The sequence below is a fragment of the Bacterioplanoides sp. SCSIO 12839 genome, assembly GCF_024397975.1.
Lineage (GTDB): Bacteria > Pseudomonadota > Gammaproteobacteria > Pseudomonadales > Oceanobacteraceae > Bacterioplanoides.
The window spans coordinates 3716072-3773742 of the sequence record NZ_CP073745.1 but is presented as its reverse complement, the minus strand read 5'-3'; the positions used below and the strand labels follow the sequence as shown (position 1 = coordinate 3773742).

Below are 57671 nucleotides of genomic sequence, written 5' to 3'. Positions count from 1 at the left end.
TGAGTGGTGGTGACAAAAAAGTTGGTATTTTCGACACCGGCTTCGATGCCTTGGTAATGTTGCAGCTCACCCAAAGGGAAACCGGCCATAAAAAGTTCGACCTGGGTCTGAGTGAGCGGAGTGTATACGGACATAATATGTTTTAAGCTATTTCTGTTAACCCCGTTACCGAGGCAGGCAAAGCAAGGCAAATTTGATGGAGCAAGCGCAGTTTATTGAAATAAATGAGCATTGTGAGATCAAATTTAACGCAGCATTGGCAACGCAGGTAGGGGTTAAGGTTACCAGCGGAAGATTACCCAACTTGGAACCCGCATCTCTGGATCATCCTTGCGCATAAAGTCACCGTCTTCGTCGTGAGTCGGAATCAGGTAATACGGTTTGCCAATTTTAGGCACCACTTTAATTTCGCTGATTTCACCATTAACCCGAAACTCGTAATAGGTGTTATCGCCATCATTCCGGATGGTCACTGTTTCGCCCGACGGGTCTTCCGCCTGAGCCAGTGATGTGAATAACCCAACGACGGAAATCAGGGTAACAGCCAGTGTTTTCTTAAACGCCATGGTAGAATACTCCCTTCTGTTTAATGCCAGTGTATCGTGTTGCCGGGCCTGTTTATACCAATTCGATACGTTCTGATAAAAGCCTAACCAAGGATTTGATCAATATCATGTCTCAGCCTGTTATTCTTGTTGATGGTTCTTCTTACCTGTTCCGAGCGTTTCATGCCATTCCGTTGCTGACCAACTCCAAAGGTCTGCATACCAATGCCATTAAAGGTGTGATCAGCATGATCAAACGCCTGCAAAAGGATTACCCAGAATCCGAAGTGGTGGTGGTGTTTGATGCCAAAGGAAAAACCTTCCGCAACGATATGTATGCTGAGTACAAGGCCAATCGCCCGCCGATGCCGGAAGAGCTGCGTGAACAGATTGCACCGATTCACAATATTATCCATGCCATGGGGTTGCCGCTGTTAATTATTGACGGCGTGGAAGCGGATGATGTGATTGGTACGCTGGCCGCACAAGCGACCGCTGCCAAGCGTGATGTGATTGTTTCCACCGGCGATAAAGACATGGCGCAGCTGGTGAACGAACATGTGTCTCTGATCAACACTATGACCGATACCTTTATGGATATCGACGGCGTCAAAGCCAAATTTGGCATTGGCCCAGAGCTGATTATCGACTTCCTGGCGTTGATGGGTGATAAGGTCGATAACATCCCGGGTGTGCCCAAAGTGGGTGAAAAAACCGCGGTTGGTCTGCTGGCCGGGTTAGGCAGTTTAGAAACGATTTACGACAACCTCGACGAGGTGAAAACCCTGAGCTTCCGCGGTGCAAAAACCTTGGCGCCGCGTCTGGAAGAACATAAAGAGCAGGCGTTTTTATCAAAAGAATTAGCCACTATTAAATGTGATGTGACACTGGAAAAAAACATCACAGAATTATTGGCTGAACCGGCGAATAACGATGAGCTATTAACCTTATTCCAACAAATGGAATTTAAAGCCTGGATTGCCGAGCTATCCGGAAAAGGGAATGCTGATAAAACGGCGGATTCAGGTTCTGCGACTTCTGTCGCGAGTGAGTCATTGGAAGACGATGATGACCTGCCCGCCAAATTAGAAGGCGAATACGAGGTTATTTTCGAACAGGCACAATTAGATACCTGGTTAAAGAAATTAAAAGCGTCTGACTTATTTGCTTTCGATACCGAAACTACCTCACTCAATTATAAAGACGCAGAAATTGTCGGTGTTTCGTTTGCGGTAGAAGCAGGCAAAGCCGCTTATGTACCGCTGGCTCACGATTACGAAGGCGCACCACAGCAGTTGGAACGCGATGCGGTACTCGCGTTGTTAAAGCCCATCCTGGAAGATAACAACCAGAAAAAAGTCGGCCAGCATATGAAATACGATATGCACGTGTTGGCCAACCACGGTATTCAACTACAAGGTGTCGCGTTTGATACTCAGCTGGAATCCTATGTCTTAAATTCCGTCGCTACTCGCCATGATATGGATAGCCTGGCGCTGAAATATCTGGGCCATAAGTGCATCAGCTTTGAAGAAGTTGCTGGTAAAGGTGCAAAACAAAAGACCTTTAATCAGGTCGAGGTTGAAATCGCCGGGCCTTATGCCGCTGAAGACGCGGATATTACCCTGCGCTTGCATCAGACCTTGTGGAAAAAATTAGAGAAAGTCGATTCGTTAAAAACCGTCTTTACCGACATCGAAATGGGCGCCATGCCGGTTCTGTGTGAGATGGAAGAGCTGGGTGCATTAATTGATGCGGACTTATTGCACGAGCAAAGCAGTGAGATCGAGCAAAAATTACAGCAGTTAGAGCAACAAGCACATGATGTTGCCGGTGAAGTGTTTAACCTGGCTTCGCCAAAACAGCTCGGCGCTATTTTATTTGAAAAGCTGGAATTGCCCGTTCGTAAAAAAACACCAAAAGGTGCGCCGTCTACGGCCGAAGAAGTGCTGGTGGAATTGGCGGAAGAATTCGAATTACCGCGCATTATTATTGAACATCGTGGCCTGGCGAAATTAAAAAGCACCTATACCGATAAACTGCCATTAATGATGAATGCCAAAACCGGGCGAGTGCATACCTCTTATCATCAGGCGGTCGCAGCAACTGGGCGTTTATCTTCCAGTGATCCCAACCTGCAGAATATTCCGATTCGTAGCGACGAAGGCCGCCGCATTCGCCAGGCATTTATTGCCCCTGAAGGTTATAAGCTGGTTGCAGCGGACTACAGCCAGGTTGAGCTGCGGATTATGGCGCACTTGTCGGATGACGAAGGTTTATTAAAAGCGTTTCAGGAAGGTCGTGACGTGCACTGTGCTACCGCGGCCGAGGTGTTTGGAGTCAGTGAAGAAGACGTCACCGATAACCAACGTCGCAGCGCCAAAGCGATTAACTTTGGTTTGATTTATGGCATGTCCGCTTTTGGTCTGGCGAAGCAGCTGGGTATTGGTCGTGCCGAGGCACAGGACTATGTGAACTTGTACTTCCAGCGTTACCCGGGGGTTCAGGCGTATATGGACAACACCCGCGAAAATGCCAAAGAAAAAGGCTACGTCGAAACCATCTTTGGACGTCGTTTATACCTGCCGGATATCCGGGCGAAAAATGCGCCGCGCCGCCAACATGCTGAGCGTACCGCGATTAACGCGCCGATGCAGGGAACCGCTGCAGACATTATTAAACGTGCCATGATTCAGGTGGCTGATTGGCTACCGCAATCTGGCTTCGATGCTCGTTTGTTAATGCAGGTACACGATGAATTGATTCTGGAAGTGCGTGACGATCAGGCGGAAGCTTTTGCCGCAGAACTGCAGCAAAAAATGCAAAATGCCGCTGAATTAAAAGTGCCTCTGTTAGTGGAAGCGGGCATTGGCGATAACTGGGATCAGGCGCACTAGGCGGATTCTGGTTCTAACGCAAAAAATATTAAGGCAGGGAAGTATTGATATGAGCAAGCTGATTTTATCTCTTGACGGTGGTGGCGTACGTGGTGCAGCCACCACCCAGTTTCTCACTCAGGTTGAGCGAGAATTAAAACGTCATAATAAAAAACTGCGTGACGAAGTCGATTTTTTTGCCGGTACCAGTGCTGGTGGCACCATTGCGTTGGCATTAGCAACCACCAATAATACCATGGCAGAGATTGATGAGTTGCATGGTGAAGCGACTGCAAAAACACTGTTTACGAAAAATGGTGGTTTGCTTGCCAGATTTTTTCCCGGTGTATTAACACCCAAATACCAACGCTCCGGAAAACTGGCCGTGTTACATCAGATTCTGGGAAATACAACGCTGAGTGATGTGGCTGACAATAAAGAAGCGTTGGTGGTGTCTTATGGTGTACAGTCGCGCACGCCAATCGTAATTAAATCCACCGAGCCAGCACACCGGAGTTTATCCTGTATCCAAGTGGTGGATGCCACGTCTGCAGCCCCGACGTTTTTCCCAGCGGCAGATCTGCAGATTAATGGCAGTGATGCCTGGTTAATTGATGGTGGTGTGGTGGCGAACAATCCAACCATGTGTGCCATTGCTGAAGCGCGTAAACGTTTTCAGACAACGATTGATCAGATGCGGGTGATATCCGTTGGTACCGGACACCGTACTCAGCCAGTGAATGGCAAAGCATCACAAAAATGGGGCGCAATTCAGTGGGCGCTCAAAGGACAGATACTGGATATTCTGTCGGATGAACGGATTGTGGCTTATCAGGCACAAACCATCACCCGGCCCGGCAGTTATATTCGTGTCGATAGTGAATTATTAGCGCAGCCTGGAATGCCTTTTCCGCCAGAGCAAGCGATGGATGATGTTGACCCGGATAATATTCGCCGTATCCGTGATATGGGGAAATTCTGGTTTGATCGTTATGGTGAGCAGGTGGTGTCGTTGATTTTAAATCAGTATGAAGGACCGTCATTAGGGCGGATTGACGTGAAGACGGGCAAGCCGATCGAAATCATCGAATAATGAAGAATGCGCCCGCTAATAACGGGCGCATTACTTTATCCGAAAGGAAAATTACCATTCTTGCGGATATTCAAAATTTGGATATTCGATCCCAATCGCTTTACCAAATTTATTGGCGAATAAACCATTCGGATCCAGCTTGCCGACTTGTTTATTAAAGCGCGCTAAGTGATCGCCATAAACACCCAGGTCACGCTGCAGGGTGAATATCCAATCCTGGTTGCCGTATTGTTCGGCGTACATATTTTTGCCCCAATGCGCACGCGCACCGAAGTCAGTAATTAACTTACGCATCACTTCTTCATAAGGGTCCATATATTCAGCAAATTGTTCTGCGCTGAGATCAACCGGCACAAAAATTGGCATTTCGATGTGTACGGCGGTGGTACCATTTTCGAAACCGTTGCCGGCGCCGGTGTAAGCCATTAACGCCTGATCACCAACTTTAGAGAAACGCACAAAAATACCAATCAGAGGCACCGGAATTTCGCGGTTTTTAACGTTCAGACCGTTGTTAAATTCACGTACGTATTCCATCGCTGCCTGAATATTCTGCTCGGGTACAGCCAGCTCCCAATCCATCTGGAAGGTTTCACGGTCGATGGTATTAATCAAATGGCTGGAGGTAATACGATGAGTTGGGCCTACCGCATTAGAAGTGTAACGCTTTTTACCATCGATGGTTTTTGTCAGCAGTGGCGTTAGGTGCCAGCCTGCACGACGCATGTAAGCCATGCCTTCGTGTGTGCGACTGGAAGGTTTGGCGGCACCGACCTGTAAAATCTGCATGGTGTCGGAAGCACTCAGCTGATCAAAATCGACATACGGAAACAGCAGCTCATTATTGGCTCCCGGCTCCGCGGCCGCCGTGGTGGTTTTGCCACAGGTACGCAGATATTGGTTCAGGCTAGGGAACCAGTTGTATTGGCCATAATCACATTCCTGAATATCTTCAAGCACGGTTTTTTTACCGAACAATTCATCTTCTTCATGGAAGGTGACTTTAACCTGAGTGTTGGTGGCATCCGATACTTCCAGACGAACACGCGTTAATACGCCCAGGTAACCCAAATGCGTGGTCAGTGATTTCCATAAATCCGGATCGGTTTTGCCAGTTGTGCCGCGTGAATAGGTGTTTAATGCGCCGCTGGCGTCGATTAAATCGATAGACACTACTTGTTGGGATAACACGTTTGGATTTTTCGGTGAGCTCCCGTGGGCCGATGTACCTAAGGCACCGGCAACGGAGACATCGCGCCATCCCAGGTGGACATAACCTAAGCCTTTATCACGTTCGAATAACCACTCGCCGACTTCATGCAGGCTGGCACCGGCGGCCACGTTGACCACTTCTGTCCCTTCGAAGGTTTCCAGCGACATGCCCAGTGCTTGTTGTTGCTGGTTAAATTGATCCATCACCAGCACAATACCGTCATTACAGACAATGGTGGTGGCTGAGCCAGAGGTGGTGTTGTAGCCCCGACCACTGGTCATTTTGACGCGTTTTTTCTCGCGGTTGGCGCGGGCAATAATTTGCTGAATCTGCTCAACCGACGTTGGGTGAATCACTTCTTCAATATCGTGACATAGGGTTTGATAGTTAAAGGAGGCCAGCTTGTAGTCTGAGCAATCCACCGGGCAGTTGTTGACTGTCTCGATGCCATTACAGACTAAGTCGCCACAGGTCGCCATCACCTGAACGCCAGGCAAGTTCTGTTCACTGCGCAGGGTGCTTTTTAAATCGTTTAAATTACCGGCGATGGTGAGCAGCGGGTCGGTCACTTTTTCCAGATTGTTTTCTGCCGGACAATGCTCTTCACTGCCGTTGCTATCTTTGTTGACGCTACAGACCAAAACGTAAATCGCGCCGACTTCCATTTTAAAATTGGCCGGGAATTCATACACCAGCTTTTCACCTGTGTTATTGGCTGGAATTTCGGCGAGCACCGGGGCAAGACCCAAACCTAGCTTATTTTTTGCCACATCCCCCCAATACACCCGGTAATGGCTCAGGTTTGTTTGGTTTTCTGCCGGCCAGATCTCGACGCCTTCCAGCAAACGAACGGGAGCAATATTCGCGGGGTTGGTGTCGGCGGTATAAGTAATACGAACTTTTTCAGCCACATCGACAGGTGCTGGTGTTGGGGTTTGGCTCATCGCCAGCAGAGAGTGAGAAAACAGCATTGTGCTGCCCGCCAGCAACCACTTGAGTGGCGTCTTCCAGTTCAATGGGTTCATGTTATTTGTCATTCCTTGTAATTTAAAATGAGACTGTGGTACGAGTTTTCCACAGTGTCTGGCTATTGTAAAAGCCGTCAATTGTAAAAACTGCATGTAGGCTGGGGGTATTTCAAGGCATAATGCCTGCCTGAATTTTTAGCGTGCTTTTATGATGATTTTTTTACTGTTTTTAGCCGTTGGTGCGGTGGCGGGATTATTAGCGGGTTTGTTTGGTATTGGCGGTGGCATGGTGATTGTCCCCGTGCTGGTACTGACCTTTGCTGCCCAGGGCATCAGTGAGGCGGTATTAACCCATATGGCCGTGGCAACCTCATTGGCAACGATTGTGTTTACCTCCATTAGTTCGGTGCGTGAGCATCATAAGAACGGCGCGGTCGATTGGCCGTTAGTAAGCATGATGAGTGTCGGGATTATTGCGGGAACTGCAATCGGCGTATCTTTGATTACCAGCGTGCCTGGCCCGGTATTACAGAAGATTATCGGTGTGTTTGCGTTATTGGTGGCAATCAAGATGTTCTTTGGGCTTGATCCGAAAAGCGATGGCTCACGCCCAGGCAATGCTGGCTTAGTCAGTGCCGGTGGCGTTGTTGGTTTTGGTTCAGCCTGGTTTGGTATTGGCGGTGGCACGTTTACCGTGCCTTATCTGACCTGGATGCAAATCCCGATGCGCCAGGCCGTCGCTACCTCGGCGGCTTGTGGTTTGCCCATTGCGATAACCGGTGCGGTAAGCAATGTGTTTGCGGGTTGGAATCACGCCGATTTACCACAATGGACGACAGGCTTCTTATATTGGCCGGCGATTGGCGGCATCGTACTGACCAGTGTGCCGTTCGCCAAAGTGGGTGCGAAACTGGCGCATACCCTTGACCAAAAATTACTGAAAAAAGCCTTTGCTGTGCTGTTGGTTGTGGTTGGATTGCGCTTCTTACTGTCATAACACCGTGTTAGTTTTTCGCTTTAATCAAATTGCTGGGATGCTTCTATGCTGACTTACCCTGATATCGATCCGGTGGCTTTGGCCATTGGGCCCTTAAAAATTCATTGGTATGGCCTGATGTACCTGCTGGCGTTTGGCACCAGCTGGTGGCTGGCGAATGTGCGCGCTAAGCGTCCCGGCTCTGGCTGGACCCCTGAGCAGGTATCCGACCTGATTTTCTTTGGTGCCATGGGGGTGATCCTGGGTGGCCGTTGTGGTTATGTGCTGTTTTACAACTTCCCACAGTTTCTCGAAGACCCGTTATGGCTGCTGCGGGTCTGGGAAGGCGGTATGTCATTCCACGGTGGTTTATTAGGGGTATTAGCCGCATTGGCGTGGTTTGGTCATAAGTACAAAAAGAACTTCTTTGATGTTGGCGATTTTGTCGCGCCATTTGTACCGCTGGGTCTGATGTTTGGCCGTATCGGTAACTTTATTGGTGGTGAATTATGGGGCCGGGTTGCCGACCCTCAATCGGTTCCGTGGGCGATGGTATTCCCACGCGGCGGTGATTTACCCCGCCATCCGTCGCAGCTGTATCAGGCGGCATTAGAAGGCTTCCTGCTGTTTGTGATTCTGTGGTGGTTTTCGAATAAACCGCGCCCACAAAAAGCCGTTGGTGCGGCATTTCTGATAGGATATGGCTTGTTCCGCAGCATTGCGGAGTTCTTCCGCGAACCGGACGCTCATATTGGCTTTGACCTGTTTGGCTGGATGAGCCGAGGGCAATTGTTAAGCCTGCCTATGATCGCTATTGGTATTGCCTTTATGGTTTGGGCTTACCGGGGCGATAAACGTCAGGCGGCTGCGAACTGAATTGACTGAACACACTGAGACTGAAGCATGAAACAATATCTCGACCTGATGCGTCATGTACGCGAAAACGGCACCTTTAAAGAAGATCGTACCGGCACCGGTACTTACAGCTGTTTTGGTTATCAGATGCGCTTCGACCTCAGTGAAGGTTTTCCGTTGGTAACCACCAAGAAGCTGCACTTACGCTCCATTATTCATGAGTTGCTGTGGTTTCTGAGTGGCGATACCAACATCCGATACCTGAAGGAAAATGGCGTCAGTATCTGGGATGAGTGGGCCGATGAAGACGGCAACCTTGGCCCGGTTTATGGTTCACAATGGCGCTCCTGGCCAACCCCGGATGGTGGCCATATTGATCAGATCACTCAGGTCATTGATCAGATCAAAAACAACCCGGACTCTCGTCGTATCATCGTAAGTGCCTGGAACGTGGCCGAAGTGAATAATATGGCGCTGCCGCCATGTCATGCGTTTTTCCAGTTTTATGTGGCCGATGGTAAATTATCCTGCCAGCTGTATCAGCGCAGTGCGGATATCTTTTTAGGCGTTCCTTTTAATATCGCCAGTTACGCTTTATTGGTTCATATGGTCGCGCAGCAGTGTGATCTGGAAGTGGGCGACTTTGTTTGGACCGGTGGAGATGTGCATTTGTATGCTAATCACCTGGAGCAAACGGACCTGCAATTAAGCCGTGAGCCTTTGGCGTTACCACAATTGAAAATTCATCGTAAACCGGATTCAATTTTTGATTATAAATTCGAAGATTTTGAAATTGTCGGCTATGAATCTCACCCTCATATTAAAGCGCCTGTAGCGGTGTGAATTTTTATCTTGTGAATAAGCCCTATAAATATAAGGGGCTTATTGCATATTTAATGAAAACTATTGGTTATATTTGGAAATAAAATTATCAATATTTATTTCCAGTTGATTATTAATTCTGACCAATAAGTTAGAGAATATGTGAAATAAGGAAAAAATAAGAAAAAATACACTAATTCAAAAAGTTCCGATTTCAAGTTGATTAATTTCTGCTACCTTAGCGCGAAGGTAGTCATGCCTGTGAATAACCTATATCTCACAAGAACTAAGGAAAGGAATTATATCATGCGGATAATATCATTATTATCATTAATTGCTTTTGCCGCAAGCTCAGCAAATGCATTGCAGCCTCAGATTTCAGAAACGGAAATTATTTTTTCTGATGCCGGTAGTAACAGCATCGTAGTCTCTGTATCTGGACCTCAGGGTTTCATAAAAAAGTATGAGTTTTCAGGGAGCTATGCTTCCATACATGCGAATGAAATAAACAACGGTCAGACAGGCTCTTATAACTTTAATGCTCTGTCAGTCACTAAGGTGGGTGAAGAGTATGCTGAGGGAACTGACGGTCGCAGTAGCGGTATTCGTAATATCGTTGAATCTGACTCTGCAACAGGACACTTTGCTTTGAATAATGGTGTTTTTGTTATCACAGCTGAGGCGGAATAAGGAAGATATTATGAAAAAGTTAATAGTTACGGCTGCACTTTTACCTATGCTCGTTCAGGCTGCCGATGTAGTTACCCAAGATCAAGTTGTCCAAGGAAGCCAGTGTGTTGGTATTGACTGCTCAAGCAATGAGAGTTTTAGCTTTGATACTGTTCGTTTAAAAGAGAACAACTTGCGGATGCATTTTGATGATACAAGTGCATCAGCCAATTTTCCAAATAATGACTGGCGGTTTACATTTAACGACAGCAGTAATGGTGGCGCGAACTTTTTCTCAATCGATGATGCCACGGGTAATAAAGTGCCATTCAAAATTGAAGCTGGTGCATCTAACAACGCTATTTATATTAAAGATAGTGGCAATATCGGTATGGGAACGAATAACCCAGCCGTACAGCTTCAGGTGACGGATGGAAATACTCCTGCTTTGCGTTTGGAGCAAGATGGTTCGAGCGGCTTCACTTCACAATCCTGGGATGTCGCTGGTAACGAAACCAATTTCTTTGTTCGTGATGTCTCTAATGGAAGTAAATTACCATTCAGAATTAAGCCTGGAGCGCCAACCAGTGCCATTTTTATCGCCGCTGATGGTGATATAGGCTTAGAGACAGACTCTCCTAAAGAAACGTTACATATCAAGAAATCCGGCGACTCAGGTATCCGGATGGAAAATACAACGGCTTCTGTTGGTTCAATTTGGCGGGTATATAACCAGGGTGACTCTGGCAAGCTGAAGTTTACCGATGATGAGACTGGCTCCAGAACTCCATTAAAATTGGAAAAGGAGGGGACCAATAACCTCATGCGCATTGGCCGAAGTACTACTGTTAGTGGTACACCACAAAACTCAATGGTCGAAATCTCAGGGACATTAAAGGCAACTTATCTGAAAGATGATAGTGGGAATGTCTATAAACTATCCGATATTGTTAGTGCATTGAATGCTCTTGGGCAAAGCTTACCAACATATCAATAATATGTAGTGAACAGGGGTGTGCTGTTAGTGCATCCCTTTGCTGATAAAGGACTGATAATGGCGAAAGTTATAATTTTAGGAATGAACAGAACAGGAACTAAACTGGCGTCATTTTTTTTATCAAAGATTTTTAACTTGCCAAACGTATATCTTGAGCCATTTACCTGGGATAAAGGAATTGATGCCAGCATATCAGATGATTGGAAACCCCAACAAAAAGAGAGGAAAAGAAGCCCTGAAGCGCGTATTGAACATAATAAGATTAATATTATTAGCACGGGGGATGAAAGTTCAAAATGGCTAGAAAGGTTATTGAATGACCCGGGTTGGGATGTAATTAAACTGATAGAAATCGGTCGTCATGACCTTTATTACAAACACAATGAAAACTGTTTTTATATATCGCTTATCAGGCATCCTGTTGCATTTCTCCAGAGTGTAAAAGGAATGAAAGAAGCAAGAGAAGCTATTCTTGAACAGTGGAATCGGTTGAAGAATAAAGAAGGTTACGAAGACCCACTACCGGATGCAAATGATTATCTTGATAATGAAATTGCAGATTGTGCGCGTGCGTATAAGGTCCTTTATGATTCTTTAAATCTATTTAAACCAAAATATGGTATGAAGGTTGATTATGATGATATTGTGAATCAGGAATTAGATTTGAAATCATTGAGTAAATATTTAGGTGGCAATAATCAACCTATCACTGAGCTTCCGAGGTTGGGGAATTCCACCAAAATAGACTTTCCTGGTAACGAAATTTCTTATATCGAAGAAAAACTAACTCCTGTATATCATAGTTTTCTAAAAAATAGTTAGAGGCTAAACGGTGTATCCAAAAGAAGCCAACTTCTGGATGTCATGCGGGTCCAGGTTGCTGAGGCTTCTCTCTTTATAGCGCTGAAATGAAAGTGGTAAAGAAATATTATCGTATGAAGAGCTGTTTGAAGATTGGTTTATCTTGAGGAAATCAAGGATTTCTTGCGATTTCATCTTAGGGTTCAGACATAGATCTTCGTACTTAACCTGATAAAATCTATCCCCTAGAAATTTAGCTCCATCTTTGTTCGCCAAAGCATTAGCTGCTATCCAATATTTTAACTGATAACACTCCTCTTCACCTTCATCTGGCATTAAATTAAATCTATCACCCCAGTTTTTTAGCTGGTTTTTATTATTGCTAAAAACCATATCCAAGCCATGTCTGATCACATGGATATAAATCATATTATCAAAAATATTTGAAAGAAAAGGCAGATAATGAAAGCTTCCGGGAACCTTGACTGCAACGGTATATTTATTGAAACCTGTTAATGAATCCCTAGAAATACGTTGGTTTTTAATAAAATCGTTAAAAACAGGACGTAAAGCATCAGTCTTCTGGGTTTGGGTAAGCTCAAGGTTTTTTACAATAGAAGGAATACCTGGCCAATCAAGGTTATCAAGAGAATTATTTAAGTTATCACCGATGAAAATTCCATTTTCTTTGAGAAGGTGAGCGACTACTCTGGTACCACTACCACCAACTCCACCAATAATAATGACTTTCTCTTGCATTAAGGAGTCTCCTTATAACCAATCTGCATCGCCGTAGCTCTACAAATTTCCCAAACTTCATTGGCGTGTGTCATATCATGATTAGATGAATTTTTCCTGCTTCGATCAATATTCAAGTCAGGCACAGGTATTTTCTCTATTCCTAAAAAAGAACACAAGTTTTCTATCACCTGATTTGGATTACTGATAATGCTTTCGTAAAAAATTTGCAAATGATCTTCTCTTTTTAAATTTTCAGAGAAATAAGAAGATGCTTTTTTTACCTGAAACTCCCAGCTGATCGCATTATTGAGATAATCAGGGTTTTTATTAATTTCATCGGGATTAAAATTTAACTCATTATAAGCCCGTGTGAGGATCGACTTACCAATAGGGTTGTCAGTCCTAGAGGTTATATGAGTTCGTCTTAAGCTAATGCTGACTGGATGTCTAACAAGGTGAATAAAACGCGCATTGGGGAAAGCAGATTTTAATTCTGGTAGGCATAATATTGCTTCTGGCAACTTAAACCCCCAATGTTTAATATTTTCATTTGAGGTGGATAAAATATTTCTTGCATTATTCCTTAATCTTGCAACGTGTTTTTTATTAAATTTTCCATTTTTTATTGTTATGTTGTTATTCACCAGGTCGTATATTGGGCCAACCCATTCAGTAGAATCGTTCGTGTTATTTGTTTTATTTCCGAGGAATATATTAATTTCTTGAATTAACTCTGAAAGTAACCTGGTCCCACTACCTCCTCGTCCGGTTATTATTATAGGGCGATCTATTACGTCGTCAGCTATTTTTTTCTCTTCTTTATAGGGTGTGCAATAACTGGAATCTAAAATATATCGGTTTAATATTTTGGTTGTATTTTCAATAGGTTTCTTTGAAAGGGAGTAATCAATTGAAGATTTCAAAAAATCATTTGCTTGAGATACATACCTTCCAATATATATTGCTTCTTTATTTGGTCGGAAGAATTTACAACCACGAATTTTTTCGTATTCTTCATTAAATACTTCAGCTGAAGCGTCTTTGCGCTGAGAGTTGGTTGCAACACCGCCATGAACCTGATGGAATGTTCCTTCATTCAAAATAATGGCGAGTTGGCTATTTGGTAAGTTACAAGCTCGATGATACAGGTCAAGGTTCGAAAACCCTCCTCCAGGAGTTTGGAATTCCTTATCAAATCCATCAAGCTCTTCCCAGAGAGATCGTTCCATAAAAATTGCGTTACTTTCGGCAATGGGCTCGAAGTAACCATTAGCGCTGGAACCTGCCAGAGAGCTAATTTCAAATAGTTTATAACCGTTATTTTCCCAATCAATAGTTTGCAGCAATCGGTCTTCTAGCAATTGATTGTAACCATTTAATACGGATTTCATTTGAACTTCAGGACCAAGGTGAAACCCGAGTGTTGATATAACTGTACGTTTACTTAATCGACTTGCATTTAAGACTTGTTCAAATAAACCAGGTGAAGCCATTCTTGCGCCGTCAATCATCACGCCAATAAGATTTGACTTAGCTAACTTTAAGCCAAGATTAATTGCATGGACTGGCGAGTGTGAGGGATCAGGGTAATCGATAAACCGAACATTGTGATAGTTATTTTTGTGCTTGTTATTCGATTTCTTATCTGAACCATTATCAATAACAATAATTTCCAAATCTTCTGGATTGATGTTTCGTTGGTAGGGCGCAAGTAGACTTTTTAATGTTCTTGGTAATTCTCGGTCCATGTTGTAACTAATAACAACGACGCTTACTTTAGGGTTTTCTGGAGATTGTCCAGTTTCACTAATGTATGTGCTGATAAGATCAGTTTTATTGATGAAGTTCCCATAAGATCTGGTTAACCAATATGAAAGGCTTTCGATTTCAGAAGTATTTATTTTTTTGTTTATGAGGTTAAATATATTGGTTTTGTTTTTATTTGATAATATTTTTTTCGCGATGTATTGTGAGTATAGTTTATTTGAATCTTTATTTCTTAAAGATAAGTTAAGCGATATCGACTTGGTTTTGTACCATTCCTCGTTTATATCAGTTTTAAATGAGGTGAGCTCATTGATTGCTGATTGAGCACCTTTTTCAGCATGAAATGTGTCAATTATTTTCGATTTTATCGATGGTTTTTCGTTTAATTCTAAAGATTCTTTATAGAACTCTCTAGCTTGATTGAAATTTTCAAGATGATAATTTATATCACCAAGTTTTTCTGAAAAAACTGGATTTTTCGGATTACCTTTATAGGCCAGTTTTAAAAAATGTACCGCTTTATCAAAGTCGAATAGAGCAATATAGACATCAGAAAGCATTGATCGGATATAGGGAGGAGAGGTTCCCAGTGCTATCGCATTTAATAAAGAAAATTCAGCTTTATGGTATTCTTTATTATGAACGTGAAGCCTGCTTTTCCATTCATAACCTTCAAACCGTAAAGGATTTAAAGATATAAGGTGGCTAACCAATCTTTTAATATATTCAATGTCATCAGAATTGTTAAAATTAAGTTGACGTATAATATGAAGATTCTCCATAAAGTCACTGCTAAGAGGTTGAATTCTCCTCTCTGAAGAACTGATTGTGGGCTTCTCAGTTGATTGTTTAACTGGCTGGGATAAACGCTGATGAATCAGGTTAAAAACTACCGAATCATAAGGCTTGGTGATAAAGTCCGGATTTTCTGGTGTATTTTTTAGCTCTGTGAGTTGGGTTAATTTTTGGTATGTTTCATCTAACTCCTGGATTAATTCCTGTGGAATACCCTCAAGGATTTTGCTATCAACCTTTTCTTCATAATATGCCTTGTTGACCGGAGAGTCGGCCAGTGGCGTGAGATGTAAATCAAACTTATGATTTACTGCAGATACCAGGTCATCTCCATTAACCATGTCTTTCTGGTTTACCACTAATGTTATATCTGGGTTTTTTTCTGAAAAAGAAATTAAGTTCTTGTTGTAGGTCAGCCACATCCTTGCCGCTAAATCAGGTTGTTGCCAAAATTTCAGATGAGTGTTTATTTCTGGCTCAGGTGGGAGGTGATGAGCGATATCCTGAGCGTGACGTTTGTATAGTGACTGAATACATAAAGCCCAATGGCGAAACAACAATATGAATCGCCCTTTTCCTTGCAAAGATGTTTGCCATTCATCTAAAAATAATGTTGCTCTCGGATCCTTCATTAACCATTGGTTTCCATGAAGCTTGTCCCGAAGTTTGCCGTACTGACGAATTCTATTTTCTGCCGGGCCGATACGGTGATTCAATTGACACTCACCGTGAAACTGCCAGTTAGTGTTACTCTCGCCGAGAAAATCATCATGCATACGCATAGCGAAAGTGTCTTCGAAGTGGCCATCTGGATTAGAAATACTGCCTGGCATGCTATCAATGGCGTAAGGAATACCTGAGCGATATAGCATCTGTGCTGCAAGAGAGGTTCCACTGCGGTGAAAACCTGCACATATAATCGGAGTCTTCATACTTCGTAATTCCTTAAGCGATGACAGCAACAGCAGTCTCAATCAAGACCAGGCAACTTCATTTTTTCAGGTTAATATTTTCAGGCGGCAAGCAAAGCCGATCATTGCAAGCCTGTAGCTTTAATTTCGGGTCAGAGCCTTTCTTAATAGAGAAGTTATTAATGTTAATTGTTACAACACCCTCATATAACGAAAGTAACTCATCACTGAAGCTCATTTTTAGACTATTTCCTTCTGGATAATCTACTTGGGCATTGACGCCTGTAAGCTTCGTTGGTATGAGGTAATCTTGTAAAGGCTTAGATGAATTAACATGCCAGCCTTCGTTTAATAGCAGATGTATTTTTGAATCAGAAATGCTATCCATGACCAATATAATTCCCTGGTCTTGAGCAAAATATGAAAGAGAATAATTTTTCATATATAAGAATTTTGCACCAATATAAGATGCTGAAGCTATTTCTTCCGGAATGCTTAACAGATTAAAAGTAAGCGGTTTTTCAAGAAGTGAAGCTGCCATAACAATTGCAGAAAGGGGAGAAATTGATTCATGATCTTCCAGAGTGTATCTATTACTAGTAGAAATATTTTCCAGGTTTTGATCGTATAATTTTTCCGCCAGTGTTTTCAGTTTGGTATCCAGGTGGCTGTACGCGGATAAACCGAGAGTGATATAGGCAATATCATCAATTTCAGCTTTCATACACTCTTTTTTCTGGTAACAAATTCGGTAAATATCTCCGCTTGATTTTATTCTCTCATTCATCAAAGTATTGGCTAAACGATTAGCAGCCGTTCTGGCATTTGAAATACCGATTCCTTCAGCTTTTGTTAATGCCCATAAAACCAATCCATTCAAACCTGTAATGCCTCTGCTATCTACATCGGGATTTTCTCTGTGATTCTGTAGCTTTAGCAGCGAAGGTTGCTTATCAATACCATGATACTGCCATTTTTCACCAACAGCTGAAATATGGTTATTTACCCCTATGGTATTGAGTTCAGATTTATCCCAGAGGTAATAGCCCCCTTCTTTGCCTTGCCAGTCGGCATTGACGGATGTTTTATAGAGTCCATCTTCTCTCAGCATATTCGTTTGAAGAAATTCAAATATTCTGATAGCAACCTGCTTATAGAGTGGGTTGCCAAGCTTTTGGTAGGCTTCTGAGTAAATTGCTAATAACTGAGCCTGGTTGTAAAGCATCTTTTCAAAATGAGGAATACTCCAGTCTGGTTGGGTCGCATAACGATAAAACCCACCGTTAACTCCATCGAATAATGGTGATTGGGCTAAGGTGTCTAAATGACTGATAAGATTTTTTTTAATGCTCTGATCAGTTCTTCCGTGTTCATTTGATAAATGTGAGAGCATGTATAACAGTTCACCTTCATCTGGAAATTTAACCTTCCCCTCTTTGCCGGCATTCTGTTTGTCTCTGGTACTCAGGAAATGATCACGGAAACTATTTTTTTTAGATCCTATTGGCGGTAATGTTGATATCGATTTAATATTTTCGGCTTGTGATAGCAACATACCCGCTTGAACAGTCCATATTCTTGCGAATCGGGTGGCTGTATTTATCATTTCATTAGCATCTGCAAAACTGCCTACCCATACTGGAGATCCATCAGGCAGAGCAATGATACTGATTGGCCAGCCCCCTTCACCCAGTACAGCCTGCTGTATTTGTAAGTAGTGGTAATCAAAAACCGGATATTCATCACGATCAACCTTTACTGATATGTAATGCTCATTGAGTATCTTAGCCACTCTTTCACTCATGAACGTATGCTTGTTCATTTGATGACACCAGTGACACGAAGCATAACCAATTGAGATGAATAACAATTTATCCTCATTCTCGGGGAGAGGCAGTGTTGTCCAGTTGATTGGGTTATTGGCATGTTGCTTTAAATAAGGTGATTCAGACAACACCAGTGCATTAATATACCCCTCGGAAATATCGCTATTTTTAGTCCAGGCGTTCCAATCCTCTACATCTGGAATAATGCCAACAGGTGGTTTCAAAGCCAGAATTGGCTGGGAAAGCAAAAAAAGACTAATAAGTAATAATGCTTTCACTTAAGGTCACCTTGTTTGATGGTGATTTTTTGATTCACCTGCTTTACAGGATGGGTGCTGACATCCCCATTAGGCCATCGAACCTCTAAGGTTGCCTGAGTAAATCTTCCTAAACCAAAATATTGCTGTTTTGGATGGACTGTCATATAAGCAACAGAGCCATGGACTTCACGCCATAGCTTTTGTCCATTTTCAAGTGTAAGTATGATCCTTGCCCCAATAGCATCACGATTAGACAGGGATTTTTCTGAGCCAATCAACTTAACTGCCAACCAATTATTACTATTTTTTGTTTGATTCTGATATAGATGAACCTTGCCATGGTAGTTACCCAGAGCGACATCTAACTTACCATCGTTATTCCAGTCTAAATAAGTGGCTGCTCGCGAATTTCCGAGATAGTTAAGGCCACTCCGTTCTGTAAGATTGTTTAGTTTTCCACCATTGTTTTCAAAAAATACATTAGTTTCTTTTTCAGACACAGGGATATAAATATTTTTTTCTTGTCCGTATTGATCTGTGAATTCAGGGTTTTGGCTGCTGTATAAGTTAAACTCGTTCATGCCATTAGTCACATACAGATCCATATCGGTATCATTGTCATAATCAAAGAAGTCAGCACCCCAGGACCATCCTGTAGAGTGATACCCACGCCCAACCAAATCGGAGTTTATGTAGTGACCGTTTGTAGAAACAAATAAATCATTTGCTTCTACAACCCTCATTTCTGCTAGCTTATCTGGGTTGAATTTCATCTCCGTTGATTCACCGGGCAAAACATAACTTTCATCTTTATTCATGGTAACAATGTTAGAGATATACACTTCGGGTATCTGGTCATTATTAAGGTCGGCCAGACCAATGCCCATGGTATATGATGGTTTATTAGTTTTTAATGTTTGAGATTTATCGATGAACTTTCCATTCCCTTGATTGATGTAATAAGCATTTACACCAAAGTCATTGCCGACAATGACATCCTGCAGTCCATCATTATTAAGGTCTGTGTGAGTAACTGCCTGGCCCCAACCTACATTTTCCAGCCCTGATTCCGGAGATATATCAAACGTCAGATCACCCTGGTTTATCCAGAGTTGATCCGGTAAGCCATTTTCATTTCGTCTCGCGAGAGTAGGCAGTATACCTTTCGGATAATTACCAAAGTAGGTAATAAATACATCTAATAAGCCATCGCCATTGGCATCAAATACTGTTGCGGGCCCACCAACAAGCCCTTCTCCACCGAGCGGGGAACCTGTTAATCGCTTGAATCGGGCATTACCCAGATTTTCATATATATGATGAGGTTCGTTGGCAAAGGTAATCAGAATGTCCTGGTCGCCATCGTTATCAAGATCGGCAATGATCGGCTGGCGTGGTTCTCCAGGTTTCCCTGAAACCATAAAACCAGAGCGTCTCGATATATCAAAAAATTTTCCATTTCGGTTTTCATAGAGTTTATTGCCGGAGCCGCTTAATAGTAATAAGTCATGGTCGCCATCACCATCAATGTCTTCGGAAGCGATTCCCGCGCCACCAAAAGCGGGAGGGATACTGATATTTCCAACACCGTCAGACTTTTTGAGATAGCTGCGCAACAAGCGATTCAGCCAGTCTGATGATCTGTGTTCAAAGTTAATTCCCTGTTCAGTCGTAACATCCCGGAAACTAGTGGTGCTACCTGGTTTTTCGGAGCTGCCAGAGCTTGAATATATGGATGCAATGCTTTCTACGGCAGTCGATTGATTATTATCATTAGTTCGTTTTTGAATGATTTTAATTGCATCAACCAGATCCTGAGGATCAAGACGGCCGCTGCCCGACCTCTCTTTTGATACTTGGCCTGCTATCCGAAGCATCAATACTCCATAAACAGCAATGTTTTCAGTGAGAAGCTCCATGGCAAATGGGTCTGAAGTTAATGCAGTTTCCAGAGTTTTATCTTCAAGTGCATATTGAAGGTATTTCCAATGTATGCCGGAATCTCTGAAAGAATCCATGTCATAAGCTTCCAGGTAGACCTGCTGCTCGTAAGGTAGTCGCGGGAAAAATGCAGCATCTTCATATTCATTGATAATGTGCGGCATAAATCTCTGACTAAACTCAAAGACATCAGATTCCTGAATAACAGCATGATTATTTTTTTTAGCCAACCCGCTGCTTCCCTCGTAGAGAGATGCTGAAAACTGAATCAATGCTTCCGTAAAATAATGTTGAAAGAGCCTGGCTTTATCTGGATTCTCAGGCCAACTCTGGCGTGCATAAAAAACCTGAAGATTACGTACAAAGAGTTGGCTAGATACCTGGTTGTATTTTTTATAAGAAGCAACCTTTTGAGCAATTACCTGTTTTATTAGAGTCTTGTCTGTATTTTCTTTGAGAACCCGATCTGACTTTTTCAGATTCACCAGTTCTTTCCATAATCTAGCGACCAGATCCTTAGAAATTTCGGGATCGTTATTTTTTCGTGCCTGATGGTCTGCGAGTTTTAAAGCGGAAAGACTTAACAGGTCGAGGTGTTTTTTTAGTACCTCAACGGCTTCCTTAGAGAGAACAGGAGTATTGATGTCACCTTCGAGCATCATTACTTGCTGAGCAGCCAGGATAGCTCTTAATGAATAAGCGATAGACCCATATTGACGTAAGTCGTCTTTATGAATAACAACGGAATCATTATCTGAGAATATTAATTTGTAGTGGCCATTGCTATTTATTGTTACGCGGAAAAGCTCATTCAAAACCGGTTCAATTTCCTGGGCAGTCAAAGGTGAGGAGCCTGTTATTGAACGATTCTGAGCTGATTGTTGCCAGACTTCTAATGTGAGTTGTTTAGCTAATGCATTTTTTTCAAAACGGGCAGAATCTGAGAGCGGCGTACCAAACATAAAGTCTTCAAGCCGGCTCGCAGTTGCGTAACATTTTGGGTCTTTCTCTGACTCAAATTTTTGGATTTCGTTGATTATATTGTCAGCACTGTTGGCATGTGTTGCTACAGTGAGAGTTAGTGATAAAACACCGATAAAAAGCTGATATAGCATAACTCCCTTCTTAATTTTAGCTCTTCCAATTGAATATGAATCATACCGCAGTTGAGAGCATAAAGTTAAAGACAGATAACAATAAGGAAAAAATAAGGAAGTATTTTTATAATTATAAATAACTATGCATCCTGCGAGAAATTCTGACTATATGCTCAAGGAGGGGATGTTAAAATTATTCCTTCTTTATTGTGTGGATAATTGGCGCTTTCATTTAAAGAGGTGGGTTATTTTGACCCTTATCTATGCACTTTTGCTGCGGGGTTCACAAAAGTGGCTGATGTTTGTGGTAAATGTCAGTCCTGACAGGATGAGCGACTGTCAAATTACGTCCACTGTCTATACTGAAGCCATGTTTATTGAATCCAGTTCTTATGTCTTCATCTCCTTGCTCACAACCTGAAGAAACACCCGGGTTATTACTGTCGTTGCTGCATGAGCAGGCGATCCCGGCTGCGCTCTATGATGAGCCGTTTTTACGGGTTGATGATATGGATGAGCTGGGGTCTGAGCTAACCAGTCACAGTGATAGTGTTTTGTTGTTAGCCGACAGCCTGGGTAGCGAGCTGAGCGCTGCGGTTGAGCGTGTTCAGTTAACGATGCCGAATGCAGCGATTGTGGTTGCCTTGGCCAATCGCCCCAATCGGGATGCCATCCGTCAGTTGATTCTTAGTGGTGTGCAGGAGGTGGTGGCACTTGAGCTTGAATCCATTGCTGCGTGGCAGGATGTTCTTCATGTAGCGCGCAGCCGTAAACACCACGAATCTCAGCTGAAACGCTTTTCTCATTATGACCCGCTGACGCAGTTAGCCAATCGCAGTTTATTTCAGGATCGCCTGGAGCACAGTCTGCTGCAGAGTCAGCGCCGCGAACGTGGTATGGGCATTCTGTTTCTGGATATCGATCGCTTTCGGGTAGTGAATGATATTTATGGTCATCATATTGGCGACCAGCTGTTGGTCGCCTGTACCCAGCGAATGTTGGAAAAAGTTCGCCGTAGCGACACGCTCGCTCGCCTGGGCAGTAATAATTTTGCTGTGTTGCTGGACGATATCGCCGATGCTGAAGGGATGCAGCGGGTTGCAGATAAGCTCAGTAGTGCCTTTAATCGGCCATTTACGATTGCGGGTTATGAAATTTTTATCAGCGTCAGCATTGGTATGGAGCTGGCTGCCCGGGTTGATTACGAGCTTGGCCAGTTAGTGCGCCATGCTGAGCTGGCGCTGCATCAGGCAAAACGTAATGGACGTAATGCCAGTCTGATTTATCAGGGTGACCGATCCCCGGCAGACAAGGTACGGATGGGCCTTGAAAGTGCCTTACATCATGCGATGGAACGTCAGGAGTTGCACATCGTTTATCAGCCTCAGGCGGTGGTCGATAGTGGTGTATTTGTTGGGGTTGAGGCGCTGTTGCGCTGGCAACACCCGGTGCTGGGTAATGTTCCGCCGTCGGTGTTTATTCCAGTGTTAGAAGATACCGGACTGATTGAAAGTTTTGGCCAGTGGGTGTTAGAGCAGTCGTGCCAGCAATTTGCTGACTGGGTTGCCGCAGGTCATTTATCCACTCGAACGAAATTATCAGTGAACCTGTCACCGCGACAGTTCCGCCAGGGGGACTTGGTGCATCAGGTGCAGCGGGCATTAAACAACAGTGGCTTACCTGCTCAGTGTCTGACGCTGGAAGTGACGGAAAGCATGTTGATGAATAATCTCGACCAGAGCGTTGAGATGCTGACCCAGTTGCGGCAATTAGGTATGTCGGTTGCCATCGATGATTTTGGTACCGGCTACTCCTCTTTATCGTACTTAAAAGACCTGCCGATTGATTACCTGAAAATTGATCGTGTGTTTGTTAAAGACATTGTTGATGATGCAAACGATGCCGCGATTGCTAATTCGATCATTGGCCTTGCGCACAATCTCGGGCTGAAGGTTATTGCCGAAGGTGTGGAAGAAGCGGAAACGCTGGAGATGTTGCGCCTGTTTGGTTGTGATCAATATCAGGGGTATTTTTATTCCAAACCGGCCCAGCCTGATGAAGTGATGAAGCTGTTCATGTCGGAATAATCTTTCAATCTACCCCGTTCCCTCGTTATTATCGTTTTCTTTTTGGAATCAGAACTGTGAAGTTGTCGCTGATTGTTGCGCTAGCACAAAACCATGTGATTGGCCGGGATAATAAACTGCCCTGGTATCTTCCTAACGACCTTAAGTACTTTAAGCAGGTCACCCTTGGTAAGCCCGTGATCATGGGCCGTAAAACCTATGAGAGTATTGGAAAACCTTTACCGGGGCGCACCAATATCATTATTACCCGGCAAGCCGATTATCAGCCTGCTGGCGCTACCGACAGCGTGAAAGTGGTGTCTTCATTAGATGACGCTCGTGAACTGGCGGAAAACATCACACTGATTGATGGTCAGCAGGAAGCGATGATCATTGGTGGTGCCGAAATTTACACACTGGCATTGCCGTTGGTGGACCGAATGTACCTGACCGAAGTGCATGCTGACGTTGAGGGTGATGCTTATTTCCCTGAATTTGAACGTCATGGCTGGCATCAGGTGGCGGGTGAAGACTTCCAGGCTGAAGGCCCTAACCCGTATAACTACAGTTTTAACGTGTACGAACGCGCCTGAGAGTGTTTGAGTGATGACTGAGCAAACGGCGCAGGCGGTACAAACGGACAAAGTCATTGGCTGGCGCCCCGAGGCACTGGTCGATGAGTTATTACCACTCGATTGGCAGTCATCCTCCGTTGCGGATAGCCCTGCCTGGCGAGAATATCGCGAGCATTACCGGCTCGATTTCTCCGGGTTGGGTGCAATCAATCACTACGCAGGCAAACTCGCGTTATGTGGTTATGACATTGCCGTACAGCGCTGGTGCCAACCGGATGCTAAAGGTACTGCGCTACTGCTGCACGGCTATTATGACCACACCGGGATTTATGGTTCTCTGATTGAGTTTTGTTTGCAGCAAGGTCTTGATGTGGTGATTTATGATCTACCGGGTCATGGCTTGTCCAGCGGCGATCGGGCATCGATACAGAGCTTCCAGGACTATGACGATATTTTCAGTCAGGTTCTGCAACAGGTGCAGCGCCATATCGGTGGCCCTCTCTACCTGTTTGGCCAGAGCACTGGCGGTGCGGTGTGTATTAACTATCTGTTGAAACGCCAGTTGAGTGTGGCTCAGTCGCCGTTTTCTGCCATCACGTTATTTGCTCCTCTCGTCAGGCCTAAAGGCTGGAACAAAGCGAAAGTGCTGCACAGTGTTCTCAGTTTTGGCCTGAAACGCATCAAACGAAAATTTAATACGAACTCTGCAGATGCCGAATTTTTGCGGTTTATTGCGGAGCATGATCCGCTGCAGCCGCGCTACCTGAGTGTACGCTGGGTGGGTGCTTTACGTCAGTGGATTCCATTTGTAGAGTCTCAGCCTGAGTGCGAAATTCCACTGAATATTGTTCAGGGAGACGCAGACAACACCGTGGACTGGTGTCATAATCTGTCCATTCTGTCGCAAAAATTCCCGAATCGACAGGTATTTATGTTGCCAGGAGGGCAGCATCACCTGGTCAATGAGTCGCTTGAAAATCGCGCACTCATTTATCAGCAGATAGCACAGTGGCTGGATCTGGGCTGATCCGGCGGAAAACTCAAAAAAGGACGTGACCAGGGCTGGTCACTTGCAATACGGAAATTACATAACAGGAGTACCCCATGGAAGCGCGCTTAGAAAATAATAAGAAGCTTATTCGTCAGTTTATTGAACTGGTTTGGAATCAAGGACGGTTTAATCTTGCTAAATCTCTGGTCACCCCGGAGTTTGTTTACCATGCCAGCATGGTGGACGAGCCGATGAATCTCATGAATATGGGATCAATGGTCCACACAATTCGCAATGCATTTGATGATTTCACGATTTCTGTCGATGAGCTGGTGGCCGAAGGCAATCAGATTGTGAGCCAATCGACTTTTACCGGAACCCTGGTTAAACCTTTGATGGGATTTGAACCCAGTGACCGGATTTTATACTTAAATGCAGTCACGTTCTGGAAAGTGCGTCAGGGCACCATTCAGTCGGGACATTCGTTGCTGGATACCGCTGATCTCCGGCATCAGACACAAACGATTCGTGGAGAGCGGCAGCACTTTGAAGTGGGCGTCAATTGATCGGGGGATACGACAAATTCCGACAAATACACGCTCTATACAACCTCAGTGTTAGAAATAGGCCAGGTTTCCTGGCCTGAATTCATTCCTAAGTAGGTTTCCTGCTTGATAATTACGCATCCCTTCCCATAATGTGCGCCTATTCGGCGCATTTTTCAGACAAGAATAACGATAAGCGTCGGGCTCGGACTTCAGCAACCCTTATTGCATGGGTTTATTGGGCATTTAAAAAGAGGTTGGTGTGGCATTTGCTCAGCCTGTTTATCTAAAACGGCGGGGTGAAATAAGAACATCATCTTATCGTCATGCACTCGTACAAGAATGCTGAAGCAGAATAATAATCAAAAAACCGTGGCCTTATGTTCTGAATTCAGAACATCACATTGGGGAAGTACATTATGAAAAAGCCAGACTTACTGGTTATCCTGGCGCTGGTTGCAGCATTAGGCGCAACCATTACCAGCATGAGCGCAGAACAACAAAAGCCGTCATCGGTGATCGCTTCAGAAAGCAGTATTCGTTAGGTTTGCTGAAATGGGTGGAATTCTTGGTCTGTGGCGATGGCACTGATACCAATATCCCATGATTCTGCAGGTAACTGTGGTACTTGTTGAAAGGCATAAGCACAGCCAACTAACTCAGGTTGTTGCCCATTCGAACCTGCTACCTCCGTTTGTGTCATAAAAGCCAGTGTACGGTCGTAGTAGCCGCCACCCATACCCAGGCGGTTGCCGCGCTGGTCAAACGCCACCAATGGCAAACACACTATGCTCAGGTATCTTGCACTCACACGTTTACCACGGCGAAAATCCGGTTCGGCAATGCCATAGCGATTGTTCCGCATCACGGTGTTGCTGTCATAACGAATGAAGCTCAAGTGACCTTTGCGTACCGGATGCAACACCGGTAAAAACACCTGCTTACCGCGCCGCCAGAGATCTTCAATCACGCCTTGGGTATCAATTTCACCATCGTTGCTTAAATACAGCGCCACCCGTTGTGCCGCACAGAATCGTGCGTTCTGACGCAAACTGGTGAGTAGACCATGGCTTGCCTGACGGCGTTGTTGTGGAGTTAACGAGCGGCGTTTGCGGCGAATCAGCTTGCGCAGTTCAGACTTATTCATAAGGGTAATTACAGCTGGTGGAGTGATGACTCAAGCGGTAACAGAGAGGCAGGTCACCGCTGAAGGAGTGCCTGAAAATACGCCTGAAAAATGGGTGCTCCCCACTGTGCCGCTGTCATAAATAAAGGCCTTGAACCCTGTGGTCCAAGGTGGCAGGCCAGACATTAAATCAGGCTTTCCGTCGGGCGGACATGCACACATTAACGAATGAACCTTCCATAATAAAAAGCATCGGCTCAGGTCTTTATTGACTGGCTAACACCCCAGGGAGCGTGAAGAAGTATAACAAAGTCGCGGGTATATCTATAGCGCCAACGAAGCGTTATAGCTCCAGCTGAGAATCTTTATCCAGCGCCTCATCGATCATCTGATGGATCTTATTCAGGCGTTCACCGCTATCGCCCTGTTGCTGTTGCAGCTGTAATAAATCATGGGTGATGTTGAGGGCGGCAATCACCGCGATGCGGTCAGTACCTAATACTTTACCGGCGTTGGAGCTGGCGGTTTTAATTTCGGCCATCTTTTCATTCAGAAATCGTGCAGCATCACGCAGCTCGGCTTCGGCACCGTCTGGGCAGTTGACCCGGTAATCACGATCGAGAATATTCAGTTCCAGTGTTTTTGCGTTAGCCACTGTTGCGCTCCAGAGTTTGCAGGCGGTTGATCATTTCATTCACTTTACGGCGAGCGATTTCATTTTGCTGCGTCAGTTTTGAGCGTTCAGCTTGCCAGGCCGCTTCTGCAGCCCGCATGGTACGGTTCTGCTCGCGCAATTCATCCTGAACGCGCAGCAGCTTCTCGATTTTTTGTTGTAAATGTTGCAGTTGTAAATCTTGCATCATGACTCAGATGGTGTGATTGAAAGCTTACTATAAGAGGCTGTTGCCTGATGGGTCAATTGCAGCAGGGTAATCTGTGACGACAGACGCATCAGACGATAATATTTAGCAGCTTCCGGGCAGTTTGCAATGGTAGAATATGGGGGTTTTTCATTAATGGTTTTGTTTTGTCGCTATGAATATTGATTTTTCTGATACCGCGGATGTTTGGTTGGAGTCTAAGTGTTACCAAACACCGTCTGCCTTACATGGTTGGCTGACCGGCTTTCTCAGTGCTGGTGCGCGTTTAACCTCGGCGGCCTGGTTGACCGAAGCGGAAGCCTATCTGGAATTAGAAGAAGCGCCGGGCGATAAACTCAAGGCTACCCTGATCAACTTCTATGATGAAGTGCTGAGCAGCCTGAGCGGTGAAGACATGAGCTACCAGCCTTTGCTGCCACCTGATGATGAAGCCGATGTGGTTGAGCAGGTGGATTGTCTGGCAGAGTGGAGCAAAGGCTTCCTCGATGGTATTGGTGCTTCCGGTAAATTACAGGGCAACAAGCTGCCAGAGGATGTGACCGAGGTGCTGCGTGACCTGGATGCGTTTTCGAATGCCAGTGTGGATGATCCAAAAGACCCAGAGAACGAAGCGCTTTATCTGGAGTTGGCCGAACATGCCCGTATTGCGGCGTTAACGGTGTTTTATGGCATGAACCAGAAGCCGTCAGCACCCGCGGTGGAAATGCAGCCCGGCACGTTGCACTGATATCTGGCCTACCGTAGCGAAATACAACCTTGAGTCTCATAACCGAGTTTCTGAAAAGATGATCAAACTGGATTCCCAAGAATATGCCCGCCGTCGTCAGGAATTGATGGCACGTATGAGTGATAACTCCATCGCTATTATTCCGTCTGCGCCGCTAACAACCCGCAACCGTGACGTTGAGCACCCGTTTCGCCAGGACAGCGACTTTTATTACCTCAGCGGCTTCAGTGAAGAGCACGCGGTGCTGGTGTTGATTCCGGGTCGTGAGCATGGCGAATACGTGTTGTTCTGCCAGGAGAAAATCAAAGAACAGGAAATCTGGACTGGCCGCCGGGTTGGTCCGGAAGCCGCGCCTGAAACACTGGGTGCTGACGATGCTTTTCCGATTACCGATATCGACGATATTCTGCCGGGGCTGTTAGAAGGTAAAGACCGCATCTATGCCAGCTTAGGTGTGCGTCAGGACTTTGATCATCAGCTGATGCAATGGGTCAACCACATCAAAACTCAGGTGCGTAATGGCGCTACGCCGCCACGCGAGTTTGGTGCGTTGGATCATTTATTACACGAAATGCGCTTAATTAAATCCGACGCTGAAATTGCCGTGATGCGGCAGGCCGCTGATATCAGTGCCGATGCTCATGTGCGCGCGATGGAAATGGTCAAGCCGGGCATGATGGAATATCAGCTGGAAGCTGAAATCATGCGCACCTTTATGGCGGCGGGCAGCCGCTGGCCGGCGTACCCGTCGATTGTTGGTGCGGGCGACAATGCCTGTATTCTGCATTACACCCAGAATACCGAAGAGATTAAAGACGGCGACCTGATTCTGATCGATGCGGGTTGTGAGCTGGATTATTACGCTGCCGATATCACCCGTACCTTCCCGGCCAATGGCAAATTCAGCGATCCGCAAAAAGAGTTATACCAGCTGGTGCTGGATGCGCAGATGGCTGCCATCGAACAGGTAAAACCGGGTAATCACTGGAATCAGCCTCACGAGGCGGCAGTAAAAGTGTTGGTGGATGGCTTGCTGGAACTGGGCCTGCTTGAAGGTGATGCCGATGACATCATCAAAGAAGAAAAGTACCGCCAGTTTTATATGCACAAAACCGGTCATTGGCTGGGTATGGATGTACATGATGTTGGTGAATACCGCATTGATGGCGAATGGCGAGAGCTGGAGCCGGGCATGGTGCTCACTATTGAACCTGGCCTGTACGTCAGCCCGGATGATGACACGGTGGAAGAACAATGGCGCGGCATTGGCATTCGTATTGAAGACGATGTGGTGGTCACCAAAGATGGCTGCACTGTACTGACGGCCAATGTCCCCAAGACCATTGATGCCATTGAAAATTTGATGGGGTAATCACTACCCTGTCTCTGGAAATTCAGAAGGTTGTGTCGGGTGTATTCGCTCGATCGTCTGCCGCAGGGATGCGGCAGTCGAGCTTACAGGGAAGTATTCACAGCGTGTCGAGAGAAAATATCCGATACAACCTTCAGGCTGTTGCAGAAGCGAGATAGAGCATATTCATGACTGCTGAATTACAGGTTGATGTAGCAATTTTAGGCGCCGGAATGGTGGGAGCCAGTCTGGTTCACTTATTGGCACCGGCGCGCCAGCAAGGGTTACGGATCGCGTTAATCGATCGTCAGCCGCTCAAGCCGGAAGCCGATACCAGTGAGCGGCCACCCAGCTTCGATGGCCGCGCTACCGCACTGTCGTATGGGACTCAGCAGTTATTTGCCAAGCTGGGATTATGGCAACACATTCAGTCGTCGGCTTGTGCCATTGAGCATATTCAGGTTTCCGATCAAGGACATTTCGGGCAGGCGCATTTACACGCTCACGAACAGAATACCGAAGCGCTTGGTTATGTGATCGAAAATGCCGCGCTGGGTAAAGGCTTATTACGCGGTATCGATACTCTCGACAATGTTGAGCTATTTGCTCCGGCTAATGCTGAGCAAATTCAGATGAACGCCGACGGTGCTCAACTGACGCTTGATGATGGTCGTATTCTGCAAACCCAATTATTGGTGATGGCTGATGGTGGTCGTTCGCCACTGGCTTCGCAACTGGGAATCCAGCATTCTCGCCAGCCTTATGGTACACACGCGTTAGTGACCCAAATCGAATGTGATCAGGATCATAACCACTGGGCTTATGAACGTTTTAGTGGTGATGGCCCGATTGCTTTTTTACCGCTGCAGCAACGTAGTTATGCGGTGGTCTGGACGCTGAACGATGATGAAATTGACGCCGTGATGGCGCTGCCCGATGGTGAATTTTTAGCTCGTTTACAGCAACAGATCGGAATGCGTTTAGGCCAGTTTATCCGTGTGGGTGAGCGTTCCCGTTATCCATTGGCACTGGTACAAAGCAAAGAACAAGTGCGTCGTTCTCTGGTGTTGCTGGGCAATGCGGCACACAGCTTACATCCGGTTGCCGGGCAGGGCTTTAATCTGGCATTGCGGGATGCGGCGGTGCTGGCTGAACATCTCAATCGTGCCCATAACAAGTGCCAGGGTTTGGGAGATCTGGCACTGCTGCAAGCATACGAAGCGCAACAACAAACCGATCAGCGGAATACCATTGTCGCCAGTGATGTGTTGCCTAAGTTATTTGGCAGTAAGCAATCGGCGTTAACCTTTGTGCGTGATGCCGGATTATTGGGCTTAGCGGCAGCACCCACTGCACGCAGATTATTTGGGCGGCATGCCATGGGGCTGGGGCAGCGAGCTGCTTCCGTAAGATAATAAATATTGAGATATTGTCTTTCAGGGCGCTACCAGTTCATCCCTGAAGGCTAATCAATCACATCCCTGTGATTGACCCTTACAGCCAATACCATCAATATTTTTCAAATCGCTGAGTGATAAGAGATACCGATGAGCGACACTAACTCTCAAGATAAACACTACGATATTGTGATTGTGGGTGCTGGCCTGGTGGGGCAGGCGATTGTTGCTGCGATTCTGATGCAGCAGAACAAACAATCGTCGCGCCAGTCGCTGTCGCTGGCATTGGTTGATCCGGCGCAGGTTTCTCAACCGCCATTATCCAGCCAGCTTAATGATTATGATCTGAGAGTCAGCGCCTTAACGGCTCAGACTCAACAGCTGCTGAGCGATGTTGGTGCTTGGCAGCATATCCCCACTGCGGCACTCAGTCCGTATACCGAGATGACAGTATGGGATGCCGAAGGTACCGGCTCAGTGAACTTTGCTGCGGCCGATCTGCATGTGGATAACCTCGGCCATATCGTTGAAAACCGCCAGACCTTATGGGCGCTACAGCAAGTCTTAAACGATGCTGAGGTGGATTTTATTCACCAGCCAGTGCGTTATCTGGATAACCGTGATGCGCAGGGCAATACCCCGATTGTGCTGGAAAATGGCGACACCCTGCAGGCACAGTTGGTGATTGGGGCTGACGGCGCACTGTCCCGGGTACGTCAGTGGGCGGGTTTGCCAACGCGTGAATGGGACTACGAACATCACGCCATTGTGGCATCAGTCGAATGTGAGCACTCGGTTCAGGCAACTGCCTGGCAACGCTTTCGCCAGCAAGGGCCATTGGCATTTTTACCGTTGGCGAATAACGAGCATTTTGCCTCGATTGTTTGGTCCACCACCGAAGCGGAAGCCAATGAATTACTGGTACTGGATGACGAAGCTTTCAACATCGCATTGGAGCAAGCATTTGAAGGCCGTTTGGGAAAAATCATTGCCACTTCCAAGCGTGTTGCTTTCCCACTGCGTCAGCGCCATGCCAAAGATTACTGGTGTGAGGGAGTAGTACTGGCCGGAGACGCAGCGCACACCATTCACCCGCTTGCCGGTCAGGGTGTGAATCTCGGCTTTAAAGATGCGGCTGTTCTGGCAGAAGAATTAGTGCGTGGTTTTAATAAAGGTCTGGATCTTGGAGGTGCTGCAGTGCTTGGGCGTTATCAGCGTCGCCGTCAGGCCGATAACCTAATCACGATGGCGACTATGCAGGGCTTTAAAGAGTTGTTTGGTGCAGAAGCGCCGATGCTGCGCTTGCTGCGCAACGAAGGGATGCGTTGGTTCGACAAGTTACTCCCAGTAAAACAACATGTAATGCAGCAGGCGATGGGGTTGAAGTAATCAGAACATTGCTTTGGATTTTGCCTTGGCTGCTTTTAGTCGACACGCTGTAAATACATCACTCAGTACATCCATGTACTTCGCCCTTCGGGCAGCTTCGCTGTGCAAAACCGGCAGTCCTGCCGTTTTGTCCCTGTAAGCTCGACTGCCGCATCCCTGCGGCAGACGGTCGACTCAAAAGCAGCCAACACAAAATCATCAATGACTTGAGGCTTGCGGATAGCTATCGGTAGTTCTGCACCCCAATCCCCATTTCCGCGAAATTCGCTTCCATCTGCTCCAGATCGTATTCACCCAAACCAAGGTAAGCCAGCACTTCGCTGCCAATCGCCTGCCACTCGTAATCTTCCTGTTGTTTACCCAGAATGCGGTAGTTGCCACAGATATGTTCTGACATTTTCAGAATGCCCAGCAGAGTTTTCTGCTCTGAGTCTTTGTCATTACGGCTGTTGAAGTAGCGCCCGGCGTTATGGTGTTCCGCGATGACTTCGCACAACATTTTTGGCAGCTTCCACGACTTCGCGGTGTAATAACCAATCACAGCATGGTTAGTGTTCAGACGCTGGTTTTCGATGTCGATGACTCGCTGGCTGGGGTCATGGGCGTAAGATTCTTCCATCACTTCCAGATAGTTATCAAAGCGGCCCATCAGTAGTGGAATGCCACAGTTATGGAACAGGCCGAGCAGATAAGCGAGGTCGGGGTTCGGGTAACCCACCTGTTTAGCAATTTGGGTCGCAACTTGTGAGATGTCGGTTGCGGTATCCCAGAAGCGATTCATATTAACGATGGTTTCATCACTCATCTGGCTTTTGATGGAAACACCATTCACGATATTCACCACGCTGTTCAGGCCAATCAGGTTAACTGCCTGATCGACCGATGTGATGCGATTTCTTAAGCCATAAAAAGGTGAGTTCACCACTTTCAGAATCGTACCGGCAAGGCCAACGTCCTGGCTGACAAGACGGGAGATGGCGCGCATATCCGGGTCGGGCATCAGCTGTTCCATCTGCAGGTCCACCAGAATCTGAGGTTGAGGTGGGATGCGTATCCCCTGCAGGATTTGTTGAATTTGTTCTTCGCTCAGTTCAGACATTTTTCAGTTCAGACATTCAGATATCAGCTCAGCCATCATGGAATAACGGTCATTTTAGGTTCTGGTGCATTCAGTTTAGGTCAAAATCATTACGCTGCCTGTGGTTGTTTGTTATGACATATGACATTTATGTAAATTTGCTCAGGCCGCGTATAATGCGCCGCTGTTTTTGTCTTTGGCTGTTACCAGTCTTGCCCGAGAGTGCACTCTGAGGTCTCTATGCTTGTTTCCCTGCGTTTAAAAAATAAAGCCGAACGTCGCCTGAAAGGTGGTCATCTGTGGGTCTACTCCAATGAGGTTGATACGCAGCAAACACCGCTGAAAGGCTTGCAGGCCGGTCAGGAGGTGATTATTGAAGCGGCCAACGGCAAAGCCCTGGGGCGTGCCATTGTCAGCCCGGAGCAACTGATTTGTGCGCGCTTGATCAGTCGTGACAGCAAACAAACACTGGATGGTTCGCTGATTGTTCACCGCTTAAAAGTGGCCCTGAGTACGCGTGATCTGTGGTATCCACATCAGTGTTATCGTTGGGTGTATGGCGATAGTGATGGCCTGCCCGGATTAGTCATTGATCGCTTTGGTGCGGTTGTGGTGATTCAGATTTCCAATATGGCGATGGAGCTGCGTCGTCAGGAAATTATTGATGCGGTGATGAAAGTTGCTAAGCCTGACACCATTGTGCTGAAAAACGACGGCAAGTTGCGCGCGGTAGAAGGCTTAGAAGAATACGTCGAGATCGTTCATGGTGAGCTGGAAGACAACTGTGCGCCGCTGATCGAAAACGACACCAACTTTATGGCCCCAGTGATTCATGGTCAGAAAACCGGCTGGTTCTACGACCACCGTGAAAACCGTGCTGTGCTGAACCGATTGGTGAAAGGCAAGCGTGTATTGGACGTGTTCTCCTATGTTGGAGGCTGGGGCGTACAAGCCGCCAATCATGGCGCCAGCGAAGTGCATTGTGTAGATGCCTCGGCTCAGGCACTCGACTGGGTGGAGCAGAATGCCGTTCTCAACGGTGTTGAAGACAAGTTACATTGCTGGGAAGGTGATGCCTTTCAGGCAATGAAACAACTGAAAGATTCCGGCGAGAAGTTCGATATTGTGGTGGTTGACCCACCGGCCTTTATCCCGCGCCGTAAAGACATCAAAGCTGGTGAACAGGCTTATCGCCGCCTGAATCAGCTGGCGATGCGCTTACTGAATAAAGACGGCCTGCTGGTGGCTGGCTCTTGCTCTATGCACCTGGGTGATGATCGTCTTCCGGATATGCTGCGGATATTAGGCCGTGAGCTGGATCGCGAAGTGATGATTCAGCATATTGGCAGCCAAGGTGCCGATCACCCGGTGCTACCGGCGATTGCTGAAACGCGTTATCTCAAAGCGGTATTTGCGCGCGTTCTTCCTACTCGGTAGCTTCCTATTAAGTAGTCGCTACTTAGGCGACTACTTAATAATACTCAAGAACTGCGTGGAAGGTGTTTTCACTTTAATCGGCGTCAGTATTTACTACTTACTTTTATCGATGAAATTCCAATATTTTCAGGCATTCCACGAATTTTTATCCAATATTCTTCTCGAACATCATCATCAATCTCTGCAGTTGTGCTGTAGAGTGCATCCCGCCCATCTTTTCGGCAGCCTGATATCCAATAATGCTCGCCGGTTTCAACGTCAAAGAAATTAGATTTGAAGCCAGATCCTTTTAATGATTCGAATGTTCTGTTTTTGTAATGTATAGACTTACCTGATCGCGAAAACTTCACACGGCCAATGCGCGCATCACCAATTAAATTATCGGCACCTTTGTATTCGATATACATGATCCGTGTCGATGGTCTCATTATGAAGTCCTTTTGGTGTCATCTCAGCAAGAGATTAATTATAACGCGACAGTTCTTCCAAGCGCGGCAGGCGCATCGATAGTGCGTCTGCGGTTTGCTCCAATAAGGAAAGCAGGGCAATAAACTGTGAGCGAATCTGCTCACTCAGCTCCGGGCTGGCCAGTCCTTGCTCCTGCCATTGCAGCAGTTTTTGGTCCAGATTCAGGAACTGTTGTTGCCACTCCCGTGCGAGCGCCGGATCGGGTAGCTGGTGGATTAAGCCCTGTTGGTTGAGTCTCTGTTGATTCCCCCCCGGCTTTTGATCGCTGCTTTGTCCGATTAATAACCACTTCAGACCATTGCTGGTAGCGATCACATCATCAATGCCGGTATTACTGAATTCGCTGGAATTGGTGCCCAGGCGGCGATCAAGCAGCTCGAAAGACAATAGCGTTTGCCCGGCAACCAGCGCAGCCAGAGTCGCCTGATGGTCAGAGGTTTGTTCCAGTAAGCCAGAATAATAGCCATTGCTGGGCTCCCAGCGCCGTACCAGGCGTTGCAGGTGCTCCATCAGCTGACCAGACAGTAGCTGAACATACTGACGTCGACGATTATGGTTTTGCACTGGCATTGGTGTGGGGGTTGGTATTTGAGTTTGCGAGGCATGCGGATTGTCGGAGGCCGGATTCGATGATGAACCCTGGATCGCGGTTGCTTGCCCTTCTGATGGCATCACCACCGGCGCGTTGTTCTCTCGTGCGGCAAAGTCTGAAGGTTGCCGGTCACCGTTAGCACCCCAGAGCATGAATTCGATGGGGTGGTAACCGAGGCTGGCGTAACTGGGATCTGAGAAACCATGTTGATCTTGCAGTGTGGTTTCATTCAGTTCCAGCGTCAGATCATTCACGATGCCGCTAAAGGGATAGCCCGGCACATGGTCGATGTAACCGCCTTCAATGGGCCAGCTGTCGAGCAGTGCCCGGGTGCTGCGGTAATCAATGCCTTTCTGACGCCATTCTGCCGGGTCGTTCACCGGAATATAGGCATAGATTAAGGTGGCTAAATAGGCATCGTAAGCATCACGCCAGGCGCTTTGAACTTGCACCAGGTGGGCAGAGTCGGGTTGCTGCAAAAAAGCCGACAAGCGTTGATCCAGTTGCAGAGCCTTCTCAGAGGCGTTCGCCAGGCTGGTATAGGCACTGAGCCCGATATAAGCGCGAAATGCACTGAGGTCGGCGTTACCAGAGAGTGAGCGGTTGCTGCTGACATCTGTCTGCTGTTCGGTTTTCAGTTCCAGCGCATCGTTATCTTGTATTGAATCGCAAGCCGTGAGTGCCAGTAAAGATGACATTGATAAGGCGAAAACCAGCCCTGATTTTTTTGCCACTTGCTTTCTTGCTCCTCGCTTCCTTAACGCTGCCGTATTCATAAAATTGTTCCGCACGGTCGTCCTTGCTCAAACCATTACAAGCACAGACTGATGATGGGCCAGCCTTGTTGTTCGGCACGTGCTTTCAGTGTGTCATCCGGGTCGACTGCAACCGGGTGATCAACCACTTCGAGTAATGGCAAGTCATTGTGCGAATCGCTGTAAAAATAGCTGCCTTGTAAATCCAGCTGTTGTTGCTCTAACCAGCCGTTCAGACGGGTAACTTTGCCTTGCTGAAAGCTGGGAATACCAACAATCTTGCCGGTATACGTGCCGTCGATCAGCTCAGGCTCCGGTGCAATAATATGTTCAATACCCAACAATTCCGCAATCGGATAAGTCACAAAACCATTAGTAGCCGTGATAATCAGTAAGGTATCTCCGGCAGCTTTATGTTTGGCGATCAGGTCACGACTTTTCTGACTGATCAGAGGTGCAATGCGATCTTTGAGGAAAGAGGTTCTTTCTTCCAACATCAGCGCCAGCGGATGTTCGGTCAGTGGCTTCAGAGCAAAATTCAGATATTCATGGATATCCAGGGTACCGGCTTTGTACTGCTCGTAAAAATAGTCATTGCGGCGCTGATGATCTGCCGGGTCGACCAGGTTCCGGTCGACCAGATATTGTCCCCAGGCGTGGTCGCTGTCACCCGATAGCAGGGTATGGTCGAGATCAAAGATTGCTAATGCCAAGGGAGTCCGCCTCATCCGGTCGCGTTACATAAAGAAGTCGCTATTCTAAGGGCAAGAGCGCATACTTTCCTTATAATTATGAGTTCCAAATGTAAAAATATTTGTAAGATAAAGTTCTAATAAAACGATCTTAAAATGTGTGTGATTACGCCACTTAGTCGCTCTTTTTGGCCGCTAACACCGTGATTTACTTGACCTTTGTGGCGAAATCAGCAAATTTGGAAGCAATTTAAAGATTAAGCGGATGGCATTGTGATTGACGAGCAGGGTTACCGGCCCAACGTCGGCATCATCCTTTGTAACGACAAAGGTCAGGTGTTATGGGCGCGGAGAATTGGTCAAGATGCCTGGCAGTTTCCCCAAGGCGGGATAAAGAAGGGGGAATCCCCGGAAAAGGCATTGTATCGAGAGCTGACCGAAGAGGTTGGCCTGACAAAAGAAGATGTGCAAATTATGGGTTGTACTCGTGGTTGGTTAAGGTACCGGCTGCCGCGTCGTATGATCCGCCATGACAGTCACCCGGTGTGCGTTGGCCAGAAGCAGAAATGGTATCTGCTAAAACTGACCGCCGATGACTCAAAGATCAATGTACGCTTGGGCGATAAACCTGAGTTTGATGGCTGGCGCTGGGTCAGCTATTGGTTCCCTCTGGGGAAGGTGGTGGCCTTTAAGCGCGATGTCTATCGTCGGGCAATGAGTGAGCTGTCACCGCGGATTGCCAAGCTACAACGTAACGCTCAGCTATAACCTAAATCGAATCAACATTCACGGAGCTCAGGGTAAAAGCATCATGCTGGATATACTCAGACGCATTGTTCAGGAAGTCAGCGCTGCATCCGATCTGAATGCAGCCTTGCAGGTCGTGGTCGCGCGTATACGCGAAGCCATGCAGACTGAAGTGTGTTCTGTGTATTTATTCGACCCGGAAGTGAAGCAATATGTACTGATGGCGACTGAAGGTTTAAAACAAACCGCAGTTGGCCGGGTAAAGCTGAGTTCCTCGCAAGGTCTGGTGGGTCTGGTTGGGGCTCGTGAAGAGCCATTGAACATCGATAACGCTCCGGCGCATCCCAAATTCCATTTCTTATCAGAAACCGGGGAAGATCCGTTTTTGTCTTTCCTCGGGGTTCCTATTATTCACCATAAGCGCCTGATGGGTGTGATGGTGGTGCAGCAACGTGAAAGCCGCCAGTTTGATGAAAGTGAAGAAGCGTTCCTGGTGACCATGTCAGCACAGTTGGCCGGGGTGATCGCTCACGCTGAAGCCACTGGTGATATTCTTGATTTACCGTCCAGCAATAAGGCTTCCCGTAAAAAGAACGCCCGCTTTAATGGCGCACCGGGTGCTCCGGGTGTAGGCCTTGGCCACGCCTATGTGATTACTCCGGCAGCGGATTTATCGGCGGTTGTGGATAAAGCTCCTGATTCGATTGATGACGAACTTCAGCGTTTTGACGATGCGCTGGCCGGTGCCCGGGAAGAAATTAAAAAGCTGGGTGGTCAGCTGGAAGGGGAACTACGCCCGGAAGAGATGGCGCTGTTTGATGTGTATCTCAATATGCTGGATGACAATGCCCTCGGTGCGGAAGTAAAAAACCACATCCGTGATGGCAACTGGGCGCAAGGCGCACTACGTCAGGTGGTGATGGAATATGTCGGCCATTTCCAGAAGATGGAAGACGTGTACCTGCGCGAACGTGCTACCGATATTCGTGATCTGGGTACTCGGATTCTGGCGCACCTGCAGGGCAATGAAGATGAAACCTCGGCGGAAGATATCCCCGACGATGCCATTCTGGTCAGCGAAGAGTTAACGCCGTCGATGCTGGGGGAAGTACCGGCAGAGAAATTACGCGGCCTGGTGTCGGTAAAGGGTTCTTCCAACTCGCACGTTGCCATTCTGGCCCGGGCGATGGGCATTCCCACCATTATGGGGGTTGTGGATGTTCCTTACGCTCAGTTGCAGGGGCTGGAACTGATTGTTGATGGCTACCGCGGGTTGTTGTACTCCTCCCCGAATGACGAGCTGCGGGAAGAATATCAGGCCATTTATCACGAAGAACAATTATTGCAGCAAGACTTGCTGGAATTAAAAGACTTGCCGGCGGAAACCCTGGATGGACATCGTATTCCGTTGTGGGTGAATACCGGCCTGGTCACCGATGCGTTACGCAGCCTGGATCGCGGCGCCGAAGGTGTTGGCCTGTATCGCACCGAAGTGCCGTTTATGATGAAAGATCGCTTTCCCAGTGAAAGTGAACAGCAGAAAACTTATCGCTTGCAGCTGGAAACTTTTGCTCCGGCTCCGGTCACGATGCGCACACTGGACGTCGGTGGTGATAAAGCGCTGACCTACTTCCCGATTAACGAAGCCAACCCCTTCTTAGGCTGGCGCGGTATTCGTGTGACACTGGATCATCCGGAAATTTTTCTGGTGCAGGTACGGGCGATGTTAAAGGCCAGCGAAGGCCTGAACAATCTGCGCATCATGTTACCAATGATCAGCCACACCAATGAAGTGGATGAAGCGTTACACCTGATTTACCGGGCGCATGCTGAAGTGCGTGAAGAAGGTTTTGAAGTTGAAATGCCCGATGTTGGCGTGATGATCGAAGTGCCAGCAGCGGTGTATCAGATTAAAGAGCTGGCGCAGCGGGTGGATTTTTTATCCGTCGGCAGTAACGACCTGACCCAGTATCTGTTGGCAGTGGATCGTAATAACCCACGCGTCGCAGGTTTGTATCAAGCATTCCACCCGGCTGTTCTGACAGCACTGAAGCAGATTGCTGACGGCGCCCGTGAACAGGGTACACCGGTCAGCGTCTGTGGTGAGCTGGCGGGTAACCCATTGGGTGCGGTATTGCTGATGGCGATGGGCTACGATCTGTTATCCATGAACGCAACCAACCTGCCTAAGGTGAAGTCGGTGATTCGCGGTATCAGCCAGCAGTGGGCGCAGGAATTGCTGGCAGAGGTAATGCAGATGGACAGTGCCCCAATTATTGTGGCCACTATCCAGTTGTCGCTAGAAAAAGCCGGCTTCTCACGGATTATCGGCCCTCAGGGCTCTTCTCACTAAGCCAGATACCTTTCAGTTCAGGCACCTTGCCACTGGCGACGACGCCCGGTATCGATATGAATAAACCCACTTTTCGGATAATAACCAACACCACCGGAACGCATGGCAACCGCCGCTTTGTGTAAATGACGGTGAGACACGCCCGGGATACGGATATCAATCGCTTTACCCTGCATGTGCATACTGCCTTCGGCTACGCCATTGCTCTGGCGGCGTAAGTCGGCATTGGTTTTTGGCGCCCGGTAAGCAGAAACCACGTACAAAGGCTCTTTGCTGCTGAACAGGTTTTGCAGGTGAAACAGCTTATCGTACAAACGGCGCTGCATGGCAATTGCCTGATTTGCACGATGGTCGCGCATCAATAAATCAATATCCTGGATTTCATTGTCCAGATACTGGCCATCAGCCCAGAAGGTGGTTTTCAGTGATTCACCGGTATGAATGTTATAGAGATGTAATGTGCGTTCTTCGGCAATTTTCTGATCTTGTTGTAACTGCTCGGCAAAACTCAGCTGGCTGGTTAAGCTGGCTGCGCCCAATAAGGCGGTATTTTTTAAAAACTGACGACGCTGTTGCATCTGCAAATTCCCCGAAAGAACCCATAACCTGGTTACATTTAATAACACTTTATTATGAGCCCAGTATGCACAATCTTGCTGTGCAGTAGTTGGGGTTATGAAATTTTGCGATGAAGAAAAGTTTTAAAAGTCATAAATGACAGCCTGCTAAATGTAACTGACGGCCAGTGTTCTGATTAAGTGTGGGCGCTCTGGAAGAATGTAACTCAGAGTGATACCGCCGGATTGGTTGGCGCCAAGCCAGCAATCAGGTCGCGTTTGTACACATCATCCCGTACCTGTAAGTTACCGTCATCATCAACCCAGGTAGTCCAGTACATCAGGTAAACCGGCACTTTATCCTGCAAACGGATGCGTGTCGTGCGGTTCTGATCGATGGCGCTGTCGATGTTGGAACGGTGCCATCCCTGCTGACCGCGCAGTAATTTTTCAGCCAGCAATCGAGGTTTTTCGACGCGTACACAACCGGAGCTTAATGCTCGTTTGTCGAGGCTAAACAGCTGTCGCTGCGAGGTGTCATGTAGGTAGATATCCTGATCATTCGGGAACAGGAACTTGATGGTACCCAGCGCATTGTCTTTTCCGGCCTTTTGAATCAAACGGTATGGAAAATAACGCGCGCTGAGTTTTTTCCAGTTGATGGTTTTTGGATCAACAAACTTATCCACACCGTTTACATGCTGGATCACCTGATACCCCTTTTCATTGAGGTAATTGGGGTTCCGTTTTAATTTAGGCAACAGGCTGGTAACAGCAATACGGCGTGGCACAGACCAGGTTGGCGCCAGCTCCAATAAGCTGATCTGATGAGACATCACAGGAGTGCGGCGTTTCAGATTGCCGATAATCACTTTCATATCCAGTTCAGAAGAACCACCATTCATCAGGCGTAAGCGATAATCCGCCATGTTCACCATCACATGTCGTTGACCCAACTCCTGTGGCAGGTGGCGCCAGCGCTTCATGTTCAGGGCGATACGCTGGGCAACCTGGTAAGGCGGCGTATTCAGGTGCTGACGGGTTTGATCATCTAACGTACCACTGGCATCGATATTGTGGCGTTGTTGGAATTTTTTCAGAGCTTCGGCCAAGGGTGCGTCAAATAAAAACTCAGCCTGGTTCAGGTCATAGTTGTCATGCTCTGCCGGTGCTTGCGTGCGTTTTTCATCGGCTTTGAAAAACCAGGATAACGCACTTTTACTGAGGTCTCCGTATTCGCTCAGCATCCAGCGCAGATGAGGCACCAAACGGTGACGATCATTGGTTTGCAGTGCCAGATCATCAGGCAGTGGGTACCAGCGACCCGAGTTGGCGATATCAAGGTAGCGGTTGAGTTCGCCACGAAGTTTCAGATAACCCGGGTGTGAGGGAGTGAGTTGATCGACTAATTGATCCAGGCGGTCTTCCTGAATGGCCTGATTTAATAAATCAAGGATTTGATCTTCGCTGATTTGTGCACCTGGATTGGGTAAAGCCGAAGACAGGGAAACTTTACGAACCGGATGGTCGCCTTCTCCGGTATCGGGCAGCAGCTCGGCATTCAGTGCTTGTTTAGCATAGGTGACGAAGGCGTCGGTCAGCAGCACTTCAACCGCGGTAGCCTGCTTGGGAATATTCGACAGGCGAATGGTTTCCCGCTCTAATGTCGCCAGCTCGTAGCCGTAATGACGCCAGTCGTCGGCGGCGGTTTCTCGCAGCACCTGCATCAATTCCTGGCCTGCTTTCGTCAGCTCGTAACTGTCCATCCACACAGGCTGATATTCGCGACGCAAATAGAAGGGTTCAATCGAACGTACGTGTTTCAGGCGAACTTCTCCGGCAACACGCCGTGCGGACTCAATCAACCAGTGTTCCATATATTTTTGTGCCACTTTGGGTGGCATATAAGGTTTGGTATTGATGCTGGCAGCCAGCACAACAAACAGCAGAACCAGACAGGTGATGGCAATCCAACCTGTGGCTCCGAGGAATTTATGCTGTTGTGGCGCTGGAGATAATCTGTTCATGCCACAAAGTATGGACGGCGATTTGAATAAATGTGATGCGAATCGCGCTACGGTAATTAGAATTTTGTAAAGCTGTGCAACCGGTTTTTGGGACGTTAAGAAAAATTGAAGCAGCTTCAGTGACTTAGCTTAATATTTTGTAACTTATTGAATTACGACAAGTTTTTGTCAGGCAGTGTTTTTTAGCAGAGGCCAATCGATTTTTAACAGAAGACAGTCGATTTTTAGCAGCGAGCAGCCGATGGCAGTGAAAATTCCGTCTCGCTGGCTTTTTCACCGTTGTTTTGCCAAACGGTCTCCTTGATTTGCCATTGCTGGTCATTGATCACCAATGCCGTTGAACAGCGGGTTCCATAATGAGGCGAAAGAATAAACTGGCTGGATAACCGCTGCTCCCATTCCAATGGCACGCCTGTATCCGGTAACTGTTCATCTGGGAAGGGCAGACGTCGGTCGAGTAAATCAGCCGGTATGCTGTTATGAGAGTGTTGCAGCCATTCGGCCAACTGTTTCTTGGCCAGTTCGGTTTTGGGCCAGGGCGTATTCAGGTGTGCGTTGCTTAAGCCATATAAGCCGGAAGACAGCTGCTGGTAATGAAATGTGGGATGGTTATGGCTATACCACAAAAATTCGCCATCGTAACAAATCAGGTTGAACAGACCGTAACGCATTGCTGTGTTCGCCAGTTGTTGCAACCAGGCTTCGCCGCTGAGTTCAGACGTCAGAAAGTCCAGCACCAGATTACCACGACTCAGTGCATTTTCTGGTTCGTGACCCGGAGCGCGAATATTGGTGAGTGTAGCAAAGCGCTGGTTTTGTGTGATGCCCAGCCAGGTGCCGCCCTGTTGTAAGTCTTTTCCGGCGTATAAGCCCGGATGTTCAGACCAGGAGTGGAGCGCTTTTGTCGGGCGTTGATAAAACTCATCGCGATTGGCTGTCAAAATCAGCCGATTGTCTTCGGCTTGCCAATTAAACGCCATCAGGCACATCAGTTAGTGTCCGTCACAGATGTATTTTCTACGGAGCGTTTTAACGCGTAATCAAATACAAACGGGCCAAATGGCAGTACGGCTGCAATCACGCCAGCAGGCATGGCCCAAAGCGGTAATTTGATGCGGTTTGCGGTGATTAATAACACCACCAGGTAGGCCATAAAGAGCAACCCATGAGCTGAGCCGACAATCCGTACTGCTTCATGGATGCCATAAACGTATTTGAGTGGCATAGCAACGCCAAGTAGTAACAGAAACGAGCAGCCTTCTAAAAAACCAACACGGGTGAGCATTTGCATCGCAGACTGGGTGCTGTTCATAAATCAACCTGAGAATGAATCATCAATAAGCGGCTGGTGATTCTGCCTGAGATCCATTCAACTGGCAAAACGCATGATTGTTCTTGAAATTGAAACAATCCGTTCGGCTCCGCTATTTGTGACTTACAAACCTGACAGTTGTTGAAATAAGGGCGCTGCGGGCATTGTGTTATTCGCCGGTCTAATTTGTTGCAGTTCTGAATATAATTGATGACAGATTTATTTCATAAGATGCACTCAATAATGAATATTAACGTGAGTGTTGTTTGATGAGACTAACTGATTCCTCAGAACGTGTCGGCCAGAGATCTGGTGATGGTGCTGGTATTGTCACCGGAGTCATCGCTTCGGTTGCTGTGTTATCGCTGATTCTTGCCTGGTCGGTTATCCAGCAAGGGTTGGTGATTTTGTACGATGAAAATCAAATGATGGAGCATCTGCAACTGGCATTAATTTTGGCGGCAGGCTGGACTTTTTGGCGTAGTGATTGGTGCGAGATGGATGAAGTCAGCCCACAAACACGACGACAGTTGCGCTGGTTGGCGCTGACCGCAACCGCTCTGATGTTCAGCTTTTTTATGCGTGAAATGAGTGTGAAACATATTGGCCCTGAGTGGTTGGTATATTGGGTGGATGGCACGGGTTTTAAAATCCTGATGGCGCTGATCTGGCTCCCCTTGCTGTATTCCTTAGCACGCAGTTTTTCCTGCTACTGGAGCCTGATGAAAAATGCCTTTAATAGCCATTTTTTCTTATATGCGATGGTTTCTTTGGCTCTGCTACTGGTGGGCGCCGTGTTTGATAAAGAAGTGTTTAAACCGGAATTTTTCCGTTTTTATGAAGAAGTGGCGGAGCTGAATGCCTATGCCTGGTTGTTGGCATCCGCTTTATTATTTGAACAGGATATGGTGAAAGCGAGTAATAAAACCCACTGCATGCAGACCTATTCGCCAGTATGGCGTTGATCAAATGCCCCGGAATATGTCCGGGGCGCAGTAGGTTTGGAGTGAAGTGGGCTAGGAGTGAGCGGTTTATGCTCCGCTCAGCTCGATCAGATAGTTCTGATACTCATCTCGCAGTGTTCGTTTCTGCAGTTTTCCGGTTGCGGTGTGTGGCAGTTCTTCGACAAAAATGATGTCGTCCGGTAACCACCATTTAGCAACCTTGCTTTCCAGATATTGGTAGACGTCTTCTTTACTGACAGACGCGTCTTCATTTTTTACCAGAAACAACAGCGGACGTTCATCCCACTTGGGGTGTTTGACACCAATCACACAGGCTTCATTAATGGCTTCATGGCCAACAGCCGCATTTTCCAGATCAATGGAAGAAATCCATTCGCCACCGGATTTCACAACGTCTTTGGCTCGATCGACAATTTGCAGATAGCTGTTGTCATCGATGACGGCAATATCGCCAGTATCAAACCACTGGTTGCCATTTTTATCGATAAAGAAAGAATCTGGCTTTTCATTTTTAAAATAGGCCGTTAATACCCAAGGGCCGCGGACACGCAATAACCCGCGACTGCTGCCATCGTGAGCAACGGGTTGGTCATCTTCATCAAAGATTTCCAGATGGATGCCAAACATGGGTTTACCAGCAGTGGTTTGCAGACGGTAGCGTTCGTCATCACTCATCGATTGCATGGCTTTGGTTGGCGCACCCAGCGTTGCTAATGGTGATGTCTCGGTCATGCCCCAGATCGGTAATAAATACACGCCATATTCTTTATCCAGTGTTTCGACCAGAGAGCGTGGCGAAGCTGAACCTCCAACACCAACAGTTTTAACTGAATCCATGCGTAAGTTATTACGTTTCAGGTAGTCGATTAATCCCAGCCAAACCGTAGGTACGCCTAACATTAAATCGATGTCAGCCAGTTCAATCAGTTCGTGCAGGCTTTTACCATCCATGCCTTCGCCGGGCAGTACCAAAGTGGCTCCTGACATCGGCGCGATGTACGGCATACCCCAGGCGCAGACGTGATACATGGGCACCACCGGCATCACCACGGTATCGGTGCTGATATTCAATGCATCCGGATTACGACTGGCAAAAGCATGCAACACGGTTGAGCCATGGGAATACAAAACGCCTTTGGGGTTGCCGGTTGTACCCGAGGTGTAACACAGGCAAGCGGCGCTATCTTGTGATAAGGCTGGCCAATTGAAGTTTGGTAATGCCTCTGTGACTTCAGACGTATTAATCAGAGTTTCGTAACAGCTGACGTTAGGCAGTGAAGTGTCGGGCATCTGATCTTCATCGATCAGCAGAATAAAGCTTTTTACTGTGGTGAGCTGATCGGCTATGGGTTCCAGTAATTGGGCAAAACAAGCATCAAGAAAAACGTAACAATCTTCAGCATGATTAATAATGTATTCGATTTGTTCACGGTACAGGCGTGGATTGACGGTATGGCAGATCGCTCCGATGCCTGAGATACCGTAATAACACTCAAAATGGCGATAGGTATTCCAGGCCAATGTGGCAATCCGGTCGCCGGGTTGAACGCCCAGTTGCTGCAGCGCGACTGCCAACTGCTTGGAGCGTAATAAAGCATCGCGATAGGTATAGCGATGAATATCACCTTCTAAGCGACGGCTGATGATTTCACGATTGCCATGATGAGCCGCTGCGTATTCCAGTAAATCCGGAATCACCAGTGGTTGGGTCATCATATTGCCGTTTGATGGGGAATGAAGCTCAGGCATAAACACGATCCTGTGTTGCGGCTTTTGCCGGTGAAGAAGGGTGTCGTTATAGGTATATGTTCAAGAGAATAGAGTGTCCTATTTCAGAGGTAAACAGAAAGCTCAGACAAATCTCCCAATCGGACGGTTAATGCCAGTGGACAACAATTTGTTTTTCACAAATGACTATTTGTTTGGGTGGTTACTGGAAAAAAGAAAGTAATGGGAATAGTATCTCTGCCTCTGAAATTCAAACTCAAGGAAGGAGTTCTCTTAATGAAGAACCTGTTTTTATTTTCATTAATTAGTTTACTTGTTGCCTGTGGTGGCAGCGGTGGCTCAGGCGGAGCGCCTGAAAACGAACCTCGGAATCAGGTTGATCCGGGTCAGTCAGATGAACCTGGCACTCAGCCAGAACCAGCACCTCAGCCTCAACCAGCACCTCAGCCTCAACCAGAGCCTCAGCCTCAACCAGAGCCTCAGCCTCAACCAGAGCCTCAGCCAGAACCAGAACCTTTTGTACCTGAGAATAGCTCGATTTCCTCATTATCGTTAGTTGACGCAAGTGGTTCTCCGTTGGCTAATGCCAGCGTAACCGTTTCACCGCAGTCGACCGGTAACATTGCTGCGTTATCCGCTCAGAATTCTCAATTGCTGACCGCAGATGAAAATGGTGACTTGGTGTTACCTGATCTGTCTCCCGGCCGATACGTTTTATCCATTACTATTGGAGATGTCACTGTTTCAACGGTTTTAGAGATATTGCCGAACAATGCAGCTGAGTCGACAACGGTTGCCGCGCCAATTGTTGTGTCCGAAGATCCGGAAGGTGATCTGCTGGCGGAAAGCCTGGAAGGGAAAGGCATTTTTGCCTCTTTAACAGGTGTTATTTACGGCGACTCAGGTGTTCTGGAAAATGTTCAAATTGAGTTGTCTGGTGGTGTTGGAACTAATGGTGCTGTTGCATCGGCAGTCACCAATTCTGATGGTGAGTTCTCACTTATTATTAATGTGTCCCTGGATAAGTTGTTGGCGATGCGTGAAGCGACCATCCGAATTGTTCGGGAAGGTTTCCAGACTCAATACATTCCTTTTAATGTGGCAGAGATTGCCAATGTTCAAACAGTTACGGCAATTGCAGGTCTGAATTATTCCTTGCAGCCGCAAACTGAGTTGGTTGAAACTTTTTATCAGGAAGACTTTGAACAGCTAACCGATGGGGCTGTTTGTGGAATGTGGAGCGCAGCCAGCTTCGAGGCTATAACACCTCCTGAAGGAATACCCGATGATGTACCAGGAGAGGAGCCTGTTGAAGTCATTCCAACATCCCTATCTATTTTGGTTGCTGCGAATCTGGATGCTGTTGAGGAGGCGGAAGCGTTGAACCTATGGCACAGCCATTCAAGCGGTTTATCCATTATTAATCAGGCCGTTGTTGAGAATCTGGTTTCCTTAGCTCCAGATGATCAATCGGGTGGGAAGATCCCTGATCCTCAGGGGAATTATGCCTGCTGGTATGGTCAATCCGCGGCAGGCAATGTTGGCCAGGGTAATTTCCTGGGTGATATTGATGATACCAATGGCGGTGTTGAGTCTGATGGTGGTGAGTCAGATCGCTATAATGCTGGCGCTATTGTTTCTCCATTAATTGATTTGACCAATGCCAGTGCACCATTGGCTTTGGATTTTAATACCTGGTGGGAAATTGAATCGGTTAACCCGAACGAAAATGGATTTGATTTGATGATCATTTCCGTATCGACCGACAATGGTAGTAGCTGGAGTGACATCGCTCGTCTGAATCCACTGTCTGATCCAATTGGAGGAGAGCGAGCTCCGTTACCTTACTCAAATCGTGGCTTTAACAAAGCACCGTTATGGTTGTCTCAGGAACCGGTTAGTTTGTCTGACTTTGCCGGACAACAAATCAAGCTACGCTTTGCTTTTACAACTCAAGACTCGCTTTACAATGGGTTTCGCGGTTGGCTAGTCGATGATATTGCTATTTATCAAGGTGAAGGAAGCTTCCCAGGTTCCCAGCAAGGTGTTGAGTTTGGTGATTATATTGCTGGTGGTTTGGGCAATTTTAACGTCGAGACTTCGACACTGAATTACTCCGGGGAAGTCGTCTCTGGTGAAGCTGTTGTGTTGCAACTGTTGGCATACAACGAGATTGGCGAGCCTTCTGTTATTTCTGAACAGACTTTGAATACAGGTGACTTTAGCGTTTCTGCTACTTTTGATGCTACCAACTCTGCCTATGTGATATTCGCAGCACGTGTTTTGATTGACGAACAAGTCGTAAGTGAGTCTGTGATCACAACCTATAGCAGTAATGACTCTGGTGATACTGAAACGCCCCAGTAGTTTTTTGCCAGATTTAGCCTCTAACAAAAAACGCGCCGATGGCGCGTTTTTTGTTCATTCTGTTTTTTGTTCAGAAATATCAACGCTCAATCGCCAGTGAGACACCCATGCCACCACCGATGCACAAGGTCGCGAGACCTTTTTTAGCATCCTGGCGAATCATTTCGTGCAGCAGCGTCACCAGAATACGGCAACCGGATGCACCAATCGGATGGCCTAAAGCAATCGCACCACCGTTCACGTTCACTTTGCTGGCATCCCATTCCAAACCTTTGTTAACCGATAAGGCTTGTACTGCAAAGGCCTCGTTCGCTTCAATTAAATCCAGGTCAGAAACCTGCCAGCCAACTTTTTCCAGACATTTCTTGGTTGCCGGAATTGGCCCTGTACCCATAATTTCAGGGTTAACACCGGCATTTGCGTATGCTTTGATGGTTGCCAGAATCGGCAGTCCCAGCGCTTCGGCTTTGGCTCTGCTGGCCAACATCACAGCTGCAGCGCCATCATTCAATGATGAGGCATTGCCTGCGGTCACGGTGCCGTCTTTTTTGAAGGCTGCGCGCATACCGGCCAGTTTTTCTTCTGAGATACCGGCACGTGGATTTTCATCCGTATCGAATACGATATCGTCACCACGGCGTTGTGGAATCACAACCGGGGTAATCTCGTCTTTAAACTTGCCAGCTTCTATCGCTGCCAACGCTTTTTGTTGAGACGCAGCGGCGAAAGCATCTTGCTCGGCGCGTTCAATGCTGTATGAATCGGCGATGTTTTCAGCCGTAATCCCCATGTGGTAATCATTAAACGCGTCCCAGAGGCCATCACTGATCATGGTGTCGACCATGTTCCAGTTGCCCATACGTTGGCCGTTACGTGAACCAGGTAAAGCATGAGCTGCGTTCGACATAGACTCCTGGCCACCGGCAATAATGATGTCTGCATCGCCACATTTGATTGCCTGAGCACCCAGATGCAGGGCTTTTAAACCAGAACCGCAGACTTTGTTGATCGTCATGGCTGGTGTAGTGTCTGGCAGGCCGCCTTTGATCGAAGCCTGACGTGCCGGATTCTGGCCACAAGCCGCGGTTAATACCTGGCCCATCAGTACTTCATCAACCAGCTCCGGAGCAATGGCTGTTTTCTCCAGCAGAGATTGAATCACAGTTGCGCCCAGATCACTGCCGGACACGCTTGCCAGTGATCCACCAAATGAGCCAATGGCGGTGCGGGTCGCGGCAACAATAACCACATCGTTAGACATTGTGTCAGTCATACATCACTCCAAAGCATGTTGATTAAGGACATCGGATCCCATGTCATAGGTGGGGATAACACAGAGTGTGTTACAACAATAATTGCTGTCCTGAAAAGTCAGGCATGATACTGGTATTTATACGTAAGTAATACGGGGGAAGGGGTGAAAGGCTTACGACCAAAGTGTGATCTTATGATTTTACCGCCCCTGAATCGTGAGTGACTCAGGGGCGAGAAAGCCGAGGGTATTACCTTGTTGATCAGAAGCTATAGACCAGTGTGATGCCAAGCTCACGATCAATGTTTTCATTTTCGTCCGGCACTTCTTCAACATACTTAATTTTGTAAGTGATTTTGGTTGCCAGGGCACCAATAATAGTGCTTTTTAAGCCGGTCTCTGAACGGTAAGTCGAGTTCTCATCACCAATTTCAGCCGTAAACTCTTCGATAAACGACACCCCTTCACTGATTAACCAGTCAAACTTGGCGTCCAGTCGAGCGATAGAGTCTTCATTGATTTTCTGAGTTTCTTTTAACTTATCGCGACGGTAACCGGGTGCGGCTTCAAGCGACAGGTTCATATTATCTTGCTGGATAACACGGTAGCCATAACCCACAGCAATAACTGATTCGTATTCAAAGCCACTGAAGCGATCACGCTCGTGGGTACCGGTAATCGCCAGGTAAGAGCGTTCGCCAAAGTTACGGTCAAATCCGACTTCACCATAATATTTTTCTTTCGAAGTAACGTCGTCTTCTTTACTGGTCAGTGCTTCCAGCTTGAGGTATTGGTCCCAGTCCTGGCCATCGTGTTTTAGGTCGAAAGCGCCGTTAGTGCTCTGAGTATCTGTATTACCTGAGGTATCGATAAAACCCAGTTCGGCGGAACCTGACCACGGAGATGACGGTGCTTCTTCTTGAGCAGAGACAAATGAAGCAGAGATTAAACCAGAAATCAGACAGATTTCTCGGATAGGGAGAGTACGCATAAGCAGTCCGTTGATAAGTTGTTTTCAAGAAGAGTTTTTTAAGCGCAGCCAGCCTAACGGTCGCACTCACGATCTGCAAGTCTGAAACAAATACTTGAACAACGTTTTACAATGATAAATATCGGCAACAAATTGTTCGTTATCTGGCATAAAACGGCCCTGTTTAGCACTACAAAGTACGTTAGAGTAACAACCTGATCTGGCTGTTTTATGTGAGCCAGTTTTTTTGTTTGAGTTGAGCCGGTTTTTTGATTGAGTTGAGATTGTTACGTGCGTGAAGCCATTCTGACTGCACCTGTAAATCAGGTGTTATACCAGCTGACGAAACCCATGGTGATAGGCATCATGGCGGTGTTCTTTTTTCAGCTGGTAGATACCTATTTTATTTCATTATTAGGCACGACATCACTGGCGGCGGTAGGCTTTGCGATGCCGGTGACTATGCTGGTGATGAACTTATCCATTGGGCTGGGAATCGCGGCATCCGCATTGATTGCAAAATCATTTGGTGCCGGCGATGACCTGCAAGCGAAGCGGGCTGCGATGGCAGCTCTGATGCTGAGCGTGGTGCTGGGTGTTTTAATCAGCATTCTTGGTTTGCTGGTTAATGACTATATCTTTGCGGTATTGGGCGCCAGTCCGGATTTATTGCCTGAAATCTGGAATTTCATGGTGTTTTGGTGGCCAGGTTCCGTTGTTATGCTGGTGATGATGGTGCAGAACAGCTCGATGAGGGCGACCGGTAATACCCGGCTGCCGTCACAAATGATGCTGGTAGCTGCAGTCCTGAATGCGTTGCTGGACCCATTATTAATCTTTGGTTGGGGGCCTGTGCCGGCTCTGGGCGTTGGCGGTGCGGCATTAGCCAGTACCCTGTGTTGGGTAATTGTACTGGCGGTTATTCTGACGCGTCAGCGTCAGTCAGGCTTTCTCAGTCGCCATGGCATGAGCTGGAGTCAGATCCAGCAGTTATGGCGGCGTATGATGGCCTTAGGCATACCCGCCATGGTTACGAATATGATGGTGCCGGTAGCCGGCGCTGTACTATTGGTGATGGTGGCACCACTAGGTGAAGAAGCTGTTGCTGGCTTTGGTGTTGGCATGCGCCTGGAGCCTTTCGCTTTGATTGTCATTCTGGCGCTGACATCTACCTTGCCAACCTTTGTTGCACAAAATCATGGTGCTCATCAGGATGAACGCATCTTTGAAGCCTTACTCAGTAGTTTTAAATTTTTACTGTTGCTGCAAGGCGCTATCGTGATCACGTTCTGGCTGACGGCTGAATGGCTAGCAACGTTATTTTCTGATGACCTGGCGGTGCAGGAAACCATCATTGAATTTGTGCGCTGGTTGCCGATTGGATACTTCGGCATGGGAGTGGTGTTGTGTGTGAACTCGGCGCTGAACTCACTTCAGAAAACCAGCAGCTCGATGGTATTAAACGCAGTACGCTTGTTTGTCTTTTATGTCCCAGGCGCTTTTGTTGGTTCTTACCTGTGGGACTACAGCGGTTTATTGATTGGAGCCGCACTGGGCAATCTGATTATTGGATTGTTGGTTTGGAGGATGACCTGTCTGGTTGCGATCAGCAGGAAATTGACGATTGGAGGGTGGCGCTTTTCGTTTGATGATATTAAACGTTAAGTAACCTGGTAATGTATTACTGAGTGAAAGCCTACCCGGAAATGCTTTCCGGGTAGGCTTTTATTATTTGGCCGGTTCTAATAAGCGCTCTTTGACCGCTGCATAGCAATAGCGATTACCAAGAGAGTGATGGATTAACCCGGGGTTAAGACCTGGAATCACGGTGATCTGATCTGCGACATCAATAACCGGAACTGTTACTCCGTTGTTATTAAAGTATGCGGCCGCGGCTTCGGTATTAAAATAAGGGACTGCGCCGTCTTCACTGGTACCGCATAAAATCGTTGGTGTCTTAGGAGTAAAGTCGAGCACCTCGTTGTCTCGCAAAGCAACCCGGAATGCATTGTCACGGTTAGTTTCAAAATCATTCAGATAATCGTTTTGCAAAAACTGATCCGGATCAGTCGGGAAAACACCGCCAATAAGAAACTCGGTTAAGCTTCTTTCACCCGGAAAGCTGTCGGTGATATCGTCGGTAAATTGTGGCAAGAAAACGTCTTCCAGATCAGTATATATATTCCCATAAATATTCTGAAAAGACTCAACCACATAGGATAGGAAAACCCCAGCTGCAACATTCGGTATTGCCGGGTTTATACCGCTTAGAAAAGTTTGTTCCAGTTGATATGGACCTGCCATCGGGGCACTGGCGACCAGATTGAATTCGTCTGAATAATTTGCCTCAATCGCTCTCTGAGCCGACATAACCACATGGCCGCCTTGAGAGTAGCCGGCAAGCATGACTTTGCCGGACAGTTCGATATTTTCTTCGAGTGAATCGACAGCAATACGTGCCGCACGTAGCGCATCAATCATGGCTTGTGCCTGACTGTCCCGATGCAAAAACGGATGATAGTCATATTCTGAAGCGCCAAATCCGAGGTAATCCGGGCTGACGACGACATATCCCTGAGAAGCAAAAAAACCGTGGTCAAAAGCTGCACTTTCGACCGTTGCTTCAATGTAGTCTTCCTGAGTCGTTGTGCCATGAGCCTTGGCCAGTAGCGGGTATGGCCCCTCACAGCCAGGGCCTGAAGGGAATGATAATGCTCCTGATACGGTCACACTCTCACCTTCGACCCCGAGGCTCGAATATTCAAGCCGATACAGCTCTACGTCACAATCTGCCTGACCTGACAGTGCAATCAACCCTTGTTCTGTCATTGCGCTGTCGATGGCTTGCTGGGTAACACTTGCCACCTTGGTGGCAGTTACTTGCATTGATGGACCTGAAGAGCTGCTGCTATCACCTCCACAAGCCGAAATCAGTAACGCGGCCGATATAACACTGCTATTTATTAACGGTTTTATAGGGAATTTCATACCTTGCTTCCTGTTCTTATTATTGGAATAGGAGCTCTGATACAAGCAGGCGCAGGAACAAAGCTCTGGCATAAAACCAGACTAACATGGTGGGAGTATCGCTTGCATACAGATTTTTTGGAACGAAAGAACAGCTTCAGCGAAGGTAATGTGCTGAACAGCCACGTAACAGCACTAATACAACAATGTTGTAACCATCAGAAATACGGCGGGTTTGGCTAGATTCTACCTCCAACATATACATGCTGGAGGTGATAGAGAACCAGTTTTTACATCTCTTCGAAATAATAATCCTCTAATTCAGATTCCAGGCATTTGCGTTCACGATGTGCTTCAATGGCGCGACGGGCCATCAGCTTTTTAGACATTTGCGATTCTTTTTTTACCACCACATTGCCGTTCTGATCGAACGATACAACTTCTTCGTGGCCTTCGAACTTAATAGCTGCTTCCATTGTTCTATTCCTTCTGTAGATCACAGTCAGTGTGGTTTTGCTAACCCGGAGCCATGATTTTTCTTTTTATTGGTTGCAATAGAATGACAGTAAAAATTGAAGTGGCCAAATAACCCGAAAATTGAATGAACAATCAGTAACCAAACCGAGGCCTTGATTCTTCTGGTGTAAGGAAAAAATAGGGAAATTGACGCCTGATTATTGCCGTCAGTTTGACAAAAAAGTCAGCGGCAAAACGAACTTATGGCGTATTTTGTCTTATTTTTGAGCCTTAATTTTCAAGGCGAAGTGACTTAATACTGCGTTTGATGGCATTTAAATGTTCAGCAAACTCGGGGCCGCGACGCTGGGTAACGGCGACGGCGAGCATATCGATGATCATCAGATGAGCAATACGGGAGGTCATCGGCGTGAACTGCTCGGTGTCTTCTTCGATATTGATATGAATCGGTAAATCAGCGGCCAGGCTTAATGGAGTGTTTGCGGGTGCCAAACTCACCACCTGAGCACCGTGTTGTTGTGCCAGTTGAACGGTATGTAATAAATCCTTGGTGCGCCCGCTTTGGGAAATGGCAACAACCACATCGTCTTCGCCCAGCGTCACCGCCGACATCGACTGCATATGTGGATCACTGTAAGCAGCCGTAGCGACCTGTAAGCGGAAAAACTTGTGTTGTGCATCGGTTGCCACGGCACCGGATGCACCAAAGCCATAAAACTCGACCCGACGAGCAGCGCTGATGGCGTTGGCGGCCTGAGCTACCTGTTTGGTTTTCAGCTGCGACTTAACCTGATGTAAGCGCTGGATGGTGGTATCGGCAATTTTGTCGCAGATGTCTTCAATGCTGTCATCTTCGGCGATCGCAAACTGACCGATGTTATTGGCGACCGCCATTTCCTGAGCGATGCGGACTTTAAATTCCTGAAAGCCGTTGCAGCCAATACCGCGACAAAAACGCACGATGGTGGGTTCGCTGACCTGAGCTTCCTGTGCCAGATCGACAATCCGCATGTGCATCACCTGTTCCGGTGCCTTGAGCACATACTCGGCAACCTTAACCTCAGATTTACGCAGGTTAGGGATTGCTGCTGCAATTTCTGTCAGAACCGGACTCTGTCTCAAATCAGCCTCGCACAGCCAGAATGGGGATGGGTGATATTACTGAGTGTAGTAAATCACTATTAACTGCGCGGATTATAAGTGAATCTGCTATGAGTGCCAGCGATGATGATCAGCGAGCAGAGCAGCACTATTGTGAATAAATGGGTGTAAATATATACAGTAAAGCTATCAAATCTGTGGCATGAATCTGATAGACTCGCGTCCATGGATATTTCACTTTTGCTCGATAACTTAAACGATGGTCAGCGCAATGCGGTGGCTGCCTCTTCCAAACATCAGCTGGTATTGGCCGGCGCGGGTTCGGGGAAAACCCGGGTGCTGGTGCAGCGTATTGCCTGGCTGTTAAATGTGGAGAACGTATCGCCGTTTGCGGTGATGGCGGTGACATTTACCAACAAGGCGGCGAAAGAAATGCGCGGCCGTCTGGAAGAGCTGTTAAATGTGCCTTCCAATGGTTTATGGGTGGGTACTTTCCACGGCCTGGCACATCGCTTGTTGAAGCAACACTGGCGTGAAGCCAAACTGCCGCAACATTTTCAGATTCTCGACAGTGACGATCAGCTGCGGTTAATCAAACGCCTGATGAAAGCGCACAACATCGACGACAGCCGTTATCCGCCAAAACAAATTCAGTGGTTTATTAACGGCCAGAAAGATGAAGGCCGTCGTGCGGCGCATGTGATTCCATCGGCTGATCCGTTTCAGGAAACCTTGCGCACGGTGTATTCCATCTACGAAGAAAACTGCCAGCAAAATGGTCTGGTGGATTTTGGTGAAATTCTGCTGCGTGCTCATGAATTATGGTTGCACAACCCGGAACTGCTGGAACATTATCAGCAACGCTTCCGCAACATTTTGGTCGACGAATTTCAGGACACCAACAATATCCAATACGCTTGGATTCGGCTGTTAGCCGGTGATCGGGTTTCGGTGATGGCGGTAGGTGATGACGATCAGTCTATTTACGGCTGGCGCGGCGCCAATATCGATAATATCCGTAACTTCCAGCAAGACTTCCCGGGCGCTGAGCTGATTAAGCTGGAGCAGAATTATCGTTCTACGGCTAATATCCTGGCCGCCGCCAACGCCGTGATTACCAATAACCAGGGGCGTTTAGGTAAAAACCTGATGACGGAAGGTGCTGAAGGCGAACCGATTCGTTTATACAGCGCCTTTAATGAGCAGGACGAAGCCCGTTATATTGCCGATTTGGTGGATGAGTGGTCACGTGATGGCCGCCAGCGTACCGAGATGGCGGTGTTGTATCGTTCCAATGCTCAGTCGCGCACCCTCGAAGAAGCGTTTTTGCGCTCAGGCATTCCTTACCGCATTTATGGTGGCCAGCGTTTTTATGAGCGCCTGGAAATTAAAAATGCCTTGTCGTATTTGCGCCTGTTATTAAATCGACAGGACGATGCGGCGATGGAGCGAGTCATTAATGTTCCGGCGCGGGCGATTGGCGAAAAAACCGTGGAAATTTTGCGCAGCCATGCCCGAGATCAGGGTTGTTCGTTATGGCAGGCCGCTAATGAAGCGGTGTCGTTAGGTTTATTACCGAAACGTGCCGGAACTGCCGTGCAGAACTTTGTCGATTTACTCGATGA

General features: G+C 47.0%; 49 protein-coding genes and 1 other RNA gene (2 of these 50 running past the window's edge). 24 read left to right on the top strand and 26 right to left on the bottom strand.

What is annotated here, in order from left to right; all coding sequences use genetic code 11:
- Nucleotides 1-134, bottom strand: the beginning of a protein-coding gene (locus KFF03_RS17045; protein ID WP_255858122.1) for a homoserine kinase. Its footprint begins 811 nt before the window's first position; only the first 134 of its 945 coding nucleotides appear in the window; it begins with the start codon at nt 132-134; the stop codon falls past the left edge of the window.
- 147 nt (nt 135-281) lie between these two features.
- Nucleotides 282-566 carry a DUF2782 domain-containing protein gene (locus KFF03_RS17040; protein WP_255858121.1) on the bottom strand — a complete coding sequence of 95 codons (285 nt, stop codon included), beginning with the start codon at nt 564-566 and terminating at the stop codon, nt 282-284.
- A 107-nt stretch (nt 567-673) separates the two neighbouring features.
- On the opposite strand from KFF03_RS17040, the gene polA reads away from it, so the two are divergent.
- Together polA and KFF03_RS17030 are read left to right on the top strand one after the other, a co-directional pair.
- Nucleotides 674-3442, top strand: a complete 2769-nt coding sequence (polA, locus tag KFF03_RS17035; protein ID WP_255858120.1) for a DNA polymerase I — start codon at nt 674-676, stop codon at nt 3440-3442.
- 49 nt (nt 3443-3491) lie between these two features.
- Nucleotides 3492-4514, top strand: coding sequence for a patatin-like phospholipase family protein (locus KFF03_RS17030; RefSeq protein WP_255858119.1), 1023 nt, complete (start codon nt 3492-3494; stop codon nt 4512-4514).
- 51 nt (nt 4515-4565) lie between these two features.
- On the opposite strand, the gene KFF03_RS17025 is transcribed toward KFF03_RS17030, so the two are convergent.
- The gene (locus tag KFF03_RS17025) at nt 4566-6752 is read right to left on the bottom strand and encodes an FAD-binding protein (protein WP_255858118.1); all 2187 of its coding nucleotides are present in this window, start codon (nt 6750-6752) and stop codon (nt 4566-4568) included.
- 151 nt (nt 6753-6903) lie between these two features.
- Here KFF03_RS17025 and KFF03_RS17020 point away from each other — a divergent pair, with 151 nt between their 5' ends.
- The 6 genes from KFF03_RS17020 (at nt 6904) to KFF03_RS16995 (ending at nt 11836) form a co-directional block, all read left to right on the top strand.
- A complete protein-coding gene (locus tag KFF03_RS17020; protein ID WP_370647418.1) occupies nt 6904-7692 on the top strand; it encodes a sulfite exporter TauE/SafE family protein in 789 nt (262 codons plus the stop codon).
- Nucleotides 7693-7737: 45 nt separating this feature from the next.
- Nucleotides 7738-8547 carry a prolipoprotein diacylglyceryl transferase gene (gene lgt / locus KFF03_RS17015; RefSeq protein ID WP_255858117.1) on the top strand — a complete coding sequence of 270 codons (810 nt, stop codon included), beginning with the start codon at nt 7738-7740 and terminating at the stop codon, nt 8545-8547.
- A gap of 27 nt (nt 8548-8574) precedes the next feature.
- Nucleotides 8575-9369, top strand: coding sequence for a thymidylate synthase (thyA, locus tag KFF03_RS17010; protein WP_255858116.1), 795 nt, complete (start codon nt 8575-8577; stop codon nt 9367-9369).
- Between the two features lie 234 nt (nt 9370-9603).
- Nucleotides 9604-10038, top strand: coding sequence for a hypothetical protein (locus tag KFF03_RS17005; protein WP_255858115.1), 435 nt, complete (start codon nt 9604-9606; stop codon nt 10036-10038).
- A 10-nt stretch (nt 10039-10048) separates the two neighbouring features.
- Complete coding sequence (locus KFF03_RS17000; protein WP_255858114.1) at nt 10049-11014, top strand: hypothetical protein; 966 nt, start codon at nt 10049-10051, stop codon at nt 11012-11014.
- Between the two features lie 57 nt (nt 11015-11071).
- Nucleotides 11072-11836, top strand: coding sequence for a sulfotransferase (locus KFF03_RS16995; RefSeq protein ID WP_255858113.1), 765 nt, complete (start codon nt 11072-11074; stop codon nt 11834-11836).
- Nucleotides 11837-11839: 3 nt separating this feature from the next.
- Here KFF03_RS16995 and KFF03_RS16990 read toward each other — a convergent pair whose 3' ends face one another.
- Genes KFF03_RS16990 through KFF03_RS16975 form a run of 4 tightly spaced genes read right to left on the bottom strand, consistent with a single transcriptional unit; the run spans nt 11840 to nt 21171 of the window.
- A complete protein-coding gene (locus tag KFF03_RS16990) occupies nt 11840-12574 on the bottom strand; it encodes a sulfotransferase (RefSeq protein ID WP_255858112.1) in 735 nt (244 codons plus the stop codon).
- Nucleotides 12574-16050, bottom strand: coding sequence for a sulfotransferase (locus tag KFF03_RS16985; RefSeq protein ID WP_255858111.1), 3477 nt, complete (start codon nt 16048-16050; stop codon nt 12574-12576). The genes KFF03_RS16990 and KFF03_RS16985 overlap by 1 nt, the downstream gene beginning before the upstream one ends.
- A gap of 58 nt (nt 16051-16108) precedes the next feature.
- Entirely contained in the window at nt 16109-18133 is a 2025-nt protein-coding gene (locus KFF03_RS16980) for a thioredoxin domain-containing protein (RefSeq protein WP_255858110.1), read from the bottom strand.
- Complete coding sequence (locus KFF03_RS16975; protein WP_255858109.1) at nt 18130-21171, bottom strand: CRTAC1 family protein; 3042 nt, start codon at nt 21169-21171, stop codon at nt 18130-18132. The genes KFF03_RS16980 and KFF03_RS16975 overlap by 4 nt, the downstream gene beginning before the upstream one ends.
- Nucleotides 21172-21545: 374 nt before the next feature.
- Here KFF03_RS16975 and KFF03_RS16970 point away from each other — a divergent pair, with 374 nt between their 5' ends.
- The 4 genes from KFF03_RS16970 to KFF03_RS16955 all read left to right on the top strand — a co-directional run bounded on the left by KFF03_RS16970 (nt 21546) and on the right by KFF03_RS16955 (nt 25351).
- Entirely contained in the window at nt 21546-23240 is a 1695-nt protein-coding gene (locus KFF03_RS16970; RefSeq protein WP_255858108.1) for a bifunctional diguanylate cyclase/phosphodiesterase, read from the top strand.
- 47 nt (nt 23241-23287) lie between these two features.
- On the top strand, nt 23288-23812 hold the full coding sequence (locus KFF03_RS16965) for a dihydrofolate reductase (RefSeq protein ID WP_370647485.1): 525 nt from the start codon (nt 23288-23290) through the stop codon (nt 23810-23812).
- Between the two features lie 13 nt (nt 23813-23825).
- Nucleotides 23826-24821, top strand: a complete 996-nt coding sequence (locus KFF03_RS16960) for an alpha/beta hydrolase (RefSeq protein ID WP_255858106.1) — start codon at nt 23826-23828, stop codon at nt 24819-24821.
- A gap of 77 nt (nt 24822-24898) precedes the next feature.
- The gene (locus KFF03_RS16955; protein WP_255858105.1) at nt 24899-25351 is read left to right on the top strand and encodes an ester cyclase; all 453 of its coding nucleotides are present in this window, start codon (nt 24899-24901) and stop codon (nt 25349-25351) included.
- A gap of 51 nt (nt 25352-25402) precedes the next feature.
- On the opposite strand, the gene KFF03_RS17745 is transcribed toward KFF03_RS16955, so the two are convergent.
- Nucleotides 25403-25549, bottom strand: a complete 147-nt coding sequence (locus tag KFF03_RS17745; protein ID WP_370647417.1) for an EVE domain-containing protein — start codon at nt 25547-25549, stop codon at nt 25403-25405.
- Between the two features lie 200 nt (nt 25550-25749).
- On the opposite strand from KFF03_RS17745, the gene KFF03_RS16950 reads away from it, so the two are divergent.
- The gene (locus KFF03_RS16950) at nt 25750-25875 is read left to right on the top strand and encodes a hypothetical protein (RefSeq protein WP_255858104.1); all 126 of its coding nucleotides are present in this window, start codon (nt 25750-25752) and stop codon (nt 25873-25875) included.
- On the opposite strand, the gene KFF03_RS16945 is transcribed toward KFF03_RS16950, so the two are convergent.
- From KFF03_RS16945 to KFF03_RS16930, 4 genes are all read right to left on the bottom strand, one after another.
- The gene (locus tag KFF03_RS16945; RefSeq protein ID WP_255858103.1) at nt 25872-26477 is read right to left on the bottom strand and encodes a 5-formyltetrahydrofolate cyclo-ligase; all 606 of its coding nucleotides are present in this window, start codon (nt 26475-26477) and stop codon (nt 25872-25874) included. The genes KFF03_RS16950 and KFF03_RS16945 overlap by 4 nt on opposite strands.
- 94 nt (nt 26478-26571) lie before the next feature.
- Nucleotides 26572-26750: non-coding RNA, 6S RNA (gene ssrS / locus KFF03_RS16940), on the bottom strand.
- Nucleotides 26751-26799: 49 nt separating this feature from the next.
- The gene (locus KFF03_RS16935) at nt 26800-27111 is read right to left on the bottom strand and encodes a cell division protein ZapA (protein ID WP_255858102.1); all 312 of its coding nucleotides are present in this window, start codon (nt 27109-27111) and stop codon (nt 26800-26802) included.
- On the bottom strand, nt 27104-27319 hold the full coding sequence (locus tag KFF03_RS16930; RefSeq protein WP_255858101.1) for a TIGR02449 family protein: 216 nt from the start codon (nt 27317-27319) through the stop codon (nt 27104-27106). Before KFF03_RS16930 ends, KFF03_RS16935 begins: the two co-directional genes overlap by 8 nt.
- 172 nt (nt 27320-27491) lie before the next feature.
- Here KFF03_RS16930 and KFF03_RS16925 point away from each other — a divergent pair, with 172 nt between their 5' ends.
- From KFF03_RS16925 to KFF03_RS16910, 4 genes are all read left to right on the top strand, one after another.
- Complete coding sequence (locus tag KFF03_RS16925; RefSeq protein WP_255858100.1) at nt 27492-28064, top strand: UPF0149 family protein; 573 nt, start codon at nt 27492-27494, stop codon at nt 28062-28064.
- Between the two features lie 58 nt (nt 28065-28122).
- On the top strand, nt 28123-29436 hold the full coding sequence (gene pepP, locus KFF03_RS16920) for a Xaa-Pro aminopeptidase (protein ID WP_255858099.1): 1314 nt from the start codon (nt 28123-28125) through the stop codon (nt 29434-29436).
- Nucleotides 29437-29603: 167 nt separating this feature from the next.
- The gene (ubiH, locus tag KFF03_RS16915) at nt 29604-30830 is read left to right on the top strand and encodes a 2-octaprenyl-6-methoxyphenyl hydroxylase (RefSeq protein WP_255858098.1); all 1227 of its coding nucleotides are present in this window, start codon (nt 29604-29606) and stop codon (nt 30828-30830) included.
- Between the two features lie 132 nt (nt 30831-30962).
- A complete protein-coding gene (locus tag KFF03_RS16910) occupies nt 30963-32201 on the top strand; it encodes a UbiH/UbiF/VisC/COQ6 family ubiquinone biosynthesis hydroxylase (RefSeq protein WP_255858097.1) in 1239 nt (412 codons plus the stop codon).
- Nucleotides 32202-32424: 223 nt separating this feature from the next.
- On the opposite strand, the gene KFF03_RS16905 is transcribed toward KFF03_RS16910, so the two are convergent.
- On the bottom strand, nt 32425-33300 hold the full coding sequence (locus tag KFF03_RS16905; RefSeq protein ID WP_255858096.1) for an HDOD domain-containing protein: 876 nt from the start codon (nt 33298-33300) through the stop codon (nt 32425-32427).
- A gap of 219 nt (nt 33301-33519) precedes the next feature.
- On the opposite strand from KFF03_RS16905, the gene KFF03_RS16900 reads away from it, so the two are divergent.
- Nucleotides 33520-34716: a class I SAM-dependent rRNA methyltransferase gene (locus KFF03_RS16900; RefSeq protein WP_255858095.1), complete on the top strand. Its 1197-nt coding sequence runs from the start codon at nt 33520-33522 to the stop codon at nt 34714-34716.
- 83 nt (nt 34717-34799) lie between these two features.
- Here KFF03_RS16900 and KFF03_RS16895 read toward each other — a convergent pair whose 3' ends face one another.
- The 3 genes from KFF03_RS16895 to KFF03_RS16885 all read right to left on the bottom strand — a co-directional run bounded on the left by KFF03_RS16895 (nt 34800) and on the right by KFF03_RS16885 (nt 37244).
- Nucleotides 34800-35144: a 1-deoxy-D-xylulose-5-phosphate synthase gene (locus tag KFF03_RS16895; RefSeq protein WP_255858094.1), complete on the bottom strand. Its 345-nt coding sequence runs from the start codon at nt 35142-35144 to the stop codon at nt 34800-34802.
- A 34-nt stretch (nt 35145-35178) separates the two neighbouring features.
- Entirely contained in the window at nt 35179-36474 is a 1296-nt protein-coding gene (locus tag KFF03_RS16890; protein WP_255858093.1) for an imelysin family protein, read from the bottom strand.
- Between the two features lie 113 nt (nt 36475-36587).
- A complete protein-coding gene (locus tag KFF03_RS16885) occupies nt 36588-37244 on the bottom strand; it encodes an HAD family phosphatase (RefSeq protein ID WP_255858092.1) in 657 nt (218 codons plus the stop codon).
- 252 nt (nt 37245-37496) lie between these two features.
- Between KFF03_RS16885 and rppH the strand changes: the two genes are divergently transcribed.
- Nucleotides 37497-37991, top strand: a complete 495-nt coding sequence (rppH, locus tag KFF03_RS16880) for an RNA pyrophosphohydrolase (protein WP_255858091.1) — start codon at nt 37497-37499, stop codon at nt 37989-37991.
- Between the two features lie 43 nt (nt 37992-38034).
- Nucleotides 38035-40323, top strand: coding sequence for a phosphoenolpyruvate--protein phosphotransferase (gene ptsP / locus KFF03_RS16875; protein WP_255858090.1), 2289 nt, complete (start codon nt 38035-38037; stop codon nt 40321-40323).
- A 17-nt stretch (nt 40324-40340) separates the two neighbouring features.
- Here the strand turns inward: ptsP and KFF03_RS16870 are convergent, their stop codons facing one another.
- From KFF03_RS16870 to KFF03_RS16855, 4 genes are all read right to left on the bottom strand, one after another.
- Nucleotides 40341-40901, bottom strand: a complete 561-nt coding sequence (locus KFF03_RS16870; protein WP_255858089.1) for a DUF882 domain-containing protein — start codon at nt 40899-40901, stop codon at nt 40341-40343.
- Nucleotides 40902-41107: 206 nt separating this feature from the next.
- Complete coding sequence (locus KFF03_RS16865; RefSeq protein ID WP_255858088.1) at nt 41108-42907, bottom strand: murein L,D-transpeptidase; 1800 nt, start codon at nt 42905-42907, stop codon at nt 41108-41110.
- A gap of 224 nt (nt 42908-43131) precedes the next feature.
- Entirely contained in the window at nt 43132-43887 is a 756-nt protein-coding gene (locus KFF03_RS16860; protein ID WP_255858087.1) for an NRDE family protein, read from the bottom strand.
- A gap of 8 nt (nt 43888-43895) precedes the next feature.
- Nucleotides 43896-44219, bottom strand: a complete 324-nt coding sequence (locus tag KFF03_RS16855) for a DUF3817 domain-containing protein (RefSeq protein ID WP_255858086.1) — start codon at nt 44217-44219, stop codon at nt 43896-43898.
- A gap of 269 nt (nt 44220-44488) precedes the next feature.
- On the opposite strand from KFF03_RS16855, the gene KFF03_RS16850 reads away from it, so the two are divergent.
- On the top strand, nt 44489-45184 hold the full coding sequence (locus tag KFF03_RS16850; protein WP_255858085.1) for a hypothetical protein: 696 nt from the start codon (nt 44489-44491) through the stop codon (nt 45182-45184).
- Nucleotides 45185-45250: 66 nt separating this feature from the next.
- Here the strand turns inward: KFF03_RS16850 and KFF03_RS16845 are convergent, their stop codons facing one another.
- On the bottom strand, nt 45251-46933 hold the full coding sequence (locus tag KFF03_RS16845; RefSeq protein WP_255858084.1) for a long-chain-fatty-acid--CoA ligase: 1683 nt from the start codon (nt 46931-46933) through the stop codon (nt 45251-45253).
- A 255-nt stretch (nt 46934-47188) separates the two neighbouring features.
- Here KFF03_RS16845 and KFF03_RS16840 point away from each other — a divergent pair, with 255 nt between their 5' ends.
- Nucleotides 47189-49279 carry a carboxypeptidase-like regulatory domain-containing protein gene (locus KFF03_RS16840; protein ID WP_255858083.1) on the top strand — a complete coding sequence of 697 codons (2091 nt, stop codon included), beginning with the start codon at nt 47189-47191 and terminating at the stop codon, nt 49277-49279.
- Between the two features lie 79 nt (nt 49280-49358).
- Here the strand turns inward: KFF03_RS16840 and KFF03_RS16835 are convergent, their stop codons facing one another.
- Nucleotides 49359-50552 carry an acetyl-CoA C-acetyltransferase gene (locus KFF03_RS16835; protein WP_255858082.1) on the bottom strand — a complete coding sequence of 398 codons (1194 nt, stop codon included), beginning with the start codon at nt 50550-50552 and terminating at the stop codon, nt 49359-49361.
- A gap of 241 nt (nt 50553-50793) precedes the next feature.
- A complete protein-coding gene (locus KFF03_RS16830; protein WP_255858081.1) occupies nt 50794-51522 on the bottom strand; it encodes a YdiY family protein in 729 nt (242 codons plus the stop codon).
- 270 nt (nt 51523-51792) lie between these two features.
- Between KFF03_RS16830 and KFF03_RS16825 the strand changes: the two genes are divergently transcribed.
- Entirely contained in the window at nt 51793-53166 is a 1374-nt protein-coding gene (locus KFF03_RS16825; RefSeq protein WP_255858080.1) for an MATE family efflux transporter, read from the top strand.
- A 63-nt stretch (nt 53167-53229) separates the two neighbouring features.
- Here KFF03_RS16825 and KFF03_RS16820 read toward each other — a convergent pair whose 3' ends face one another.
- From KFF03_RS16820 to KFF03_RS16810, 3 genes are all read right to left on the bottom strand, one after another.
- The gene (locus KFF03_RS16820; protein WP_255858079.1) at nt 53230-54387 is read right to left on the bottom strand and encodes a S9 family peptidase; all 1158 of its coding nucleotides are present in this window, start codon (nt 54385-54387) and stop codon (nt 53230-53232) included.
- A 371-nt stretch (nt 54388-54758) separates the two neighbouring features.
- Entirely contained in the window at nt 54759-54944 is a 186-nt protein-coding gene (locus tag KFF03_RS16815; RefSeq protein ID WP_255858078.1) for a PA3496 family putative envelope integrity protein, read from the bottom strand.
- A 271-nt stretch (nt 54945-55215) separates the two neighbouring features.
- Nucleotides 55216-56067 (bottom strand): SIS domain-containing protein, encoded by an 852-nt coding sequence (locus KFF03_RS16810; RefSeq protein WP_255858077.1) that lies wholly within the window; start codon nt 56065-56067, stop codon nt 55216-55218.
- A gap of 204 nt (nt 56068-56271) precedes the next feature.
- On the opposite strand from KFF03_RS16810, the gene uvrD reads away from it, so the two are divergent.
- Nucleotides 56272-57671: the 5' portion of a DNA helicase II gene (uvrD, locus tag KFF03_RS16805; RefSeq protein WP_255858076.1), read on the top strand. It continues 832 nt past the right edge of the window; only the first 1400 of its 2232 coding nucleotides appear in the window; it begins with the start codon at nt 56272-56274; its stop codon lies off the right edge, out of view.

Coding starts and splice junctions, on each gene's coding strand:
- KFF03_RS17040 (WP_255858121.1), bottom strand. CDS start 566: ATGGCGTTTAAGAAAACACTGGCTGTTACCCTGATTTCCGTCGTTGGG.
- polA (WP_255858120.1), top strand. CDS start 674: ATGTCTCAGCCTGTTATTCTTGTTGATGGTTCTTCTTACCTGTTCCGA.
- KFF03_RS17030 (WP_255858119.1), top strand. CDS start 3,492: ATGAGCAAGCTGATTTTATCTCTTGACGGTGGTGGCGTACGTGGTGCA.
- KFF03_RS17025 (WP_255858118.1), bottom strand. CDS start 6,752: ATGAACCCATTGAACTGGAAGACGCCACTCAAGTGGTTGCTGGCGGGC.
- KFF03_RS17020 (WP_370647418.1), top strand. CDS start 6,904: ATGATGATTTTTTTACTGTTTTTAGCCGTTGGTGCGGTGGCGGGATTA.
- lgt (WP_255858117.1), top strand. CDS start 7,738: ATGCTGACTTACCCTGATATCGATCCGGTGGCTTTGGCCATTGGGCCC.
- thyA (WP_255858116.1), top strand. CDS start 8,575: ATGAAACAATATCTCGACCTGATGCGTCATGTACGCGAAAACGGCACC.
- KFF03_RS17005 (WP_255858115.1), top strand. CDS start 9,604: ATGCCTGTGAATAACCTATATCTCACAAGAACTAAGGAAAGGAATTAT.
- KFF03_RS17000 (WP_255858114.1), top strand. CDS start 10,049: ATGAAAAAGTTAATAGTTACGGCTGCACTTTTACCTATGCTCGTTCAG.
- KFF03_RS16995 (WP_255858113.1), top strand. CDS start 11,072: ATGGCGAAAGTTATAATTTTAGGAATGAACAGAACAGGAACTAAACTG.
- KFF03_RS16990 (WP_255858112.1), bottom strand. CDS start 12,574: ATGCAAGAGAAAGTCATTATTATTGGTGGAGTTGGTGGTAGTGGTACC.
- KFF03_RS16985 (WP_255858111.1), bottom strand. CDS start 16,050: ATGAAGACTCCGATTATATGTGCAGGTTTTCACCGCAGTGGAACCTCT.
- KFF03_RS16975 (WP_255858109.1), bottom strand. CDS start 21,171: ATGCTATATCAGCTTTTTATCGGTGTTTTATCACTAACTCTCACTGTA.
- KFF03_RS16970 (WP_255858108.1), top strand. CDS start 21,546: ATGTCTTCATCTCCTTGCTCACAACCTGAAGAAACACCCGGGTTATTA.
- KFF03_RS16960 (WP_255858106.1), top strand. CDS start 23,826: ATGACTGAGCAAACGGCGCAGGCGGTACAAACGGACAAAGTCATTGGC.
- KFF03_RS16955 (WP_255858105.1), top strand. CDS start 24,899: ATGGAAGCGCGCTTAGAAAATAATAAGAAGCTTATTCGTCAGTTTATT.
- KFF03_RS16950 (WP_255858104.1), top strand. CDS start 25,750: ATGAAAAAGCCAGACTTACTGGTTATCCTGGCGCTGGTTGCAGCATTA.
- KFF03_RS16945 (WP_255858103.1), bottom strand. CDS start 26,477: ATGAATAAGTCTGAACTGCGCAAGCTGATTCGCCGCAAACGCCGCTCG.
- KFF03_RS16930 (WP_255858101.1), bottom strand. CDS start 27,319: ATGATGCAAGATTTACAACTGCAACATTTACAACAAAAAATCGAGAAG.
- KFF03_RS16925 (WP_255858100.1), top strand. CDS start 27,492: ATGAATATTGATTTTTCTGATACCGCGGATGTTTGGTTGGAGTCTAAG.
- pepP (WP_255858099.1), top strand. CDS start 28,123: ATGATCAAACTGGATTCCCAAGAATATGCCCGCCGTCGTCAGGAATTG.
- ubiH (WP_255858098.1), top strand. CDS start 29,604: ATGACTGCTGAATTACAGGTTGATGTAGCAATTTTAGGCGCCGGAATG.
- KFF03_RS16910 (WP_255858097.1), top strand. CDS start 30,963: ATGAGCGACACTAACTCTCAAGATAAACACTACGATATTGTGATTGTG.
- KFF03_RS16905 (WP_255858096.1), bottom strand. CDS start 33,300: ATGTCTGAACTGAGCGAAGAACAAATTCAACAAATCCTGCAGGGGATA.
- KFF03_RS16900 (WP_255858095.1), top strand. CDS start 33,520: ATGCTTGTTTCCCTGCGTTTAAAAAATAAAGCCGAACGTCGCCTGAAA.
- KFF03_RS16895 (WP_255858094.1), bottom strand. CDS start 35,144: ATGAGACCATCGACACGGATCATGTATATCGAATACAAAGGTGCCGAT.
- KFF03_RS16890 (WP_255858093.1), bottom strand. CDS start 36,474: ATGTCATCTTTACTGGCACTCACGGCTTGCGATTCAATACAAGATAAC.
- ptsP (WP_255858090.1), top strand. CDS start 38,035: ATGCTGGATATACTCAGACGCATTGTTCAGGAAGTCAGCGCTGCATCC.
- KFF03_RS16870 (WP_255858089.1), bottom strand. CDS start 40,901: ATGCAACAGCGTCGTCAGTTTTTAAAAAATACCGCCTTATTGGGCGCA.
- KFF03_RS16865 (WP_255858088.1), bottom strand. CDS start 42,907: ATGAACAGATTATCTCCAGCGCCACAACAGCATAAATTCCTCGGAGCC.
- KFF03_RS16860 (WP_255858087.1), bottom strand. CDS start 43,887: ATGGCGTTTAATTGGCAAGCCGAAGACAATCGGCTGATTTTGACAGCC.
- KFF03_RS16855 (WP_255858086.1), bottom strand. CDS start 44,219: ATGAACAGCACCCAGTCTGCGATGCAAATGCTCACCCGTGTTGGTTTT.
- KFF03_RS16850 (WP_255858085.1), top strand. CDS start 44,489: ATGAGACTAACTGATTCCTCAGAACGTGTCGGCCAGAGATCTGGTGAT.
- KFF03_RS16845 (WP_255858084.1), bottom strand. CDS start 46,933: ATGCCTGAGCTTCATTCCCCATCAAACGGCAATATGATGACCCAACCA.
- KFF03_RS16840 (WP_255858083.1), top strand. CDS start 47,189: ATGAAGAACCTGTTTTTATTTTCATTAATTAGTTTACTTGTTGCCTGT.
- KFF03_RS16835 (WP_255858082.1), bottom strand. CDS start 50,552: ATGACTGACACAATGTCTAACGATGTGGTTATTGTTGCCGCGACCCGC.
- KFF03_RS16830 (WP_255858081.1), bottom strand. CDS start 51,522: ATGCGTACTCTCCCTATCCGAGAAATCTGTCTGATTTCTGGTTTAATC.
- KFF03_RS16820 (WP_255858079.1), bottom strand. CDS start 54,387: ATGCAAGTAACTGCCACCAAGGTGGCAAGTGTTACCCAGCAAGCCATC.
- KFF03_RS16815 (WP_255858078.1), bottom strand. CDS start 54,944: ATGGAAGCAGCTATTAAGTTCGAAGGCCACGAAGAAGTTGTATCGTTC.